A 57,671-nucleotide genomic window follows, 5' to 3' on the forward strand; every position below is an offset into this window, starting at 1 on the left:
CATGGCAAAAGAAAAGTTTGAACGCGTAAAACCGCACGTAAACGTTGGTACAATCGGCCACGTTGACCACGGTAAAACAACTCTAACAGCAGCAATCACTAACGTACTTGCAAAAGTATACGGTGGTGTAGCTAAAGACTTCGCATCAATCGATAACGCTCCAGAAGAGCGTGAGCGTGGTATCACAATCTCAACTTCACACGTTGAGTACGATACTCCAACTCGTCACTACGCACACGTAGACTGTCCAGGACACGCCGATTATGTTAAAAACATGATCACTGGTGCTGCTCAAATGGACGGCGCAATCCTAGTAGTTGCTGCGACTGACGGTCCTATGCCACAAACTCGTGAGCACATCCTACTTTCTCGTCAGGTTGGTGTACCTTACATCATCGTATTCATGAACAAATGTGACATGGTTGACGACGAAGAGCTACTTGAGCTAGTTGAGATGGAAGTTCGTGAACTTCTTTCTGAGTACGACTTCCCAGGTGATGACTTACCACTAATCCAAGGTTCAGCGCTTAAAGCGTTAGAAGGCGAGAAAGAGTGGGAAGACAAAATCGTTGAGCTTGCAGAAGCACTAGATTCTTACATCCCAGAGCCAGAGCGTGACATCGATAAGCCATTCATCATGCCTATCGAAGACGTATTCTCAATCCAAGGTCGTGGTACTGTTGTAACTGGCCGTGTTGAAGCTGGTATCATCAACGTGAATGACGAAGTTGAAATCGTAGGTATCAAAGAAACTACGAAGACAACTTGTACAGGTGTTGAGATGTTCCGTAAGCTTCTAGACGAAGGTCGTGCGGGTGAGAACATCGGTGCACTTCTACGTGGTACTAAGCGTGAAGACGTTGAGCGTGGTCAAGTACTAGCTAAGCCTGGTTCAATCACTCCACACACGAAGTTCACTTCAGAAGTATACGTACTTTCTAAAGATGAAGGTGGTCGTCACACTCCATTCTTCAAAGGTTACCGTCCACAGTTCTACTTCCGTACAACTGACGTAACAGGTGACGTACAGTTACCAGACGGCGTTGAAATGGTAATGCCTGGTGATAACATCAAGATGACTGTAGAACTAATCTGCCCAATCGCGATGGACGAAGGTTTACGCTTCGCTATCCGTGAAGGTGGCCGTACAGTTGGTGCTGGTGTTGTTGCAACTATCGTTGAGTAATCAACTATAGTGATGCATTAAGCATTGAGAAAAACCCGAGCTTAGTCTCGGGTTTTTTTATGGGTGAAAAAGCTATCAGCTGTCAGCTATCAGACGTCAGATTCGATCGGTGGGGTTGGTTTGTGTGGTGTCTCACTCAGTATTTGCCCTGTTCACTCTTCGGGTAGGTTGGTTTGAGCGAAGCGAAACCCAACTATCATAAAGCATTCCCAAGGTTATGCTTGAACTAGAACCTAGAACCTAGAACCTAGAACCTTTACCCTCGCTAACTCGCTAACTCGCAACTTCCCTATGAACTAATTCACTCTTTTAGCACTCTTAAAAATAAAACGAGGCGCTAGGGTGTTAAAAGGGAATTACAAAGCATGGATCATCTCAATTTCGTTACATGCTGTTTTGTTGCTGTTATTTACTCGATATGGAAAGTCTTTGAAACTCCCCGCAGTCGCTGAACCGCCAAAAGTAATCAACGCGTATGTGAGTGTTGATTTAACTTCGTTACCTAGTTTGCAGAAACCTCAAGACAAACCTTTAGCAGAACACTCGCAAGTAGTTCCAAGTGAGGCTAAGCCTTTGCCAAAAAACGAAGATGTTTCGCAGGGGAGCTCTCAACAGATGACTGACGCTAAGGCAATTAATCCCACTATAAATGAACCAAAAGAAGCTACCTCTGAGGTTGTAAAGCCTAATCAGACACTTGAGAATTCAAAAATAGCCGAAGAGCCATTTAAAAAGCTCAACCCTTATGCACCAATCCCACAGCTTAATTTTGAAAATGGTTCTGCTAATGCGTCTTTGTTTGGGCAGGGTGAAGCGACGATTAGTAATAGCCCCGCAGGCAGGGTTACGGTGCCCGCACAATTAACCGTCTCTGATAAAGCAACTGTCGTTTGGCAAAATGGCGATGGCAGCAAGCGTATCGAGGTGCTAAATGGCATGTGTTACGGCATAGATTTTAATTCGGTGTTTGGTAAATCTGGAGTGCCAAGCGGATCCCCAAGACCCTGTGAAGATAAAGAAGCAAAACTATTTAAAGATATAATGAATAAGTGGAGTAAAAAGTAATAACAAAACACTTTACCTCAACTTAACTTGAGCTTTTAAAGTAGCGTTTTTTGTAATGGATATCGCTATGAACTCACTAGAAAACTATTTATTAAGCTTACAAATCAATTGTTATCAAACATCAGTGATACAGATTTCTCAAGTACAAACACGTATTTGGCAGTCATTACAAAATAGTTCTAGTTATGCTCATAATGTAATCGAAGAGTTTGAATTAAATGGGCAGTCTACGCATTACCAACATGCCGCCCTATTTACACTGGTTTTACAGCAACTCGGTTATAAAATACAACCAACAGCAGAAAATACTTTGTCGGTAAGGCATAACCATTTGTTACATGACATTCGTCTTGTTGAGCAGTTAAACCCTAATGAGGCTTAAGTCATGTTTTATCGTATAAAAAGGCACTTAGCCGAAACTAAGTGCCTTGGCTTAACGAAGTTACCAAATCATTTCTACAAATTCTGGGTGATCCACAAATGGGTTGCGGTTACCTTGATGTTCATAAGCTGCTTGGTTACGGTCAAGCTCTAATTGGCTAACAGGATCCTCGTTATGCCACTTTAATAACATAGCAACAACCCAGCTCTCAAAAACCTGATTAGATGAACCATTCAGTACAGCATTACTATAGGTTGTGTTGTTTTGCCATGAGCCAATCACGTTTTCATAGCGTGTTGCCATATAGAAATACGCTCTTGCAAAGTCACCTTTAAATTCATCAATAGGTTCAAAAACCGTTCCTGAATAATTTAATGAGCTAGCAGCGCTGCCTAATTTGCTGCCGTTACTAGAGGTGTAGCTTGCACTAGCTACTTCACCAAATGGGTAATTACTGCGTTTTGAATTGACATAACCATCAGTGGCAAAAATGTGATGCACGTCTGAATTCATTGGCTCAACTGTTCCACCAAACCAACTTTTCGGGAAAGAATGCTCACGGTTGTAGCAATCTGCTTCGCTGTTGTATGTCCCACATTGGTCGCTCACAGCAACATAGTTGTAGCTATCTTGGCCTGCAGGGTTTTCTGAATAACGGTCTAAAATAGAGTTGTCGTTTTCAAAATACTTATCGCGTGAAGCAACATCGTAAAAGCTCCAAATCGCAGAATAGCCTTGTGAGTTGTGATCTTTAATGATGTTGTATAACTCTGTTTTCAGTGCATAACCGCTAAGGCCTTGCGTTGTAACATAGTATCCCGTTGGCTCTGTTGGGGTTGTACCACCCCCGTCACCGCCGCCTGAGCTATCACCCAAAGTAAACGGCGTTGCTTCGGAGCTTTGGAAGCTTGCACCAGAGGCAAGTACTGTTTGATCTAAAGAAAGACTGTAACTGCCATTGCCGAATGAGCAGCAAATACCATCACCATAGCTATCAAAAATCGTAAAGGTATAGTCACCATCTGTTAAACATGCTTGTTCACTGTACTGGGTATTTGCAGCATAGCTGCCGCCCGATGCCACTGTGCTACCTTGGCTATTGGTGATTTGCCAGCTGGTTTCTTCACCATAGTTATCGGTAGTGAGCGTTAAAGATACTTGGTTATCTGCGCAGCTGCCTGTAGGAGGTGGCGTTGAGCCAGTGCTTGGTGCAAAGTTATCGACATAAACGACTTCGCTGCCATCAAAGCCTGTTACATCGTAAAAGCGCAGGCCAACACTAATTGACGTGGTAGCAGAGGCCGTGTACTGGTAACTGATTTGTTGCCATTGATTAGTTAATGCCGAATTAGAATAGCCCTGATAGCCATCAACCACTAAACGTGCTTTTACGCCACCTTCTGTATGGTAAACCCAAGTAGAAAACTCATAACTTTCACCCGCCACTACCTCTACTAATTGTTGTAAATCGGTATTACTTTGGGTGCCAGTATTAACCACGACTTGTGCTGAGTAATTACCTGAGTAAACCACATTAGTATTAGCGCTAAGACTAATACCGCTATCAATAGTGCCCCAGCTTGCAGGGGTATTTGCTGACCAGCTTTCGAAGTCGGCGTTACTAACATTTGCCAATGCTGAACTTGCTAAACAAAGTAAGCTACTGGCTAGCATATATTTTTTACATGTCCCGTGTGACATTGTATTTTCCTTTTTTATATTTTAATAGTTTTTGCTGTTCTCAAAATGAACACAGCGAGTATAGGCTAATTGGCTTATGTTGCAATAATGTTAATTAATAAAAGTTTCTTATTTGGGAATTTTTGCTTTTAACATGTTTTTTTTGGATAAATACTAAATTAATAACTAAATGGAATATCAAAGCAGATTCTATTCTTTTTTAATCGCCTCAGACCTCGTTATTCTTCACGCTCAGATAAACCTTTAAAGCATTTCTATTGAGTCTTTAAAGTCGAAAAAATTGTTCGTGAAATGACAGTAGCAAGTTCGTTTCGCAGTTAACTTTTCAGGGTTACGAGGAATAAATTCATGTTGTTAAGTCAACTAAATGCAGCGGCGAGCCCGCTATCGCAAGAGCAAGTACAGAAGCTGCAAGGCTTAGTGGCTGAACTTAATCCAATTCAGCAAGCGTGGGTAAGTGGTTACTTAGCTGCGAATGCCAACGCAGGTGCATTAACCGGTGGTGTTGCTGCCACTCCAGCTGCAGGTGATGCACCGCCGCTAACTATTTTATACGGCTCGCAAACGGGTAACGCAAAAGGCGTGGCGAGCAAGTTAAAAGAGCAGGCAGAGTCGCGCGGTCTAACTGTTAAGCTAGTAAACATGGCTGACTACAAACCAACAGCCCTGAAAAAAGAAAAGTTTATCACGGTTGTTGTTTCAACCTACGGTGAGGGTGAGCCACCAGAAGACGCTGAAAGCCTTCATGAATTCTTAACAACTAAAAAAGCACCAAAACTAGATGGTGTTAAAGTGGCTGTGATTGGCTTAGGTGATTCAAGTTATGAGTTCTTCTGCCAAACAGCAAAAGATTTTGAAGAGCGTTTTAACAAGCTTGGCGCAGAAACTATTTTCCAGCGTGCTGACCTAGATGTAGATTACGATGATGAAGCAGCTAAGTGGATTGATGGTGCACTTGATGCGTTTGAGCCTGATCTTAAAGCGCAGCAACAAGCAAGTGGTGGTCAAGTTGTGGCTATGCCATTTGCTGCAGCGGCACCAGCAGCAAGTCAATACACCAAGCAAAACCCTTTTGCTGCAGAGCTAAGTGTTGTGCAAAAAATTACCGGTCGTGATTCAACCAAAGACGTGCGTCATGTTGAAATTTCATTAGAAGGTTCAGACATTACCTATACACCGGGTGATTCGCTAGGCGTTTACTTCTTAAATGACGAAGCGCTTGTTGATGAAGTACTTACGCTTACACAAATCGATGCATCTAGCACGGTTAAACTTGGCGACGAAGAACTAAGTGTTCGTGATGCATTAATCGAAAAATTAGAATTAACTCAGTCATACCCAGGTTTTGTTGAAAAATACGCAACAGAAACTGGCAGCCCTGATTTATTAAAGTTGGTTGAAGATAAAGCGGCAATGCGTGAGTACATCGAACCTCGCCAAATCTTCGATATTATTCGTCAAAACCCAGCTCAGCTTGAAGCACAAACCTTAGTAGACTGCTTACGTAAACTACAAGCACGTTTATATTCGATCGCATCTAGCCAAGCAGAAGTTGAAGAAGAAGTTCACTTAACTGTGGGTCTGGTTGAGTTTGATGCATTTGGTAGCGAGCACTTAGGTGGTTGTTCTGGCTATTTAGCACGTCGTGCTGAAGAAGGTTGCAAAGTAAAAGTATTCAGCGAGCATAACGATAACTTCCGTTTACCGGCTAATGATGAAACGCCAATTATCATGGTAGGTCCGGGTACAGGTATTGCACCTTTCCGTGCGTTTTTACAAGAGCGTGATGCCCGTGAAGCAAGCGGTAAAAACTGGTTATTCTTTGGTAACCCACACTTTACCCAAGACTTTTTATATCAAGTAGAAATTCAAGGTTACTTGAAGTCAGGTTTACTGACAAAAGTGGATGTGGCGTTTAGCCGTGACCAAGCCGAAAAAGTATATGTTCAAGACAAACTTCGCAAAAACAGCCAAGAAGTATTTGCTTGGTTAGAAGCGGGTGCTCATTTCTATATCTGTGGTGATGCAAACCGTATGGCGAAAGATGTTCATCAGGCGCTTGTCGACATTATCAAAGAAAATAGCGGCAAAGATGATGAACAAGCTGAGCAATATTTAAAAGATTTACGTAGCGCAAACCGCTATCAGAAAGATGTGTACTAATCACGTTTAAAGCTAACAGCCGTCACTGTAACAAATTTAGGAAATACCATGAGCGAACAAGACAAAAACGTAAAGCTTTCTGATAACGAGCGTTTGAAAAGAGAAAGTAACTTTTTACGTGGCACCATTGAGCAAGATTTAAAAGACGAGATCACCGGTGGTTTCACTGCTGATAACTTCCAACTGATCCGTTTCCACGGCATGTACCAGCAAGATGACCGTGATATTCGCCCTGAGCGCGCTAAACAAAAATTAGAGCCATTACATAACGTAATGTTACGTGCTCGTATGCCTGGCGGTATCATCAAGCCAGAGCAATGGTTAGCAATTGATAAGTTTGCTGAAGAAAAAACCAGCTATGGCAGTATTCGTTTAACCACGCGTCAAACTTTCCAGTTCCATGGTGTGCTTAAGCCAAATATTAAAGGCATGCACCAAATGCTTAATAGCGTGGGCATTGATTCAATTGCAACGGCGGGCGATGTAAACCGAAACGTATTATGTACAACTAACCCAGTTGAGTCTGAGCTTCACCAAGAAGCTTACGAGTGGGCTGCGAAGATCTCTGAGCACCTATTACCAAAAACTAAAGCATACGCTGAAATTTGGTTAAATGGCGAAAAGAGTGAAACCACTGAAGAGCCAATTTTAGGTTCAACTTACTTACCGCGTAAGTTTAAAACCACAGTAACAATTCCACCGAACAATGAAGTGGATGTGCATGCGAACGACTTAAACTTCGTGGCAATTGCAGAAAACGGCAAGTTAGTTGGCTTTAATGTGTTAGTGGGTGGTGGTCTTGCGATGACTCACGGTGATACAGCAACGTATCCGCGTAAAGCAGATGACTTTGGTTTTATTCCACTTGAGCATACGTTAAAAATTGCTGAGCACGTGGTGTCTGTACAGCGTGATTGGGGTAACCGCTCTAATCGTAAAAATGCGAAAACTAAGTACACATTAGATCGTGTAGGTTCTGATGTATTTAAAGCTGAAGTTGAAAAACGTGCCGGTGTTCAATTTGAGCAAAGCCGCCCGTATGAGTTCACTCACCGTGGTGACCGTATCGGTTGGGTTGAAGGTATTGATGGTAAGCACCACTTAACGCTGTTTATCCAAAGTGGCCGTATTTTAGATTACCCAAATCAACCTCTTAAAACAGGCTGCCGTAAAATTGCTGAAATTCACCAAGGTGATTTCCGCATGACTGCAAACCAAAACTTGATCATCGCAGGTGTTCCGGCTGATCAAAAAGCGGTAATCGAAGAGATTGCACGCAACCATGGCTTAATTGATGACAGCCATACAGAGCAGCGTAAAAACTCAATGGCGTGTGTGGCATTACCAACCTGTCCGTTAGCGATGGCTGAAGCTGAGCGTTATTTACCAAGCTTAATTGAGAAAACTGAAGCGTTATTAGCTAAGCACGGCATCGGCGATGACAACATCATTATGCGTGTTGTGGGTTGTCCGAATGGCTGTGGCCGCGCCATGTTGGCAGAAGCGGGTCTGGTTGGTAAAGGTCCGGGTAAATACAACGTGTACTTAGGTGGTAACCGTGAAGGCACGCGTATTCCAAAACTGTATTTAGAAAATGTTGGCGAAGACGTATACCTAGAGGCATTCGATAAGCTTATTGGCCAATGGGCAAGTGAGCGTAATGAAGGCGAGTGTTTTGGTGATTTTGTAATTCGCAAAGGCATTGTTGCTGAAGTAAAAGTTTCAGTAACCGATTTTCACGCATAATTTTATAAGCGATACCGCTTTAAGGTTTGGAATTAACCATGAGTGAATTTAAAGACATCTTAACGATGAGCAAAGAAGACCAAACGGCCATGCTGGCTGATATTAATGGTCTTTTGGCTGATAAAAGCGCAGAAGAGCGTGTTGCGTGGGCACTTGAAAACTTACCAAGCACACACTTTTTGTCGTCGAGCTTTGGTATTCAAGCGGCGGTGATGTTGCACTTAGTGACATCGCAGCAGCCAGATATTCCTGTGGTACTGACTGACACTGGTTATTTGTTCCCTGAAACCTATCAGTTCATCGAGCAAATGACGGAGCGACTTTCGCTTAATCTTAAAGTTTATAAAGCTAAGCTTAGCCCCGCGTGGCAAGAAGCGAAGTTTGGTAAACTTTGGGAGCAAGGTGAAGCCGGTATTAAGCAGTATAATCAACTTAATAAAGTTGAGCCTATGAGCCGCGCTTTAAACGAGCTGCAAGCAGGCACTTGGTTTAGTGGTTTACGTCGTGACCAATCATCAAGCCGTGCTGACAAGCAAATTGTTGAAATCAGCCGTGGTACTGTGAAAGTCTACCCACTTATTGAGTGGAACAACCGAGATATTTATCAGTATCTAACTAAGCATGATTTACCGTATCACCCACTTTGGGAACAAGGTTATGTGTCTATGGGTGATGTACACACCACGCGTAAACTTGAACCAGGTATGACAGAAGAAGAGACGCGTTTCTTTGGTTTAAACCGTGAATGTGGCTTACATATTGACGGTGATGGTATCTAATCCTAAATTCCTATCAGAATTTTCGTAAAGCGCAACCTAGGTTGCGCTTTTTTTGTGCTATTTATATACAATCCCTGGCTCAATTTTATGAGAGAAAATTATGAGTCGTGCTGTTGTTTTTTTATTGTTGTTTTTAATTGTGCCTTTAGTGCGAGCAGAAACTTTGAGGGTTGCGCTTTATGACACAGATTACCCTCCATACCATTTAGTTAGTGGCAAACAAAAGGGGTTAGTTGATGAGCTACTTGAGCGATTTGCTGAACAGTACAAGCTGAAAACTGACTATATTTTAGTTCCTGAGGTACGTTCACAGCATTTACTTGATGAAGGCAAGGTTGATGTGCGCTTAGAGTCTGAGCAGTGGTATCGCGGAGGTAATCAATACTATTGGAGTGATAGCATCGCAGTTGTTGAAGATATTTTAGTTATGCCGAGAGGTTGTCATATTCCAGCTATTGATGAGCTAGGTGGTTATGTGTTGATGGCCCGCTTTGGCTACACCTATCCGCAATTTGAAGCGTTGTTTGCATCTGGAAAATTGCACCGTGAGGACTTTTACTCTGAACTAGATATGCTGAAGGCTTTAGTCGACATACAGCAAAATCAACGTGTTGCTGTGATCGCAAAAAACACACTGCAGTGGTATGCCTCAAAAAATAATGCCTTTAAAAAATTCACGGTAAGTGATTACAGTGTGGGCAAAGCGCCAATGCAGTTACAGTTTGCTTATAATGAAAAAGGGAAGCGTATCAGCGAGCAATTTAATGAATTTATGAAAAATCTTAAATCATCCGGTGAATTTGCTAAGATTGAGAGTAACTACCAATAATCGGTAAATGGAATGATTAAGCGTTTTTGTTACCTTGCGGTTATGCTGCTACTAACCAGTGTTGCGCTGCTGTTTTACATTAAAAAGCCAGACGGTAAACCTTACTTAGAACTGAGCATGTTCGAGCGTTACTCAGAAAAAGTTAGTGGTGATGTGAGTGATTTTGCTTCGCAAAGTGCCGATACACTTACCAGCCAAGCAAAAAAGCTCACTGAGAAATTGAGTTTTAGCAAAGACGTTAATACACCTGTTGTTGTTTATAAATGGCAAGATGAACATGGTCAGTGGCACTATGCTGATACACCTCACCCTAATTACGTTAGTACCCCGGTAAGTTTAGATCCGAACGACATAACAGTGCTACCTGCAGAGACTTTTCAGGCAGATGAGAAGCAACCTGCAACCGTTAAAGCTGACGAAGCACCTTCAGCGCTTGGCGTATACGACCCTAAAAATGTACAAAAGATGATGCAAGACGCTGAGCAAGTAAAACAGCTTATGGAGCAACGTAACAAGCAACTTGAACAGCAGCTCAAGGAGCAAGGTGGTAATTAACTTTATTTGTTCTGTGCTTTGAGGTCACTTTCCATTTTCATCAGTAAAATAGTGAGATAAATTTTGGTAGGCAAAGAGAATAGCACACCAACGGCAATACACGCTGCGCTGATCATAATGCCATGTATACCCATACTATCACTTAAGTAATTACCAGCTAATAAAGAATGCCCCAATATAATTAGGCAAATACCTAAAATAATAAAGGTTTTTAAGATTCGAATGATAGTTTGTTCGGTCATACAAGCACCTCACTTTAGCCTTAATTAAAGTGTAGGTGCTGTTGTCATTAATAGGATTGTTCTAAATCAAGCAATTGTCGGTTATTTGTCCAATTTTACTGGGCCGTTGATGTTATCGATGCTTAAATCACCTGAACCCGCTTCGATAATTGTCAGGCCGAGTGTGTCATCCACATAAATGCTGCCAGAGCCATCGGTAATGGTAACCAGCCCTTTGATTTGTCTTACATCTATATCACCAGAGCCATCTTCAATGGTAAGCGCACCAGCCAATGTTTTAATGCTGATACTACCTGATTCATCAATAATACGTGCAGGGCCTTGGCTGTTTTCGATGCGGATATCACCAGAGTCATCTTCAATATCAATACGCCCTTGGCCTTGGTCTATCATAATTGAGCCAGAATCGTCTTCAATGCTGATATTGCCGCTGACATTGCTAATGCGAATATCCCCCGAGTCATCATCAATGTTAATATTACGGCCCCCTTCGATCACAATTGATCCTGAATCATCATCAATACTGATATCGTTTTGCATTGCACGTATCACGATATCACCTGAGTCATCATCAATATCTAGTTTGAGGTTGCTAGGCACAGAGACAATTAAATCAATATGAGGTGATGAACCACTGTAAAACGATAAGCTACCATTATTGAGCTTGCTGATAAGCTCAGCCGTGTCGCCGTGCTTTTCGAGGGTTAGCGTATAGGTCTCATCGCCTTTAGCCGCATAGATATTAGCATTTACTGTGATAGCCGTGGCGTTATTGTCGCCTTTGATGATCAGTGAACCGGCTTCGGCATCGATTTTTAGCTCGTTTATATTTACACCCGACACGCTTAAGTCTTGTTGTTTTTGTTCTGCGATTTGACTAGGAGAGACATGAATAACACAGCCCGTTAATAATAAACTTGATGAGATGGCCGTTGCGCAAATTGCGCGTTTGAATGATGCAATAGTCATAAGGATTCCAAAATTATTGTGATTTTTATCTGGTTAGCATTTGCAAACTATGGTCCAATTTTAACATGCTGATTTTTATGTGCTTTTCATTTTTTGTAAGTAAGTGTGTTGGTCTAAACTGCAATTAATTGGTGATTTAAACAAAAAAGGGGCTGAAAATTCAGCCCCTTAGTTAACTTAAAAGCAATTACTGCTCAGCCAGCATATTACGCAGTACATACTGTAAAATACCGCCGTGTTTGTAGTAATCCCACTCTTTCGGGGTATCTATACGCACATCAACACTAAAGCTAATTTGTTTGCCTTCACTGTTAGTGGCAATCACACTGACTTCATTGGTTTTGTCGTATAAGCCTTCAAAGTCGAATGACTCTTGGCCGGTTAGACCCAGTGACTCATAGCTTTCACCTTCTTTAAATTGTAGGGGTAAAACACCCATACCAATCAGGTTTGAACGGTGAATACGCTCATAGCTTTGTGCAATAACGGCTTTAACACCAAGTAAAAGTGAACCTTTAGCAGCCCAGTCGCGTGATGAGCCTGTGCCATATTCGGCGCCCGCTAAAATAATCAGAGGCGTGCCATCTTGCTGATATTGCATCGCTGCATCATAAATGCTGGCGAGCTCATCGCTTGGTTGCATACGGGTCACACCGCCTTCGGTACCCGGTGCTAATAGATTACGTAAACGCACATTAGCAAAGGTACCGCGCATCATTACTTCGTGGTTACCACGGCGCGAACCATACGAGTTAAATTGTGCTTTTTGTACACCGTGCTCTTGCAAGTAAAGACCTGCTGGCGCATCCGCTTTAATCGCACCTGCTGGCGAGATGTGGTCAGTGGTAACTGAGTCACCTAATTTTGCTAAACAGCGCGCACCACTAATACTTGGAATGCCAGGAGGCTCAATCTCCATACCATCAAAGAAAGGTGCTTTTTTGATGTAGGTTGACGCATCATCCCAATCATAAAGCTTGCCATCAGGAATTTGAATTTTCTGCCAACGATCATCACCTTGATACACATTGCCATAGCTTGATGCGAACATTTCTTTGGTTACAGTTTCGCGGACGAGCTCGTTCACTTCACTAACACTTGGCCAAATATTTTTTAGATAAATGTCATTACCATTAGGGTCTTGCGCAAGCGGCTCGTTATACACGTCTATATCTGTACGACCCGCAATTGCGTATGCAACCACAAGGGGTGGTGAGGCTAAGAAGTTCATTTTCACATCTTGGTGAATACGCCCTTCAAAGTTACGGTTACCCGATAAAATAGAGCTTACAACCAGTTTATGCTTTTGAATTGCATCGGTGATTTCATCAGCTAGTGGGCCTGAGTTACCGATACAGGTTGTACAACCATAACCGACAAGGTTAAAGCCTAAGGCATCTAAGTCATCCATTAAGTCGGCTTTTTTCAAGTAATCAGTCACCACTTGTGAGCCTGGAGCAAGTGAGGTTTTAACCCATGGCTTAACCTTTAACCCTAATTGTTTGGCTTTTTTAGCCACTAGGCCAGCAGCTAAAATAACACTTGGGTTTGACGTGTTTGTACAACTTGTAATTGCAGCAATGACACAAGCACCATCATTAAGCTCAAACTCTTCGCCTTTAAAGTTAACCTTAGCTGCGCCCATAAACTGTGCTTCGTTTACTGGCTCATCAGGGTTGGTGGTTGGGCCTTCATCTTCAATGCGCGCCTCTTGAACATCGCTTTTATCGCGATGTTGCATACGTTCTTCTTGAAAGCCTTTTAAGTGCTCACCAATAATGCTACCTGCTTTATCAAGGGCAATTCTATCTTGCGGACGCTTAGGTCCAGCAAGGCTTGGTACAACATCATCAAGTGATAACTCTAGTGTGTCGGTATAATGAGCTTCATCGCCAGGGTTACGCCATAAGCCTTGGTGCTTTGCATAGTCCTCGATGAGTTTAAGTTGTTTGTCATCGCGGTTAGTTAAACGTAGGTAGTTAATGGTTTCATCATCAATTGGGAAAATACCGCAGGTTGCACCATACTCAGGCGCCATGTTTGCAATAGTTGCACGGTCTGCAAGCGGTAAATCAGCAAGACCATCACCATAAAACTCAACAAATTTACCCACTACGCCATGGTTACGCAGCATTTCTGTCACGGTTAGCACAAGGTCTGTTGCGGTCGTACCTTCTGGCAGGCGACCATTGAGCTTAAAGCCAACGACCTGTGGAATAAGTAAGCTGATTGGTTGACCAAGCATTGCGGCTTCGGCTTCAATACCACCCACACCCCAGCCTAATACCCCAAGACCATTGATCATGGTGGTGTGCGAATCGGTTCCGACTAGGGTATCTGGGTAGGCGAGTGATTTACCATTTTTACTATCGTTAAATACCACGCGGGCTAAATATTCTAAGTTAACTTGGTGTACGATGCCGGTTGCTGGTGGCACGACTTTCAAGTTATCGAAGGCAGTTTGCCCCCAGCGTAAAAATTCGTAACGCTCTTTGTTACGCTCATATTCAAGTTTCGCATTTAAGTCGAATGAGCCATCTTCACCGTAGCCGTCAACTTGCACTGAGTGGTCAATAACAAGCTCAGCAGGTGACAGCGGATTAATCTTCGCAGGGTCGCCGCCAAGTTTTTCCATGGCATCACGCATCGCGGCTAAATCGACAATGGCGGGTACGCCAGTAAAATCTTGCATTACAACGCGAGCAGGTGTAAACGCTACTTCTGCTGATGGTTTCGCTTGAGGGTCCCAGTTTAGTAAAGCATCGATATCTTGCTTTTTAATATTCACGCCATCTTCATTGCGCAACAGGTTTTCAAGTAAAATTTTTAGAGAGAATGGCAGACGTTTTGCTTTGTCGCCTAAACCTTGTAAAGAGTGAATATGGTATTGCTCACCATTAATCGTAAGCTGCTTTTGGGTATCAAAACTGTTATTCATTATTTGCCCCTGTGGTTTGAGCAAGCAATTTGGCTTGCTTTGTTGTTTCCTTTTCGAAATAGACACAGTGTTATTGCAAACTTAATACCAGCTGAGAAATTCATCTAGCTGATGAAAAAATATGCTACCTAATATAGTTGCTGCTGATGTGATTTATTTCAAGGGAAGGAGGCAGATAAAAAGGGTAGTCACTTTAAACTACCCTCAGAAATAAGTGTTTTTAGTTAAGCCAGTTTTGTTGTTTACCTTTATGGCTAATAAACAGTAATAGTAAACCAATAACGATAACACACAATGGCATTGCTAATGCGCTAGTACCAAACATAGCAAGGCTATCTATCACCACAAAATTATAATATTGCTGGACTAATACGGCGATAAACGAGATTGAAAATAACTCGCGCGCAAGGGCTTTTTTTGCCAGTAATAAGATGCTCGCGAAGCTTGCTGCAAACACGGCTATCGCAAAGGCAGCCGTTGACCAGAGCGGTATGTCGCTGTATGCGGCTTGTTGTGCTTCGGGGAGTTGGTTAATCATTTCGGGTGTGATCAACAGTTGCATTACGAACGCAATGACACCTAAAAGATTCCATACAAGGGCTGCCCAAGCAAGTGGCTTGAGCCAAGCTGGAGGATTCATAAATCACCTTTTATTGTTGTTATAATCGCATTCAATTAAAGGTGATTTATGCTAACTAAGCAAGCTCTAGTTAACCAAACGAGATAGGGCGGCGACCGGTTTTTTCGTCTACTTTTGGTTTTTTAGTACGTTTACGCTTCGATTTTTTTGGCGCTTCTTCAGCGCTTTGTGGTTGTGCTTTTTGTACCGGTTCCGGTGGGCGAGGATTTGGTGTTGCATCTTCGCTTAGTGTCAGTTGGAACAACTCACCGTCGAAAGCCAACACGTCACCACTGTATAATTTTTTCCGTTTTATTGTACAAATTTCATAGTTAACCCCAACATAACCTTCACCAATTAAGGCTTTTGCTTGGCCGCCTGTTTCGACTAGGTCGAGCACTTTTAGCAAGTTGCATAACTCTATTGGCTCTTCTTCTAGTTCAATTTCGATGAAATCTTCGTTCATGTTGGTCTCTCTTAATTCAATCGCAGCCATTATAAAGCCTAGCACTCAATTGAACCAAGATTAAATTTTTAAGCTCTTCAAGCGGTTAAAATTTGCAGCAATAAATAATCCGACATTTTTACAAACAGTAAAAAAACTGCAGTATTTGCTGGGTACACTGCGCGCGTTTGGAATTGGTGTACAAATTGCTAAATGCATGTCCGTTTCATTTTTTATTCGTTCAGGAGAAGTTGTAATGGGCGTAAGATCAGCGCTAAGAAAAGAGTTAATGGGTTTGCAAGATTCGTCATTGCTTGCTGCAGATGATGTGCGAGCTTTGTTGACGCAAACAATTAAATCTCAGCCTGAAAAATCAGAACAAGGTTTTGCGTTAATTTCGCGCTTTAATGATAACCATAGCCAGTTAAGTTCAGGTGAAACAAACAAAGAAAAGTTGCTTCAGCATCAAACTCACCGTTTATTTAAAGATATTCTATATACCCGTCAAAGTGTTAATAGTTGGCTAAAAAAACATCTTAGTTGATTTATTGTTTTTCTCACTTTAGACTACGCTTGTAATCTAAAGTGAGAATGAACATGAAAAGGATAATTTCAGCAGCCATATTTTTAATTTTGGCAGGTTGTCAGCAACCAACAGTTTACGTATACACAGAAAACCTTGAACAGTCGCAGTTGCAATCATTAGAGCAAGCATTAAATAAACAAAGCTTACCCTATGAATATACCCAGCTTCCTGTGCCAAGAGAGTTTACTGATGCAACCTTAATGCTATCGAGCGATAAGATTCTTACTCATGAAGCCGAGCAACTAGCTGAAATTATGCAGGGACTGGGTTATCAAGCCGAAATTAAGTACACCACAGATGCCAATCACTTTTACAATCATGGCAATATTGGCTTTTACTTAAAAGCTAAAAATACCACTACCAGTTTTACTATGCCGGCTCGTGTACTCACCACTGGATGCGTTGAAGACAAGTATAATGATCTTGCAGTTACATTTAATGATAAGCAGGCGCACTTTACCCTTACAAGTGGTAGAAAAGTCTCCCTAGATTGGGATTATTTATATGGCTACCTAGTCATTTATTATAAAAATTATTCGCAAACATACAGTCATTTAACGCCAGAAGTGAGCACTCCTTTTGGTATGAAACCATCAGATACTTACCGTTACACGGCACGTGTTAATAGCCCAAGTTGGTTAAATTGCTCATTACAAATTGTGTATATGGACTAGCTTCGCGACTCAAGGTAATTACTAAGCTTAGTAATACGCTCACTCATGCCTTCGATGATGCGGTCTTTAATTTTCTCGCGGATCACATTGGGTAAGCGGGTGAGTGCTTCAGGGGAAATAGCTAACAAAATGGTATCGACTTTTGCGCGTGCGCTGGTACTGTGCTCTCGGTTATTGATAAAAGCACCTTCACCGATAAATTCACCGGGCTCAATGGTGCCAAGTTCGAGTAAATGACTTTGTTTGAATACCATCAGTGAGCCGCTTAGCACGATATAAAGCCGTTTATCAGCATCGTATTGTTTAAAAACAGCGCGGCCTTGTTTGACCAAATACAAATGACTGAATGACTCTAATAACACTTGTCGTTCACTGAGAGTAAACTCTCTAAAGAACGACAATCTGTTAATTATTTCCATTTGTTTAATTAGTGGAATGTGCTCGATTAACTTCATTGACTCACATAGGTATAGCGCGAAATTAGCTAATATTGCGCTCTTTTAGCTTGCGGGTCAATGTATTGCGGCCCCAACCAATCTTCACTGCGGCTTCTTGCTTGTGGCCAGCACAGTTGGCAAGGGCGGTTTTAATCAAACGAGTTTCGAGTTGTGCTTGAATGGCAGGCCAAATATTTTCTTTGCCTTGTTTAAGTTCAAGGTTAAGCCATTGTTGAAATGCATCCAGCCAATCACCTTCTTGCTCAGTCGGTGTAACAGCAACAATCTCTGGTGGTAAATCTTGCTCGCTGATCAGCTCACCCGGTGCCATAACCGTTAACCAGCGGCAGGTATTCTCTAATTGGCGCACGTTACCTGGCCAATTGAATAAGCGCAGTTGCTCAGTGGCTTTAGGGCTTAAAATTTTGCTTTCAACCTGCAACTCTTTGGCACTTTTATGTAAAAAGTGTTGTGCTAGTCGTTCAATATCTTCAGTACGCTCACGTAACGCGGGTAAGCGTAAACGCACCACGTTTAAGCGATGGAATAAGTCGTCACGAAACTTACCTTGTTTTACCAAGTCTTCGAGGTTTTGGTGCGTTGCAGCGATAATACGTACATCAACTTTAATACTTTGATGACCACCAACACGGTAAAACTCACCATCGGCTAACACGCGTAATAAACGTGTTTGTACATCGAGCGGCATATCACCTATTTCATCTAAAAATAAGGTGCCGCCATTCGCTTGTTCAAAACGGCCTTTACGAATACTGTCGGCTCCAGTGAACGCGCCTTTTTCGTGACCGAATAACTCTGACTCGACCAATTCTTTTGGAATGGCAGCCATATTCAAAGCTATAAATTGGTTTTCTTTACGAGGGCTGTGGTTATGCAGGGCACTTGCAACTAGCTCTTTACCTGTCCCTGACTCACCATTAATCAGAACGCTCATACTTGATGCTGATAATTTACCAATTGCCCTAAACACCTCTTGCATAGCAGGCGCTTCGCCTATGATATGCGCATTGGTTTGTGGTGCTTGCTTACGTTTAGTTTTTTTCGTTGAATTAGCACGGCATGCGCTTTCAACCAGCGCGACAGCTTCATCTAAATCGAACGGTTTAGCGAGATACTCAAATGCCCCTTTTTGGAAGGCATTAACCGCTGAGTCTAAGTCTGAGTGAGCGGTCATGATGATCACTGGCAGGCCTGGGTTTTGCTCAGCAATAGTCTCAAGTAACGCCATGCCGTCCATACCCGGCATTCGTACATCAGATACTAATACCGTTGGCTGGCTAAACTTTAATGCATTAAGCACATCTTGTGCGTTCGCATAGCTTTCAGTTTCAAATCCTGCACGTGCCAACGCTTTCTCTAGTACAAAGCGAATTGAGGCATCATCATCAACTAACCAGACTGTTTTCATGACTACTCCAAAAAACCATTAATCCGTAAAAGGCAAATAGATATTAAATTCTGTATGGCCTGGCCAACTGTCACAATCAATGTGGCCATCATGTTGGTCAACCAAGGTTTGCGCTATCGATAAACCAAGCCCTGATCCATTTTCTTTGTTGGTGATCATTGGGTAGAACAAGGTTTCACGTAAGCTCTTGTCTATACCTGGGCCGTTATCCGAAATTTGGATCAGCAAGGTTTTTTTCGGCGCCTTACCTGGGCGCCTGTGTTGATGATTGATGCGGGTTTTTATTCTTATCTCGCCACCATCAACCAGTGCCTGTTGTGCATTACGAATAATGTTCAGTACCACTTGTTGAATTTTACTTTGGTCAATGTACACACTCGGTATACTTGGATCATAGTCTTTCACTAAAGTGATATTGGCATTGTTATCTAACATGCTCAGCTTAATCACTGACTCTAACGCTTGGTGAATGTTGCCATAGGATTTATGTGGCAATTGATTCGGACCAAGTAAGCGGTCTACAAGCTCGCGTAAACGGTCTGCTTGTTCAATGATTAATTCGGCACATTGATCACGTTCTTGCTGATCAACCTCATATTGCAATAATTGCGCCGCTCCGCGAATTCCACCTAAAGGATTTTTAATTTCGTGTGCCAAACCGCGAATTAGATTACGTGCTGCTTGATACTGATGCATTTGGTTCGAAGCTTGATCGTGGCGAATTTCATCATCCATTTGGCGGCATTCAAACAAAATATAATTTTCATCATTGCTGCTTATTCGTCGCGTGCTAATGGTCAGCTTGGCATGGCGAGAATCGACGAACACCACGTCAGCTCTATGCTGGTGGCAATCAACACCATCGAACAACGAATACTGAGCAATGCGTTTTAAGTCTATTGAGTGGTAATTGAATAGGTTATCGAACGGTTGGTTGATAATGCGCTTGGGTCCTAAACCTAAAAGCTCACTGGCGCTATCGTTTGCATAAACCAGTTTAAAATCTCGGTCGAGTAAAATGACAGCAGTACTTAAATTTTTCCAAATACTGTCGAGCAGTTCAGAGTTAAAATGTGTTTCACTGAGCATGATTGCACCATTTTAGTGCGTTTCAATTTAGTGCAGCTTAGCATACTCTTTTTACTTTGCGAGAAGTCATGCCAAAAACCTTAGTTTCCGCCATAAATTGAGGTTCTGTGCATGAAAAAGGTGCTGACTGGGCTAACCGAAACGAGTTTATTATTAGCATCATAAAGTTTAGCTTGTAATGTGTGTTCTCCACGCTCGACCTCTCTTAGTGCAAAGGTCGTGCTATTACTTGGTGCACCATGAGGATTGCCATCAAATAAAAGTTGTACTTTAAATCCGTTTTCAAAGCGTGGGTTAATTCGGGCGGTGACATACACTGAACCGGTATTTTCTCGCACGGTCGCTTCATTAGCAGGAGAAGCAATACTGACTTTAAATTTGACTGGTGTCGCACTTGGTGCGTTATCAAGTATGCTGGTGTCGGTAGCTGGCATGGTCAGGTTTTGGGTATTCATCTTTACTTCGGTAGCGCCAGGGCGCGGTGTATCAGAAAATACTAAAACGCCGTTTTTATCTTTCCAAGAATACACTTTCTGCGCTGCGCTATAGCCAAAAAAGCTTATAAAAATCAGCGATAGTACCAATAAAGTTGTGCTTTTCACCCTGCAACCCTGCATTTTTTAATCTAAATAAAACTGTAGAGTAGAACCCGCTCAATTACCATTAAAAAAGCCCGCAGAGCGGGCTTGAGAACACACATTTATTATCTTTTAGATAATTCTGCTACAGCGTGTGTTACACGCTGTAGTACATTTCGAACTCAACTGGGTGAGTTGTCATGTTAAGTTTTTCAACTTCTTGACCTTTAAGCGCGATGTATGCATCGATTAGGTCATCAGTGAATACGCCACCTTGAGTTAAGAACTCACGGTCAGCGTCTAATGATGCTAGTGCTTCAGATAAAGAAGATGCAACTTGTGGGATCTCAGCTGCTTCTTCAGCAGGTAGATCGTATAAGTCTTTGTCCATTGCATCGCCAGGGTGGATCTTGTTTTTGATACCGTCTAGGCCAGCCATAAGCATTGCAGAGAATGCTAAGTATGGGTTAGCTGTTGGATCAGGGAAACGAATTTCGATACGACGTGCTTTTGCAGACGGTACCACTGGGATACGGATTGAAGCAGAACGGTTACGTGCAGAATATGCAAGCATTACTGGTGCTTCGAAGCCTGGTACTAGGCGCTTGTATGAGTTAGTTGATGCGTTAGCAAATGCGTTGATTGCTTTAGCGTGCTTGATGATACCACCGATGTAGTAAAGAGCTTCTTCAGATAGACCAGCGTATTTGTCACCAGCGAAGATGTTTACGCCATCTTTACCTAGAGATTGGTGGCAGTGCATACCAGAACCGTTATCACCTACGATTGGTTTAGGCATGAATGTCGCTGTTTTTCCGTAAAGGTGAGCCATGTTATGGATAACATATTTCATCTCTTGAATTTCGTCAGCTTTTAATACCATTGTATTGAAGCGCGTTGCGATCTCATTTTGACCTGCAGTTGCTACTTCGTGGTGGTGAGCTTCAACTACTTGACCTAGTTCTTCAAGAACTAAACAAGTTGCTGAACGCCAGTCTTGTGATGAATCAACAGGAGAACACGGGAAGTAACCGCCTTTAACACCTGGACGGTGACCCATGTTGCCACCTTCGTAATCTTTATCTGAGTTCCAAGCAGCTTCTACAGAATCGATTTTGTACATAGAACCAGACATGTCTGATTTGTATTTAACGTCATCAAAAAGGAAGAACTCTGGCTCTGGACCGAATAAAACAGTGTCAGCAATACCAGTAGAACGCATGTACTCTTCAGCGCGTTTTGCAACAGAACGTGGATCACGCTCATAACCTTGAAGTGTTGAAGGCTCAACTACGTCACAACGTACGATTAGTGTAGCTTCTTCAGAAAACGGGTCCATTTTCGCAGACTCAGGAACAGGCATAAGTACCATGTCTGATTCGTTGATACCTTTCCAGCCAGCAATTGAAGAACCGTCAAACATTTTGCCGTCTTCGAAGAAATCTTCATCAATTTGATGATGAGGAATAGAAACATGCTGTTCTTTACCTTTGGTATCAGTAAAGCGTAAATCAATGAACTTAACGTCATTTTCTTTGATAAAATCTAAAACCGATTGTGACATGTGTCCTCCAATTGTTGGGTTTTATTTTTTGCTGCATTATTGCTTTTCGCTTATATAAGCTGGTTTCGTGCCATGTTTTTAACACCTTGTTTAGGCTTATAAAAAGTGAACAGGGCTTCGTTTTGTTAACTTTTATTGCACTAAGTTGGTGCGTAAAAAGATCATTCTGGTGCGTAAAAAGTGCGACCTTGTTTTGCACAATTATTGAGCGTGCCAATTTTTCTGTTATGAACACGATTTAGTGCCAAAATATGGTTCAAAAACGAAAATTTCGCCAGTTTTGAGCTCAGATTCACTTTAATTTTCATAAATTTGTCATTTATAAAACAGATACTTATAAAAAGCTTGAAGAAAGTTTATAAATTTATATTGGATAAACTTTCATCCATGCCATTATTAAGGGATAATATGCGCCCTTTTAAATCCTATGCTGGGACATCTGGTGAAAACGCAGGTGAGTGCGTAGATCTTGCAGGATCAATGAGATTCAATTTCTCTGAGAAAAAATATGAGCATCGAAAAGTTAAGAAATATAGCGATTATCGCCCACGTTGACCACGGTAAAACAACTTTGGTTGATAAACTGCTTGAGCAATCAGGCACATTAGAAACGCGCGGCGGTAACGAAGAGCGCGTAATGGACTCAAACGACATTGAGAAAGAGCGTGGTATTACCATTTTAGCTAAAAACACAGCTATCTCTTGGAACGACTACCATATCAATATCGTAGACACCCCAGGACACGCCGACTTCGGTGGTGAAGTAGAACGCGTACTTTCGATGGCTGACTCAGTATTACTACTTGTTGATGCTCAAGAAGGTCCAATGCCGCAAACGCGTTTCGTAACGCAAAAAGCATTCGCACAAGGTTTAACACCGATTGTTGTTATCAACAAGATCGACAAACCAGGCGCACGTCCTGACTGGGTTATGGACCAAGTTTTCGACTTATTCGATAACTTAGGTGCAACTGATGAACAGTTAGACTTTAAAGTAATCTATGCATCAGCTATCAACGGCTGGGCAACAATGGATTTAGACGAGCCATCAGAAAACATGGAACCAATGTTCCAGATGATCGTTGACGAAGTATCTCCACCGGATGCAGATCCTGAAGGTGCTTTCCAAATGCAAATTTCTCAGCTTGACTACAACTCGTACATCGGTGTTATCGGTGTAGGTCGTATCAAGCGTGGTACTGTTCGCCCTAACCAACAAGTAACAATTGTTAGTGCAGATGGTACTAAGCGTAATGGTAAAGTTGGCCAAGTAATGAGCTACTTAGGTCTTGAGCGTCATGAAGCAGAGTCTGCAGGCGCGGGTGACATCATTGCTATCACAGGTCTTGGTGAGCTGAAAATCTCAGACACTATCTGTGATGTAAATACCGTTGAAGCATTACCACCGCTAAGTGTTGATGAGCCTACAGTAACAATGACGTTCTCTGTAAACACATCACCATTTGCTGGTAAAGAAGGTAAATTCGTAACTTCACGTAACATCCTTGAGCGTTTACAAGCTGAGCTTGTTCACAACGTTGCATTACGTGTTGAAGAAACTGACAACCCAGATAGCTTCCGTGTTTCTGGTCGTGGTGAGTTACACTTAGGTATCTTAATCGAGAACATGCGTCGTGAAGGTTACGAGCTTGCTGTATCTCGTCCACAAGTAATCCTTCGTGAAGTTGATGGTCAAAAAGAAGAGCCATACGAAACACTTACAATCGACTGTCAAGAAGAGCACCAAGGTTCTATCATGGAACAAATTGGTCTTCGTAAGGGTGAACTAACAGACATGTCTCCAGATGGTAAAGGCCGTGTACGTATGGACTTTATGATCCCAAGCCGTGGCTTAATTGGTTTCCAAACTGAGTTCATGACATTAACGTCTGGTTCTGGTCTTCTTTACCACACATTCGATCACTATGGTCCACACAAAGGCGGTACTATCGGTGCTCGTAAGAATGGTGTAATGATTGCAAACGCAACAGGTAAAGCACTTACTAACGCATTATTCAACTTACAAGACCGTGGTAAGTTATTCATCGGTCACGGTGTTGAAGTTTACGAAGGTATGGTTATCGGTATCCACAGCCGTGACAACGACCTAACAGTAAACGCGCTTAAAGGTAAGCAACTTACAAACGTTCGTGCATCTGGTACAGATGAAGCACAAACACTTGTTCCACCACTAAACTACACGCTTGAACAAGCGATTGAGTTCATCGATGATGACGAGTTAGTGGAAGTTACACCTGAGAACATCCGTATTCGTAAGCGTCACTTAACTGAAAGTGAGCGTAAGCGTGCGAGCCGTCAAGCTAAAGACTAATAAGGTCTTTTAGTTTTACAAAATTAAAACCGCCGTATTGAAAAATACGGCGGTTTTTTGTTGTATGATTAGCTCTCAGCTCTCAGCTCTCAGCTCTCAGCTCTCAGCTCTCAGCTGTCAGATCGAATGGAAGATTAAATGTTTTTTGGGTATGAGTTTTATTACTGGCTCGGATGGTTAGCGATAACAGTTCTTGCTGCAAAGAAATATGGCTATCTAGGCTTGTTCATTGCGCATTGCATCATTTTTGTGAGTGTATTTGCTAGTGACTTACGCTATGTGTCGCAACTAATATCCCAACCTGAGTGGGATGGTAATCCTGACCTTGATATTATTTTTCTTGTTGGCGTAATATTTCGTACTATAGTGATTAATGTTTTATTGCTACCGACAGGAATTTTAGGAAAATATTTCCATAACAAAGTTAATACCACTGGAATTTAGCCTAAGCTAATTTTCTAGGAGTAAATTGTTCCAACATTGCTATCAGAATTGTAGCTTTACTTATTTTGTTTGTATTTCTAACCTAGTTAATTAGTTTATTGAGCAACTCGCAACTCGCAACTCGCAACTTTTTACTAACTCCCCCATCTGTACTATCTTTTCTAAATCCAACTTGCAGGAGAGTAAGATGTATTTAGTTAGACTGATTTACACAAGTGAAATTAGCGATGGGTTTGGGCCCAATGACATCGAAGATATTCTCGAGAAAGCTAAGCAGAATAATGCAGAAAGTAATGTAACTGGGCTACTGTGTTTTAATAGCACCCACTTTATGCAATGCCTTGAGGGGTCACGAAAAGCGGTGAATGAAACTTATCATCGTATTCTTAATGACAAACGTCATTGCAATATCATCATGCTGAATTACTGTGAAATAGTAGAGCGTGAATTTGAGAATTGGTCGATGGGATACATACCTAATTCAAAAATGACAACTCCATTAAACTTAAAGTACTCAGGTACCAGCGAATTTAATCCATTAGCCATGTCGGCAGGAAGCGCCCATAAACTTATGCTGGCTTTACGGGACTCATTGCTCAAACATACTATGTAGTGCTTGTAAGTGTCACTACAGTGACACTTGCTCACCTTCATTCAATATGTAAAGAGGGACTTGGCTGTTCATCTGTTTTTGCATATGCAGTAATCTTAATAATGCAGAGTGGCTTGAATGGTCACCCATTTGCCAGCTTGAGTTGCCATAACCCCATGGGATCATCACTTTACAGTTTAGCTCCTCTGCGGCGTTTAAGCTGTCTTCTGGCGTTGTATGAACATAGCGATACCACTTACCGTTTTCTTCATGGTAATAAGAAGCGATAGGCATTAAACATACATCAATCTCGCCGTATTTTTGATTAATATCTTGGAAGTGTTTTGAGTAACCGGTATCACCAGCAAAAAACAAGGTTCTACCATTTTGCTCAAGTAACCAACCATTCCATAAATCTTTATTTTGGTCGTCGTAAATGAAAGGCACCATTATGCGACTGCTAAAATGATGAGCTGGCAGCGCATGAATCGTTAAATCATTAATTTGTGTACTTGCGTACCACGCCATTTCTGAAATATTAAAGCCACCCGTCGGGAAGTTATCTGCAAACCCTAATGGCACTAAGTAGCGGGGGGTGTTGCCAATCTCTTCTATATCTGCCTTGTTAAAATGGTCATAGTGAATGTGTGAGTACATTACTGCATCTAAGCCATTAAGTTCAGCTTGTGATGGCCAAAAACCAGGTTTGCGATAAATGCCCCCTGCAAGCTTAAAGGCAAAGTCTACGGGCGAATCAAACTGATCTTTAACAGGGTCAAACAACAGCTGCTCACCATTTGGTGATTGAATATAAAACCCAGCATGACCTAACCAGCGCACCGTAAAACCTGAGTTGATTGCAGGCATATGTTGTTCTGCGTGAAACTCGCATTGTGAGTTGCTGTCGTCGCACACAAGGAGTTCTGACGCTTCATAGCAATTGTCAGTGCAGGTTGTTGGGTATTCTTTATCACCCGGATAAAGGTTGTGGTAGCGACCTTCGTACTCTCCCTCAGTTTTTAACGGAGTAATGGTGCCTTCACCGGCAATAATATCAACAGTGTTTGAATTACTGCATGCACTTAAAAGTGCTGCTGCAATAAGAGTTGAGAGTGTTTTTAAATGCATACCATGCTTACTTTTTATTCTTTGCAGTGAGTTTAGCAAAATAAAATTTAAGATAAATCATTAAAAAGTAACTAAATATTGACTAATTTGTGATGCGATTTTTTTTTGCTAGTATTTGAGTGATTTTCGAACACGAATCAAGGAGGATAAATGAAAGTTATTGCTTTTTTAATTGGTATATTTTCACTGTCGTCTTTAGCCGCTACGGACTCGTTAACATGTAATGGCTGCTCCACTAATGGAATGGAAAACTTAGCTGCGTTTTCACAACAACGGTCGGGGTCTAGCTATGTGGTTATTTTTGATTTTGATAACAGACAAGTGAAAAAATATTACAGGAGCTTGCGATTTAGTAGCTTTGGTGAGCCTATACGTAACGCTGTTAATGTTGAGTTGAGCTATGAAGAGCAATTTGATGCAAATTTAATTCTGGAGTTTAGGCAAGAAGTAATATTGCTATTGAAAAATAAAAGTGTTGCTATGTTTGTTTCTAATGATGCTGAAACAGATTATATGGGCACTGACTCGAGCCAGTCGATTGCCGCATTTTCTAGAGTTGAGATAAGCAACCATGAAAGTACCTCTTCAGTTTTAAAAGATGTAGGTGGATTTGATGTTAAAGGAGACCCGTATACCTTCTTAAGTCGGTCTAGTTTTAGAAATAATGCATTTGATTATTATTTAAACCAAGATGGTTCTTTGTTTTCTGAATTAATTGACTCTGCTCTAGATGCAGTAAGAATACCCACAGGAAAAGACATGGGGCTCTACGTGACAATTAATTTTTATGAATCTGCCGATAAAAGTATTTATAACGGCTCTGTCAAAGCTGCAATAGACTTTACAAATGATGTGTTCATCATTATGAGCGCAAAAGATGCAGATAATAACAGTATTCCATTAAAAGTTAGTGACTTAAATAATGAATTTGTTTTTAAAAATAAAAGCAATGGTGAAACAATATTTCTCAATTATATAAATTTACTGTTTGACAGCCATGGAGGGCACACTCCAAATTGCGTGGTGACATCACACCGCACACAAGGTGATCAACACATCTTTACATATAGTTGTAAGTAAATTTTTATATGTTTTATTAAAATTAATGCGGCTAATTGCCGCATTAATTTTTAGCTAACTATCTCAACCCGCTTTGTTCATTTGCTCAATGAACTTATTAGAGTCTTCGATAGATTTGTTCATGTCGTCCATTAACACTTTTATATCGCGTTTTAGGCTTGTGAACTCACCTTTGATAGCTGTTACAGCTTGTGCGTTTAGATTATGTTTTAAGTACAAAACATTATCATGAAGTGATGATAATACCGGCTCCATTTTGCTTTCTGCGCTACGCATTGAGCGAAGTAGTTGATCAAATTGGCGCTTAGTTGCATTGAGCTTTTTGCTGCTTTCACGTTTAAGAGAGGCGCTTTTGTATTGCTCTAGTTCATCGGCCCATTCATCAAATAGCGCTTCAGCTACATCTTCTACTTTATTGATATTGCTTGTTACGTCGTTTGCTGCCGCTAAGCTCGACTCGTAATCATCATTCAGTTGATTGTAGGCATCTTGTAGTTCACCACCATCAAAATTGATAAGCGTGGTTAATCTGTCTAATGCTGATTGAAACTCTTCTTGTGACTCTTGCTGTGCTTCTTTAGTTTCTTCTACGCGGTCCACTAAAATGTCGCGCTTATGCACACCTACAGATTCCATGGCTGAGTAGTAAGCTGACTGACAGCCTGATAATGCCATTGTTACTGCAAATAGTGGTGCACTTAAAAGTGTCAGTTTTTTCATTGAGAATCCTTTTTAGGTACCTGTCATTTCAAATTATGTGGTGGATTGCTATGATTATCAAAACATTTTAGCAGAAATTAGATTCTATGGATGAGAAGCTCAGTCGTTATAAGTTGCAAATAAGCATTTTCTTAAAGCAACAACCTACTTGGTGGATGCAGTATCTTAATCGTTGTATTGACGATCAAATCACTGTTAATGCTGGGTACTTGGCTTATGTGACCTTATTATCAATCGTGCCTTTGGTGGCGGTTGGTGTGGCTATTTTTTCTGCTTTTCCAGGGTTCGAAAGCACGTTAGTGACCATAGAAAACTTCTTGTTTACTAACCTTGTGCCGACCTCTACAGATGTAATTAAAGAGCACATCAGCGCTTTTGCCGGTAATGCGAATAAAATGACTGCCGTTGGTGTGGGTTTTTTAGCGGCGGTATCTTTGTTACTTATTCGCAATGTCGATGCTACATTAAATCGAATTTGGCGTATTAAGAAAAAGCGCCCAATGATGATTTCGTTTGCCGTTTATTGGATGGTGCTTAGTCTGGGCCCTGTGTTATTAGGGGCTAGTATTGGGGTTACTTCATACATAGTGTCGTTAGTGTCGTTTGCCGATCAAGGTATCCCCGGCTTTAGCGGCTTTTTATTGAAATTATTACCTTACATAATTTCAATGATTGGCTTCATTATGCTCTATACTTTAGTTCCTAACACACGAGTTCCATTTAGAGCGGCAATTCCGGGCGCTTTGTTTGCAGCTATGTTGTTTGAGCTGACAAAAAAAGGCTTTGCTTTGTACATCAGCCACTTCCCATCATACGAAGTTATTTATGGGGCGTTGGCGACAATCCCTATTTTATTTGTATGGGTGTATTTGTCGTGGATTGTCGTATTACTCGGTGCAGAATTTACTGTATGTATCAGCCCTGAGAATATCGAGGACACGCCTGATATAGAGGTTTAAATTCACTGCACCTAAGGAGAGCGAGGTGCAGTTACATCCACAATATGTTGCCAACCGTGATTATCACTTAAATGTTGGCGATGGTCATCAAATCCATGTGCAAGAATATGGTGCGTCTACAGGGATTGCTGTGGTGTTATGCCATGGCGGGCCTGGTGCGGGTCTATGCCCTGAAAATTGCCGCTTTTTCGACTTAGAACGTTTTCGAGTGATCATGTTCAGTCAGCGCGGTTGCGGTCACTCAACACCCCATGATAGTTCAACCAATACCACCTCAGAATTAGTTGCCGATCTCGAGTATTTGCGCCAGCAACTGGGTATTGAAAAGTGGCTGGTGTGTGGTGAGTCATGGGGGGCCACTTTGGCACTTGTCTATGCTATTCATCACCAAGAGCATGTTGCAGGGCTTATTTTACGGGCTAGCTTTTTAGCTTGTAACAGTGACTTCGAGTGGCTTTACACAACAAAAGGAGCCGGCGCGCATTTTTACCCTGAGTGCTTTAATGAATTTGCACATGATTACACTGATTGGCATGCCTTACTCGATTTTTATCAGCAACAGCTAAACAATGATGATCAAATTAAAGCCAGTAAATTTGCCAAGTTATGGTGTCATTGGGAGCAGGTGCTATGTCATGGTGAGCCTTTGACAAACTGGAGTTTACAGGAGCCCCATGTCGGGTTAAATCAAGCAAGGTTAATGGTGCATTATTTTCGTCATCATTGTTTCATTAAAGAAGGCTTTATCGCAGAAAATGCGCATCTACTGACTCATTTACCTATTTGGTTTATTCATGGCCGCGCCGATTTGATCTGTCGATATAGTGCCGTACAACAGCTTGCTGAACAGTTAAATGCACAATTGTTGATTTTAGATGGCATTGGGCACAGCAGCGATAATCAGGTATATTTGTCGGCAATGCGACGTGCCGCAGATTTAATGTATATCAAGTTATCGAGGGATCAATGCAAGGCTTAATTCAAAGAGTAAAACAAGCAAAAGTAGAAGTGGCAGGCGAAGTTGTTGGTGAAATTTCACAAGGTATTTTGCTGCTATTAGGTGTTGAAAAACAGGACACCGAGCAAAGCGCCCAGAAGCTTTTACACAAAGTCAGCAATTACCGCATTTTTACCGATGAACAAGGAAAGATGAATTTAAGTTTGAATGACATCAAAGGTGAGCTTTTAGTGGTTTCGCAGTTTACGTTAGCAGCTGACACCAAAAAGGGCATGCGCCCGAGCTTTTCAAGTGCTGGCACGCCAGAGCAAGCCAATACGCTCTATGAGTATTTTATTGCTGAAGCTAAAAAAACGGGCTTAACAGTGGCTACAGGGCAGTTTGGTGCTGATATGCAAGTAAGCCTATGTAACGATGGTCCCGTTACTTTTAATTTATCTGTGTAATACCAACCCGCGATAATACTTAATCATTTTGAGGGATTAAACCTGTCGCTAACTGCGTTAAAAATCTCTCATTTACGACTGCATGGATGCAGGAGGTAGAGCAATGCAGGAGCAATTGCCGAGAACAACTAAATAACGAAAATCAACGAGGTTTTATTGCCTCAAAATAGACTACTTAAGTAAGCGGATTGGTATAAGCATTTTTATTTTTTGATCATCACGATATGATTCACGTAGTCGGGGATTTTTACAATGCTTGGGCGCTTGCCAAACTCGGTGATTAGCAGGTGCTCAAGTTGTTTTAGTTGCGATGGGTGATTAGATAAAAAATTAATGAACAACAAGCCATCTTTTGCCATCGCTGCTCTTAGTTTGGTGTAAAACTGGTGCTTGTATAAAAATAATGGCGCATCTACCTCACTGAATAAATCTAGGATAATCCAATTATATTCGTTGTTTTGCTCTAATACTTGCTGCGCATCAAAACAGTGCAAGTTATTGGCATGGTCGCCACCAAAGTAGCGTTTATAGCAGTGAATTATGTCGGGGTTTTTATCAACCGATGTCAGTTGGCTGTCAGGGTAGGTGTGCTGTAAGTAATTACGAATAGCACCACCGCCTAGCCCTAGTTCTAAAATCTTTTTAGGTTCCTCTAAGTCTTGCCAAAGCTTTGCAAGGTATTGTAAATGCGGGAAAAGTAATCTGGCAGGTCGGCGTTTTTCTATGACTGATTGCAGGGTTTCGTTGATCAGTAACCAGCGTAATTGGTTTAGTTGCCTAACTTGAATACTGTAATTGCCTTGTTTATGCCAATAGATGAGTTGCCCTAATCGGTGGCAGTCCTCAATAAAACTATGTTTTACTGCGCCACTGGGTTCAAGAAAATGTTCCATATTTCGGGCCTTTAGCAATTTATTTATTAAAATAAGACGGTTATTTCAGCATAGACCAGCAGGCTTAAAGTGCAATTGTGCATTAGTTTTTACAGCCAAGAATAATAATTTAGGCTGGGTCACCAAAGTATTATTCCAACTTGTTTGAAGATCGCGTATCGTAATTCGCATTCCAAAGGCCACGACAGAAAAACAACAGACAGTGGCTGAATTATCACAGGAGTTTTTATGTTTAAAGTGACCACCCCACAAAGCAGCGAAGATTGGCAAGCGTACTATTCATTACGTTGGCAGGTTTTAAGAGCACCCTGGGGCGAGCCGCGTGGTTCTGAGCAAGATGACTTAGAGCAAGACGCTGAGCACCGCTTTATCAAAAATAACGACGGCGAAGTATTAGGTGTAGCTCGCCTGCATTTTAATAATCATCAGCAAGCGCAAGTTCGTTATATGGCGGTCGCTGAAGGTAATCGTAACCAGCATATTGGTAGCCGTTTATTACATGAATTAGAAAAAATCGCATGGACTCAAGATGCTGACGAGCTGGTATTGTTTGCTCGTGAGCGAGCCCTTGATTTCTATAAGCGTCATGGCTACGAATTAAAAGAAAAAGCGCACCTTGCCTATGACGATGTACAGCATTGGAAAATGGTAAAACAAAAACCATCTGAGCCGGGTTGGTTCCGTCATCCAAACTGGACACAAGTACTGCAAAACACGTGGCGTGAGTCGATCCCAATCAGTGATGCGATGGGCATTAAAGTTGAAAGCTATACCGATTGGCAGTTTACTACCCGCGCTGATTTAGATGCGAACTTAAACCTTCATAACACTATGTTTGCGGGTTCAATTTATAGTTTAGCAACCTTAACAGGGTGGGGCGCAACTTACCTAGCGCTGAAAGAAGCAGGCCTCGAAGGAAATATCGTGTTAGCTGATGCCAACATTAAATACCTTAAACCATTAAATAACGACCCTCGTGGTAGTGTTGAGTTGGCTGGCTGTAAAGGCAAGTTAGCGGATTTAGAAGACAGTGGCAAAGCAAGCTACCATGTGCCAGTAAATGTATACGATGGTGATGTGTTAGTAGCAGAATTCGAAGGTCACTTCATCGTTAAAAAATAACGACTATTTAGAGCGAGCTAACTAAAGCTCGCTCTTCATTAATTGAAGTTAAAGCAAGTCAGTTAACAGAATACCCACACCAAAACGTTCAATATCGGCGTTGTAATCAATCAAGCTCTCGCCATAACCATTAAAGTATTGTGCGTAGCCACGTAATCGGCCCCAAAGAGGGAAAGACCAATCTAATTGGATTGCACCACGATTATCTGAATTTAAGTTATTACGGGTCATAAAGCTAAATTCATGCTCGTTGTAACGGTATGCACCTGAAAACTCAAAGTAACCCATGTATTTGTAGATATCAGGATTATCATCGCCACGGGCTTCTAGCTCATCGTCCTTTTTATCTTCAGGAATGCGGTACCAAGGCTTAAAGCTAAAAACAAAGCCATCTTTTTCCCATAGGAAATCGGCATAGATACGGTTCCATGAACGTGAATTAGGCTGGCTGCGGCCATTCGATTGATGCGAGGCACCAATTGCAATTGCCATTTCATCGCCCCAAAGCACATGCTCAGGATCAAGGTAGTTCACCCAGAAGATCTCTGGTTCGTAGTTTGTTTCACGAAACGGTGATGAAATATCTTTGTTATAAAACTGCCAAAACGATTGCATGGTAAACGCAAAGAATACGCCCTGATCTTTATCTGAAAAGCCTTCGAAAATAGGCACTTTAATTGAAAGTTGATATTTCACTTCAAGATTATCAAGTGGCTCGCCATCAGTTTGCTCAGCAAGATCTTTTAAACCATCAAAAGGACGTTCATTCGGGTTAGATACATATGAAAGCGGTAATATGTAGTTACGCTTATGTGGGGTGATCACATTACGGTTTTTCTTGCTCACTTCTTCACGGGCTTTACGCTTGTCTAAAGCGGTGAGCTTTTTACTCTCGTCTAAGTCTGAGCATTTTTTACGAAGTTCTTCGAGTGTTTGTTTACCGTCACCGCCAATCGCTTCGTTCAAAATACACTGCTTTACGAGTTCTAGCGCGTCATCTTGTTCGTTAGTTTGTGGTTGTTCAGTTTGAGCAAATACAGGTACAGAAAATAAGCCAGCTGCTGCCAGCCAAATGCGCCATCCCATTGCAGTTCCCTTTCAGTAGACTTGTAAGTAGGTATAATTATAACGATTTTTACATAAGTAACCGTGAACTTGTACTGAATTGTTGAAATTTTAGGTAAATAGAGAGCCCCAAGCTAAGCTTGGAGCCCTGCTGTAACGGCCTAAGGGCATAAGCCGTTGACTCTCACGCAATGAGAAGGGATGAGCTTATAGCTCAAAGACGTTGGTAAAAAACTTATAAAGTTCGGTACCTTGATTCACGCTTGCTGAAGCAAAATGCAAAATAGCAATGGCGTCTTTATCAAAACTTAATGTTTGTAGCGGCTGCTCAGAAAGGTAGCGCTCCATTCTTAAAATGCGGGCGATAGGCTCACCAGCTTTAATATGGCCACCCAGTGGGGCAAGATACTCGACCATGCCACCCATAGGTGCGTAGTAAGCTACATAATCTTCAAGCATGCAGGCATAACGTGTCATCGCTTTTGGATGATACGCAGCATCAACTAATACCTCTTTTTGATTGAGGTAACTTAAAATGCTATTTGCATCTTCAAAAGCCGCACTTAAATCGATTTTTTCTTGGCTACCAAGTTCAACAGTGAATGCTTCGACTTGAACAGCAAATTCACGGCCTTGTTTGGCAAGCTCTTCAGATAGTGACCACCATGGGCAGAAACTCGCTTCATCCATCGCGCCATCAAAATCACTTGGGATCAGTAACACATGCTCGATGTTGAAGTAGCTTGCACTGTCTTTGGCGTATTCAGGGCAATATAAGTGCTTACTCGAGATAGGCCCCGTGTGAAGGTCTAAAACGATATCAGCCTGGTGGGCAAGCTTTTGCAAGTTAAGAGCAATGCGCTTACCCGTTGTTAGGCTGTAATCAGGACCCGTTAATTGACTGTCGATGTCAGCAATGAGTGCCTGTTTAAATGCAGCTTTAAGGGTCGCATCATCACTGTCTTTATGCTGTTCAGCAATCTGTGACGGTAACGCTTTATTAAAGCGGTACATGCGGTTCCAGTTGGTGCCCGTGATTGGGTCGAAGCGACCTAAAGTAAACTCACCTGATTTTTGGTTGCAACCAATAGGGTTAGCATAAGGAACTAGAGTAATATCTCCACGCAGCTTGAGTGATTTTAGCTGCTCAAGCAATTGATAAATTACTGCATTACCTTGTACTTCAGCGCCGTGCATATTTGCTTGTATATACACGTTTGGTCCCGTGCCATCGCCTTTTAAGCGATACACAGGAATTGTTAGAGGTAGGCCGTTGGCAATCTCGCCAACCACAATATTCTCTTGGCTGATTAACTCTTTACTCATGGAGATTACCTTAAATAATAGCTGGCATCTTCAGCGCTACGAATGCACTCAATATTGCCTTGTTCAAGGATGTATTCAGCCGCTAATTCGTGACATAAAAAGTACGGCATACTTTCGGTAAAGCCGTAAGCGCCACATTGGCTGAATACCAACCAGTCTTGCTCATTTAAATCGCTCGCTAATTGGTGCTCACCTAAGCAATCAAGGGCGGTGCAAAGAGGGCCGTATAAAGTCATTGCCGCAGGCTCAGCCGTTGACTCGCGTAGTAATGCCGCAGGAAAATCTTGGCTTGTTACAGCAGGGCGAAGTAAATGGTTAATACCGCCTGATAAAATCACTTGTTGTTGATTGTAATTCTCTTTGCGCTCAACAACCGGCGTTGCGTAATGGCCGCATTCGCCCACCGCATAGCGGCCTAGTTCCATCCAAAGCTCTTTGACACCGGCATCTGCTTTAATAGCCGCCAGAGTCTCGATAAGTGCAGACCAATCGAGTCGGTTAGCATCTTGAGTATAAGGTATGCCTAAGCCACCCCCTAAATCGAGAATATTAAGGTTAATATTTAATGAGCTTGCTAGCTGTTGTAATGGCGCAATCATTGCGCGCCATAGCTCGGCGAGCTTGTCAGTACTTAGCATATTGCCCCATTGGAAAATATGCAGGCCATCAAAGTTAAGAGCTGGGTAATCACTTACAGTCAGTGCTTGCCACTCATCACAGCCCAAACCAAAAGGAGTAAGGCTATCGCCGCCAAGTGGATTCTTTTCGCTGTCTGGCCAACGAAGTTGTACGCGCAATAGAACTTGCAGCTGACAATTTGCTTTTGTTGCTTGTTCGTTTAACCAGCGAACTTGGTTAATGCTCTCGGCCACAAAAGTACGTACGCCGCGAGCAATAAAATGTGAAATTTGTTTAGGACTCTTTGCAGGCCCTGTGTTGAGCACGCGCTCGCTATCGATGCCTTGAGCAAGTACTTGCTCAAGTTCACCTTTACTTGCAACATCAAAGTTAAACCCTGCGCCGTCTAAACATTGAATAATGCGAGACAGTGGGTTGGCCTTAACGGCATACCAAAGTTTCACATCGGTTTGCGCAGTCAGTTGATTTAAATGTGCAGTTAATTTATCTAAATCATAGATAAAAAATGGCGTATCAAGATGCGTTGAAACTTGTTCAACCGCTTGCTTGATGGGCGTGCTCAAAAAGCTCATTAACGTAAAACCTCTTCTAACAGTAATGATGCATCGCTTTGTTCATCACGGTATTTCACGATCAATGCACAAGACATGCTTAGACCTTGCTCGCGAGCCCATGCATTTGAAGCAGGGCGAGAGCCTGGGATCACAATCGCGTTTTCTGGGATGGCTTCACCTTTGTCTAGCTGGCGTTCGTTAACGCAATCGTAGACAGGAATAGTTGCAGATAAGCGAACACCTGGCGCAAGTACAGCACCTTTTTTCACAACCACACCTTCAACAATAACGCAGCCTGCGCCGATGAATGCGTCGTCTTCAATAACCACAGGGCTAGCACCAATTGGTTCTAGTACACCACCTAATTGTACTGCAGCACTTAGGTGAACATTTTTACCCACTTGTGCGCATGAACCCACTAATGCGTGGCTATCGACCATCGTGCCTTCGTCGATGAACGCGCCAATATTCACATATGCTGGTGGCATGATAATCGTGCCTTTGGCAACGTGTGCGCCACGGCGAACACTGCTACCACCTGGTACCATACGCACGCCAGCATCTGCTGCAAACCCTTGTGGTGCTAAGTTGTGCTTATCAACAAAACCACCTGGGAACTCAGTATTAGTGCCGTTTTTAAAGGCTTCTAAAATGCCTTGTTTAACTTCAACATTGGCGTGCCAGTTGCCGTTCTCGTCTTGTGTTGCTGCGCGAACTGCGCCTGATTCTAAGTTGTTTAATAATTCTAACCAGCTCATGATAAAACCTGTTTTTAGTTCCAAGATAAAATTGTGTTGTTTGCGTGGGTGATGCTGTCTGTTTGCTCAAGCTCTAAATGCGTAAGCGGCGGACGTAAATGCGGGGTATTTATTTTACCTTGCAGGTGCATCAGTACTTTTACGGGAATTGGATTTGCCACAGCGAATAAACTTTGGATTGCTAGCGACCAATCGGTGAATAGATTTGGGTATTGACCACTTAAACTGCGTTTAACAAACTCATGGGTTTGACTCGGCCAAGCATTCGCGGCAACCGAAACTAAGCCTTTTGCACCAGCTTGAGCAAAATATGGCATAAGTGCATCGTCGCCACTAAATATGGCCAGTGTTGGTGATGCCGTTCTAAAGCCTTCAAATTTGCTAATGTCGCCACTGGCTTCTTTTAAAGCCCAAAGATTTTTGTGCTCAGCAAGGTTTTTGATCACCTGTGGTGAAATCTCAACTGCGCTGCGTCCTGGTACGTTATACAACATACATGGGTGGTTACTTGCGTCTAGTAGGCTTTCAAACCAATGTGTTTGGCCAACAACCCCAGGTTTTGCATACAGAGGTGAACCTAACAGGTAGCCATGAATAGGTAGTTGGTTGCAGTATTCAACCCAAGCTATTTGTTGCTTAAGATTCATGCCGCCCACAGCAACCATGAGTGGGACACTTGGTGCTAATTGGCAAACATGTTCAACAATGGCTTGTTGCTCTTTGAGTGAAAGCGCCAGTCCTTCACCGGTACTGCCAAGCAATAAAATGCCATTATTTGCATCTTGCTGCTCCGCAACCAGTTGTTCAAGGGCAGTGTAATCGACCTCGCCAGATTCAGAAAATGGCGTGACAAGCGCTGTCCACAATGGATAGTCGTTTAAATCAAAATTGTTGATCATCTCTCACGAACTTATAAGGTATTCGAAGAGTTTATGCGGGAGCATTTGAATGGAGCCGCATGTCGTCGTTCGAACAAGGTATAATTCGAAGAGCGAATGGGCTTAAAATAATAAAGACGCGACGGCCTCATTATACTAAGACCAGAAGCTCTCCACCAAACAAATCAATAGCGCTTTGCTATTGTTGGTGACAGTCGCTGGGATTCAGCCCAGTCGCCCGAAATAAGCACCTCACAAACGGTGTTACTTCTCGGCGTTAATTCCCCTTACGTATGATCAACAGAGTCTGTGCTCTTCCCATACGCTACCTGAATAACGCACCTCTTCCAGCCCTTTATGCTCGCTTTAAAGGTTAAAGCCAACATAGTTAAATAGGGTATTGGCGGCGATTAAAGCATTTTAGCCATCTAGGTGTCAAGGCGAAGGATTTGTTTTTTAGTGACCGATTTTGCAACATGGTTACGTATAAGCGTGTTTTTACGTACACTTAGCGTTAACCAAATAAATTGGAAAAATGATGGAAAAATTTAACGATATTTATCAACGAGCCGTATCTCGAAAAGGCAGCGAAGAAATGCTGCATGCATTGTTATCAAACCCGCTCGATGATACTGATATTGCCAAAATGCATGACGATTTATGGTTAGAAGAGTTTACGCGTAAAGTATTTCAAAGTGGTTTTTATTGGTCTGTTATCAATAATAAATGGGCTGGTTTTCGTGATGTGTTTTGGGATTTCAGCGTAGAAAAGTTGTTGATGATGCCGCCAGATATGCTTGAGCAAAAAGCCAGTGATGAGCGAATTGTTCGTAATTTTAAAAAAGTACAAACGATCCCAGAAAATGCGTACATGATCCACGAAGTTGCCGAGAAACATGGCAGTTTTAGCCAATTTATTGCAGATTGGCCAACTAACAATATTATTGGTTTGTGGGCCTATCTTAAAAAGCATGGTGCGCGTTTAGGGGGAAATACTGGCCCGTACGCTTTGCGAGCGCTTGGTAAAGATACCTTTTTGCTTTCTCGCGATGTAGAAGCCTACTTGCGTTCTCACGAGTTGATAGATGGTGGCTTACAAACTAAAAAGTCATTACAAGCAGCACAAGATTTTTTCAATGAATTACAACAGCAAAGCGGTTACAGCTTGCAGGCTCTAAGCCAACTAGTGGCCTATGGTGTAGGCGATAATCGTGTAGGTGTAGCAACACGTTAAGGACAGTTATGGAACTGCAAACCCGATACACAGATATTAGTGAACTGCTTGCTATTAAAGATATGCCGAGTGCCGTTGCTAAGCCACAATTACTGCTATTTAATGACAAGCTAGCTGATAATTTTGAAATTAAACACGACAGCGAATATTTAGCTAAATTACTATCTGGTTCAACAATAGATAAAGATGTTGCACCGGTTGCACTTGGTTACTCAGGTCATCAATTTGGTCATTTTTCACCGCGTCTTGGTGATGGTAGAGCGCATTTGCTTGGTGCTATTGCAGATAACAATGGCACATTGTGGGACTTACAGCTAAAAGGCGCAGGAGCAACTGTATTCTCTCGTGGTGGTGATGGTCGCTGTGCTATTGGTCCGGCTGTACGTGAGTACATCATGAGTGAGGCACTTCATGCGCTTGGTATCGCGACTACGCGTTGTTTAGCAGTGGTTACTACTGGTGAAACAGTGTATCGCCAGCCACCTCGCCCGGGTGCAGTTGTCACTCGTTTAGCTAAAAGCCATATTCGTGTTGGCTCATTTCAATACTTAGCTACACAAGGTGATATAGAAGGGTTAGAAAAGCTAGTCGACTACGCAATAAATTGCCACTTTCCTGACCTTAGCAGTACGGGTGAGCAGCGTTATATTGAATTTTTAACCGCCGTGCTAGATAAGCAAATTGAGCTCGTTATCAGCTGGATGCGAATTGGCTTTATACATGGCGTGATGAATACCGATAATACCTTGATTAGCGGTGAAACCATTGATTATGGTCCTTGCGCGATGATGAATCAGTTTGACTTAGACACGGTGTTTAGTTCGATTGACCATCAAGGGCGCTATGCATTTGGTAATCAGCCGAATATTGCCAATTGGAATATTGCGCGTTTAGCTGAAAGCTTAATCCCTTTATTTGCTGATCAAGATGCTGCCGTTGAGCAACTCTCACCGGTTGTGAATGGTTTTGCTGCTAAATTTAATGATGCATTTAATATTATGTGGCAGCAGAAATTAGGCTTAGCTGGTCAGCAAGAAGGCGATCATGCTTTAGTTTCAGAGTTACTGGGGTTAATGAAGCAACACCAACTTGATTACACCAATACTTTTAATGCACTTACTGAATCTTTAGTGAAAGACTTTGTTATAGATTCTAATTTAAAAGAATGGGTTTTAAAATGGAGGCTCAGAACATCAGCTGAAAGTTACAGCACAATGCGAGCTGTTAATCCTGCAGTCATTCCCCGTAATCATAATATTGAAATGATCTTGGCTGAGTATGAAAAGGCAGGATCTAGTTCATCAATCAATGAGTTTTTAAAAGTTATTCAAAAACCATATGAGTATGAGGAAGAGTTTGCGGCATGGTATCAACCTCCGAAGGAAGGTGATTGTAATTACCAAACTTTTTGTGGTACTTAAGGGTTAATCTTTATGGTTGATAACAATTGTAAATGCTCATTTTTTTAAATCTGAGTGTTCGTTGATTGAGCAAGTTAGCTGCCAGTGTTATGATTTATATCAATAAAATAGCACTAAAGTTTTGCTTTTTAACGAAAATTTACAAATAAAGTTGCTTTCAACTTGTTGATTTAAAAATAACCAATATAATAATGTAATTGGGAATGGACTTTTATCGGTTTTGAAGTCAGTAGATTAGGCTGAATCGGCTTTCACCTAATCATAACAAAGCGATCTAAAGACATTGTTACGCAAAGTTATTTAGATAACCTATTATTTGGGTAATTGACTGAAATTACTCGGCAAGATTTTTGTTCTGTACCGAGTTTGTTAAGTTTTGATTAACTATTAGTCGACTACTCTGTTTAAACTGATTGAGCTGGTTTGACTTAGCTACAATTTTAATTGTGAAAATGGGAAGGAAACAATGAAATTAAAATCACTTACTATTGCTTTAGCACTTGCTGCAACTAGTGCTTCAAGCTTCGCTGCCGAAAAGCAAGGTTTCTACATCGGCGCATTTGGCGACTACTATGATAATTCTTGGGAAAATGTCCGCGACTACACTCCAGGTGGCCTTGATGTTGATGACTCTACAGGTTGGGGTTTAGAGCTAGGTTACCGTTTTAGTGATTACTGGAGCGCTCGTTTAGAATACGCTGACATGGACTTCGATTGGAAAGCTGATCTAAACGACGGTACTTCTGTTAGCGGTACTGAAAGTGGCAAACGTTACGGTATTGACGCTTTATATCACTTAGGTGGTGGTCCATTCTACGGTATTTTCGGTCTTAAAAATCTTGATGCGGTTGACGAAGATCTAATGTTCGCAAACGTAGGTGCTGGTTACCAACACTACTTCACAGATAACTTCGCGTTTAACGCTGAAACATCTCTATACCAAGGTCTTGACCGTGGTTACACAGATGTTGGCGCTAAATTAGGCCTAAGCTATATCTTTGGTGCGCAAAGCTCAGCTTCTGAGCCAGTTGAACCTGCTCCAACAGTTGTTCCTGTTGCGGTTGAGCCAGTTGATAGCGATGGTGATAACATCCCTGATGCTGATGACCAATGTGCAAACACGCCAATGACTGACGCTGTTGATGGTACTGGCTGTACATTATATGAAGATCGTGAAGTAACTAAGAGCTTACTAATCACATTCCCTAACAACACGTCTAAAGTATCTCAACAATACTTAGATGATATTGACCGCGCTGCTAAGTTCTTAAAAGAGCACCCAGGTACTGACGTAGTACTTGAAGGTCACACTTCATCAGTTGGTAAAGCTGACTACAACAAGTGGTTATCTAAGAAACGTGCTGATGCGGTTGCTAAGAAACTAATCGAAGACGGTATTGACCCAATGCGTCTTACTACTGTTGGTTTAGGTGAAGAGCGCCTTAAAAACCCAGCAAATACGCCAGAAGCTCACGCTGAAAACCGTCGTGTTGAAGCGAAAGTATCTGTAATTGAGCGTGTAAAAGTAGAGCGTTAATCTAACTCTTTACGAAAATTTGAAAACCCAGCCTAGTGCTGGGTTTTTTCATTTCTAACACCTCTAAAGTAAGTAGATAGGAATGATTCTTAATAAATATTCATTTGAATAGCTTTTTTTTCTAGTACTATTCATGCTATTTATAGTGAATATTAAACTCCTTACTTACAGCATGGATTTTCATCTATACTTAAAAGCTTTATAATTAACCGTCAGAATACTATAAGTGCTGGGTCTTAATTGGTATTTAGCTTAATACTACCGAGTACTTTCACGTCACCAAGAGGGCAATATTGTGCTACAAGAATATCGTAAACACGTAGAAGAACGTGCCGCGTTAGGTATCGTACCAGCGCCATTAGATGCTCAGCAAACGGCTGATCTTATTGAATTAATCAAAAACCCACCGGCAGGCGAAGAAGAGTTTATCGTTGATCTTCTAGTTAACCGCGTACCACCGGGTGTTGATGATGCTGCTTACATCAAAGCAGGTTTCTTAGCTGCAGTTGCAAAAGGTGAAGCGAGCTCTCCACTTGTATCAAAAGAAAAAGCAGCTGAGCTACTTGGTACTATGCTAGGTGGTTACAACATCGCACCTATGATTGAACTTCTAGATGACGAAGCGTTAGCGCCAATCGTTGTTAAAGGTTTATCAAACACATTATTAATGTTCGATGCTTTCTATGATGTAGAAGAAAAAGCGAAAGCAGGTAACAAATTTGCTAAGCAAGTAATCGAATCTTGGGCAAATGCAGAATGGTTTGTAAACAAGCCTGCAGTTGCTGAAAAAATCTCAGTTACGGTATTCAAAGTAACTGGCGAAACAAATACAGATGACCTTTCTCCTGCTCCAGACGCATGGTCTCGCCCTGATATTCCACTACACGCTTTAGCAATGCTGAAGAACGAACGTGATGGTATCAATCCTGAAAAACCAGGTGAAGTTGGTCCAATCTCACAACTAGAAGAGCTTAAAACGAAAGGTTTACCTCTTGCATACGTTGGTGATGTAGTTGGTACGGGTTCTTCTCGTAAATCTGCAACTAACTCTGTACTTTGGTTCATGGGTGATGATATTCCTCACGTACCAAACAAACGCGTTGGTGGTGTATGTTTAGGTGGTAAAATCGCTCCTATTTTCTTCAACACAATGGAAGACTCTGGTGCATTACCAATCGAACTTCCTGTTGATGAGCTAAACATGGGTGACCAAATCGATATCTTCCCATACGAAGGTGTTGTTAAGCGTCACGGTACTGATGAAGTAATCTCTACTTTCTCACTTAAATCAGATGTAATTCTTGATGAAGTTCGTGCTGGTGGTCGTATTCCACTAATCATCGGTCGTGGTTTAACTGACAAAGCACGTGCATCACTAGGTATGGAAGCTGAAGATATCTTCCGCAAGCCTGCTCTTGTAACTGATTCTGGTAAAGGCTTCACATTAGCTCAGAAGATGGTTGGTAAAGCATGTAACATGCCTGGCGTTCGTCCTGGCCAATACTGTGAGCCGAAAATGACAACTGTTGGTTCGCAAGATACAACAGGTCCTATGACGCGTGACGAACTTAAAGATCTTGCATGTTTAGGTTTCTCTGCAGATTTAACAATGCAGTCTTTCTGTCATACATCAGCTTATCCTAAGCCAATCGACGTAAACACTCACCACACACTTCCTGATTTCATCATGAACCGTGGCGGTGTATCACTTCGTCCAGGTGACGGTGTAATCCACTCATGGTTAAACCGTATGTTATTACCAGATACAGTAGGTACTGGTGGTGACTCTCATACTCGTTTCCCTCTAGGTATTTCATTCCCAGCGGGTTCAGGTGCGGTAGCATTCGCAGCAGCAACTGGTGTAATGCCTCTTGATATGCCTGAGTCAATCTTAGTACGTTTCAAAGGTGAAATGCAGCCAGGTATCACACTACGTGACCTAGTTCATGCTATCCCTTACTACGGTATTAAAGAAGGTCTTTTAACAGTTGAGAAGAAAGGTAAAATCAACGAATTCTCTGGTCGCGTACTAGAAATCGAAGGTGTTGAGCACTTAACAGTTGAGCAAGCTTTCGAACTTTCTGATGCATCAGCTGAGCGTTCAGCGGCAGGTTGTACTGTTAAGCTTTCTAAAGAGTCTATTGCTGAATACCTAGAGTCAAACATCGTAATGCTTAAGTGGATGATCTCTGAAGGTTACGGTGATGTTCGTACTATTGAGCGTCGTATCAATGCAATGCAAGAGTGGTTAGCTAACCCTGAACTTATGGAAGCTGACGCTGATGCAGAGTACAAGCATGTAATCGAAATCGATCTTGCAGACATCAAAGAGCCAATCCTTTGTGCTCCAAATGACCCAGATGATGCACGTCTTCTTTCTGACGTAACAGGCGAGAAAATCGATGAAGTATTCATCGGTTCTTGTATGACTAACATCGGTCACTTCCGTGCTGCAGGTAAACTACTAGATGGTTTCAGTGGTCGTATTCCAACTCAACTTTGGGTTGCACCACCAACGAAGATGGATAAAGACCAGCTTACTGATGAAGGTTACTACGGTATCTTTGGTCGCGTAGGTGCACGTATCGAAACTCCAGGGTGTTCACTATGTATGGGTAACCAAGCACGTGTTGCTGATAAAGCAACTGTTGTTTCTACCTCTACGCGTAACTTCCCTAACCGTCTAGGTACTGGCGCTAACGTATTCTTAGCATCAGCAGAGCTTGCAGCAGTAGCGGCAATCTTAGGTAAATTACCTACACCTGCTGAGTACCAAGAGTATGCAGATAAGATCAATGCAACTGCAGCTGATACTTATCGTTACCTGAACTTCCACCGTATGCCTCAATACACTAAAAAGGCAGACCAAGTGATCGTTCAGCAAGCTGTATAATTAGTAATAATTAAATTTATTAGTATAAAAGCCCGCACCTAGCGGGCTTTTTTATTAAGTTTTTGTTCAGTTTGGTTTGTAAAATTAATACATTTGTCTACACTGATTATTGTTAAAAGTTAACAGTTGTAACTTTGTGTTTAATGTTGTAACCAAGGAAGACGGGCATCATTTCTTGGCTGCATAGATTTTGCAAATCAAGGAATTGAACAATGAAAGCACTTCTTCTTTTACTCCCCCTTAGTGGTTCGGCTCTTGCTGTTAACCCCTCTTTTAGTGAAGTTCGACTCGGTTTTGAAACGATTAGCTATAGTGAAACTCTTAATGATGTAGCAGGGTTTGGCAAGTTGAGCCAGTCAATTGATGTGACCAATCCCGCAATACGACAGATATCATACACAGGGATCGATGATGATTGGGGATTCTATATTGAAAGTGCTGCAACAATTTCAACTGAAATTGAAACTGAAACTTGGCATTTGGCAGAGTTTGGCGATATTCAAGAAAATGCATTTAAAACAAAAGCGAATGAGATCGGTTTTAAAGGTGCTTATAATTTTTCAAAAGCCATACAGTTTACTTTAGGCACTAAGTTTTTTACTTCTAGTTTTACACGCTCAAATTTTGCTTTTGTGCAACCAGGTGCGGCGGCATTTGATGAGGCACTGATTGCTATCTCAGATGATCCAGATAACCCCGCTCGTTTTACCTTACCGGGTATGAATAACGCGAACAATGTGGGCGACCAACAAGATTATAACTCCCAGCTACGCCCCGTGGTCTCTGTGTCAGAAGATCAAATGGGTATCTTGCTTACTTTAGGTGCCCGTTACGATAGTCGTTTAAAAGACAGTTTTAATAAGTACAGCTGGTATGCAGAAGCTGAATTGAGTACACCCATGTACTCTGAAATTCAAAATACTCAATTTGAAACAACTACATTAACCGACAGTTTTAATGGCTGGGGTGTGTTAGGACGAGTTGGGCTACGTTATCAAATAATGTCACATATTGCGTTAATGGGCGGTATTGATGCGCAATACAAATCTCGCGATATAGTGACTAAGAATCTTGAAAATGGTCAACGTCTGCGCGTACCTGAAGTCGAATATAGTAATGTGTCTTTTGCAGTTGGTTTGCAGTGGAGCTATTAATGAACAAGTTCGCCATAATTAGCTCATTACTTTTATTCTCTTTATCAGGATGTAAAACCATTGACTCTGTTCAGCAAGATTTAGGTTCTCTTGCGAGTAGTATTACAGGTGAAGAACAGGCGACCCCCGAACAAATACAGGCAGCCTATGAAAAAGCCCAAAGTGTCTTCCAAGAAGCACTGACAGCTTATAACCAAATAGATACGGATAACTTAGCGCAATTTGATGAGGAGCGTGTAGCTAAGGCTCGTAAAGTATGGGCGGTGCTTGAGCCTGAGTTTAATGAACTGCGTTTAGCTCCTGAACATGCTTTAAAAAGTGCGTCACTGTTCTCATCTGATACGGTTGCAGATGAAGTCATGTCTCAAAGTCAGGAGGTCATTTCCTTGGTTACTGAAGCGCAGCTTGCCAAGCAAAGGATCACATCGGTTTTACAGCCAATTAGAGATGAGTTTGCCATTTTAGATCAATTGGATGCTGAAACATCTTATGAAAAGCGTTATCGAGAGCTCGATAAGCAACATCAACAATTAAAGGAAATGCTCATTGACAGGCAAGAGCAGCAAGTTGCTGAGTATGTACCTAAGCTATTAGAGCAACTCATTGATTTAGAAAAAGACGCCGTTGTACAGTTTTATTTCTCTCAGTATATCGAAAAAATTTATGGGCTAGCTAACTCAAAAAAAGTCGATATATTTCCGATAGTTTATCAGGACGTTCGAATACAATTAGAGCAAGGTGAAACATTTAGTAAAGCTAACTATCGTGAGTACGAGCAAATTAAACAACAAGCTGCTTTATTGTCATTACAAATCGATCGTATTAATAGTCTCTATGCTGAGTACTTAGCCCAAAAATCGGCTATTGATAAAGACACTGTTGAAGCGCACATGCTGAGTCTAGAAAGTGAAATTTATGCATTGACCATGGCTGCTGGTTTGGGTGATCTGAGAGGCCTCTCTTTTCAGGAGCAGCTTCAACAAGTAAGAAAAGCAATTAATTGAGTAAACCAAGAGCCACAGTTCGCTGTGGCTTTTTATCAAGTTTCCCTTTCTATGAGCAATTAAACTTGTCGTAAATTGTGCAACCTAAAACAGCCACATTTGTGGCTTTTTTTATTTTTTAGATTAAATATTCTAAAAAATGTCTATAACGATCTTAAAATTATCCAATAAACCTTACTGGTTTACATAAAAACGCAAATATTCCCTGCTAATTGAATTAAAATCCTCGCCAATATTCTCAACGTATTAAGGCGAGATCGAAATGACTACATTAAACAACCAGAACCTTCTACAACTTCGTTTTGTAAGCCAAGCGCACATTGACGCAGTTAAGCCTTCTTTTGCTAACCTACCTGCTAACCCATACGCAGATGGTGAATTTCGTAAGCGTCGTTATTCAGTAATTAAAGTTGTTGATGGTGAGTTAAAACTACAACCAACAAAAGCATTCGTGCAAGATGACTCAATCAATACATTCCAAGGTAATGTTGAGCGCACCTATGAAAATCTAGAAGATAGCTTATTAGCGACTGATGGCATGAAGCAAATCGTTAATCAGTTCCGTGATATGACGGGTATCAGCGATGATCGCGATATTGAAATTCACCAATTCAGAATGCTTGCGATCGACAGTGACACACCAGCTGCGCCAGAAGGTGTTCACCAAGATGGTTTTGATCACGTATGTGTGTGTGGTGTATCACACGAAAATCTAGAGGGTGGTGAGCTGCTTGTTTATGAACACCAGCAGGCTGAACCATGTTTCAAAATGGAAATTAAAGACGGCATGTTCGCACTGATTAATGACCGTGAAGTATGGCACAACGCTACACCAATGAATAAATTAGACGCAAGCAAAGAAGGTTACCTTGATTGCTTCGTACTAACTGCGTAAGGGTAAACCATGAACTTAACGCAATTACGTCGCCAGTTCCCTGCACTTATGCAACAAGTTGCTGGTCAGTCACCGATTTTCCTTGATGGTCCAGGTGGCTCGCAAGTACCACAGTCAGTTCTAAGCGCTATGAGTGCATATTTGGGTTACTTCAACTCAAACTTAGGCGGCGCATTTTTCTCAAGTGATAAAACGGTAGAGTTAATGGCAAATGCTCGCCAAGCTGCAGCCGATTTATTAAATGCGCCATCGAAAGAGCAAATCGTGTTTGGTGCAAACATGACAAGCTTAACGTTTAGCTTTAGCCGTGCCATCTCGCGTGATTGGACTGCTGATGATGAAATTATTGTCACCAATGCAGATCACTTCTCAAACGTATCATCTTGGCAGCAAGCTGCTGAAGATAAAGGCGCGACAGTAAAAACTACCCTTATCAACGAAGCTGATTGCAGCCTAGATATGGCACATTTTGAAAGCCTTTTATCTAGCAAAACAAAGCTTGTTGCAGTGACGTATGCATCAAACACCACAGGTTCAATTAATGACATTAAACGCATCGTTGAGCTTGCACATGCTGTTGGTGCGCTAGTGTATGTTGATGCCGTTCATTACGCACCTCATGAGCTTGTAGATGTACAAGCACTTGATTGTGACTTCTTAGCCTGCTCTGCATATAAGTTCTTTGGTCCTCACCTTGGTATTGTCTATGGCAAACGTGAGCATCTTGAAGGTTTCACACCATATAAAGTTGAACCTGCAAAAGATGTTGCGCCAGGTCGCTGGGAAACGGGTACACAAAGCTTTGAAGCGCTAGCTGGCTTAATTGCAGCTGTTGATTACATTGCTGCAATTAGTGAACTTGATGATAGTCATTCACGTCGAGAAAAACTCGCGGCTGCATTTGCTATGACTAAACAACACGAAATGGCATTAAGTAAGCATTTCTTAACGCGTTTAGCAGATTACCCACGTATCAAGTTATTTGGTATTGATGAACTAGAGCGTATAGCTTATCGCACACCGACTTTTGCTTTAACTTTTGAAGGCATCGAGCCACGTGTTGTGTCTGAATTTTTAGGTAAGCAACATATTTGTGTGTGGGATGGTAACTTCTACGCCCAAGGCTTATGTAAGCAGCTAGGTGTATTAGAAACCGGTGGTGTAGTACGCATTGGTTGTATGCATTACAACACAATTGAAGAGCTTGATAAGGTTTTTGATTTATTTGATCAATTACTAGCAGATTAAAGCTGAGCTTTAATTAAGCTATAAGCAGCCCGAGTGGGCTGCTTATTACCGCTAGGATTGTGGTTGGCCATATATTTGTTCCGCGCGGTTGAATAAGACCCACGAGGTTAAAATATACTTATCATTTGAAATTGGCTTATTACCACGGTGCGTGTGGGTAAAATAGCCCGGTGCTACGACCATAGAACCCTGTTTAGGCGATATTTTTCGTTGTTGATAGTAAAACTCTGTTTCACCACCTTCTTCTACATCATTTAAATAGAACATAAATAACAGCACACGATGCAGAGCTTCGTTGTGGCCAGCTTGCGGGTATACCTCGCTATGCCAATAAGGGTAGCCACCTTTATTGATATCGTATTTCTGTGCTTGAATTGGACCCATGCGGAAAATTTGCTGCACGAGTAATGGCAATTGTGGTTTGCCGACTTCTTCAAAGTTATCTTGTGTTAGGTCAACAGGTTTGCCGGTTTGCGGATGGTAAACCTTTAAACCAAAGGCACCAATCATCATAAAAATATGCTCTTCAAGGTATTTGAAGACGTAACCCGCAGTCGTTTGTTGAATATGCTTTAGTTGCTCAGCGTATTCGGGGTGGTTATTAAGGTATAAATCGCGGCTGTCTTTTTTCGCTAAATCTACTCCGCCTGAGGTAATGCCTTGTTTTAAATACGGGCTTTGTTCAAATACCGTGATAAAGTTGTCGCAAAATTCTTTGCTGAGGGCGTTTTCGTATACGCGAATAAAGTCCGTCATGAGCTACCTTTAGTTTATATTTTTTATAGGGTTACTATGTTTACTGAAACTATCACACCACGCTTTAGCGAAACAGATGTGCTAGGGCACATCAACAATACCGTACTCCCTGTATGGTTTGAAGCCGCCCGAGCGCCTATTTTCAGGTTTTTTACGCCCGATTTAAACCCTTATGAGTGGAAACTGATCATTGCTAAGGTTGAAGTAAGCTTTGTGGGTGAGTTGTTTTATGGTCACGATGTCACAGTGAAAACCAGTGTTGAGCACATCGGCTCTAGTTCATTTGTACTGCGTCAAGAGGCTTGGCAGCAAGGTAACTGCTGTGCCGTTGGTAAAACCGTACTAGTACGTTACGACTTCGCAAATAAATGTTCGCAAAAACTTAATGAGCAAGAAAGGGCTGACCTTACAGCGCATTTAATCGCTGAGTAATACCTCATTTTTTGCCGACATTTATGAACGCTTGGGGTAAAATGCGCCTTCATTATTTTGACTGAGTAATTTTGGGTTACACGCAATGCTGTTAATGATCGACAATTATGATTCGTTTACATACAACCTAGTGCAATATTTTCAGCGCTTAGATCAAGATGTATTAGTTAAACGAAACGATGAGATCAGCATTGCTGAGATTAAACAACTTAACCCAGAGCACATCGTACTATCGCCTGGGCCATGTTCACCAAACGAAGCGGGTATTTCTTTGCAAGTGGTTGAACAACTAAAAGGTCAGTTGCCAATTCTTGGTATTTGCTTAGGTCACCAAACTATTGCTCAGGCTCTAGGTGCTGATGTTATTCGTGCAAAGCAAGTGATGCATGGTAAAACCTCGTTAGTTAAGCATACCAATCAAGGTGTGTTTAACGGTTTGGCAAATCCACTAACGGTATGCCGGTACCATTCTTTAGTGGTGGATAAACAAAGCCTGCCTAGTGACTTCACTATTACTGCATGGACAGAACAAAATTCTGATTTTGATGAAATTATGGGGATCATGCATAATGATTTAGCACTTGAAGGAGTGCAATTTCACCCCGAAGCAATTTTGACCCAACAAGGGCTTGAATTACTTGCTAACTTTTTAACTCGCTTCTAACCTTAGGCTAGTGAATTAACAAATATGACCGACAATACGCCTGTGCAAATGACCGAAGAAAACCGACAACAAAGGACTGCGATGGTGCTTAATGAGCGCGCGCACGATCTTTTGCTTGGTCACAGTTTTGCACAGCGTCAAATTGGCTATATTCACACCCTCGAAATTGATTATGGCGAATCAATGGAACAGCGAACTCTATTAGAAGTAGAAGTTGCTGCTGAGAAAAAACGTCAAAAGAGCAGTACAGCTCACCATAAATACCGTGCACAGGCGAGCAAGCAATTACACCAAGTGATTGAGGCTGCCATGCACAAGCAGCTTGAAGACATTGATTCAGTAATTCATGAAACTATAGGGATTCAAGATAGCGTACCTGCTATTTTAGATATTTTAGCTGTGCGCTCGGCCTCAGTAGGTCGACTAGAGCCGTTAGTTAAAGATTTGAGTTGGTTAGGTCGTGAGCTTGTTGCGTTTGTGAATTTACCTTTCTATCGAAAACAACGTAATAAACACACTTCAGTTCAAGTCGATAACCCACTGTTAGCGCTACGCTACATTGGTTTAGATAATTTAAAGTTTGTCGTGCCAACCTTTGCGGTACGTCATTGGATGCCACACAGTACAGAGCCATTTCCACTACTAAAGCGTCGACTTCGTGATAACTCAATGGCGTGTGCCATTGCTGCTCAAGAACTTGCTAAATTAAATGGTGTAAATGAGGTGCACGCGTTTACCTTAGGTATGCTACTCGACGTGGGTAAGATAGCGCTAGTCCGTATATACCTTCGTATTTTTGAGTTAGTTTGGCAGCGCCAAGTAACTAAAGCCCGTGATGAGCAAAAGAAAGATCTACACACAGCTTTATTAGAGCTAAAACCGGATCCTTTATTTTTAAGCACCTTGCTAAATAAGCAGTCGATGAAGGTAACAGCCACCGTAATTGAGAAAATGGCTTTTAGGTATTTGCCATTTAATGCGGTAATGCAGCAGTTAACTACACCTTTAGCTAAAAACGATGAGTATTTGCCGCTTACCAAGGTGATTTTAAAAGCACGTTGTTACGCTCAGTATTTAAGTTTAAATGAGCATCAACTAGTCGAAAATGACGAAACCGAACGTTGGTTTGCACACTTCGATTTCACTAAAGAAGAGCTTGATCAGCTAGTAAAATGCAATTTTGATCGCTTTCATATTCAAATTAATTAAAAAAATTGTTAATTTTTTTGCGACTATTCATTCATTGTTTATCAATCCGCAGTGACAAATTTTTTCTCTTTAGCCTCTGCTTGGCTCACTAGCCGTAAGCCTTTTTATAGTATTTAGAGTAAAAAATAGCCTTCAAATAGTTATTCACTATCCATGAAAAAATATCTCAAGCCCTTTATTTTCAAGGGCTACATGAAAGTTTTCTAAGAGACAGGACGAAAATTTTCTGGAATAATGGATGAATGAAAATTGAACCAAAGAGTAATTTTGGTGATTTTGCGCTAAGCTCAATCGGCTAAGTAAAATGGCTTAGTTTAGCTTTAGAGCGCCACCTTACTCTGAGTGTGCTTACAATTATGAGGATATAAAATGACAGTCAATCGCGAATTATTTGATCAAGTAATGGTTCCTAACTATGCACCATCAAGTGTTATTCCAGTTCGAGGCGAAGGCTCTCGCGTATGGGACCAAGAAGGTCGCGAATTTATCGATTTTGCTGGTGGTATTGCTGTTAACTGTCTTGGCCATTGTCACCCAGCTCTTGTAAGTGCATTAAAAGAGCAAGGCGAAAAAATTTGGCACTTATCAAATGTAATGACTAATGAGCCAGCGCTTCGCTTAGCTAAAAAGCTAACTGACGCAACGTTCGCTGAAAAAGTATATTTTGCTAACTCTGGTGCAGAAGCTAACGAAGCGGCACTTAAACTTGCACGCCGTTTTGCACTTGATAACTTTGGTGAGCAAAAGTCACAAATTATCTCATTCAACAAAGGTTTCCACGGCCGTACCTTCTTCACAGTAACAGTAGGCGGTCAAGCTGCATACTCTGATGGTTTTGGTCCTAAACCTGGTGATATCGTTCACTGTGACTACAACGATTTAGCTGCATTTGAAGCGCTTATCTCAGACAGCACATGTGCAGTAATGATGGAGCCTCTGCAAGGTGAAGGCGGTATCATTTCTCCAACTGCTGAGTTTGTTGAAGGTGTTCGTGAGTTATGTACTAAGCATAATGCACTACTAATCTTTGATGAAGTACAAACAGGTGTTGGCCGTACGGGTGAGCTTTATGCTTATCAAGGTTTAAATGTAACTCCTGATATCTTAACGACTGCAAAAGCGTTAGGTGGTGGTTTCCCTATCGGTGCAATGATCACCACAACTGATATTGCTAAGCACTTAAAAGTAGGTACTCATGGTTCTACTTACGGTGGTAACCCTCTTGCGTGTGCAGTAGCAGAAGCTGCATTCGACACAGTAAATACTCCTGACGTACTTAACGGTGTTAAAGAAAAGTCAGCGTTATTCCGCGAGTTATTAACTGCGATTAACGAAAAGTACAATGTATTCACTGAAATCCGTGGCGAAGGTCTATTAATTGGTGCTGTAGTAACAGAGCAATTCAAAGGTCGTGCAAAAGAGTTTTTAGTGGCTGGTACAGCAGAAGGCGTTATGTCTTTAGTTGCTGGCGCTGATGTTGTTCGTTTCACTCCGTCACTTGTAATTCCAGAAGCTGATATCCGCGAAGGTATGGCTCGCTTCGAAAAAGCAGTTGCAAAAGTCGTTAACGGCTAAACGAAACTGTCATTTCAGGGCAAGTTAAGCTTGCCCACATTTCTTAATTTACCGTTATTTATAAGGGAGCAAGCGGACTTATGATGATCCTTCGCCCAATCCAGCAAAGCGATTACCAAGCGTTAGTAAAGATTGCTGTTGAGTCAGGCCATGGCTTTACGTCTTTGCCTAATAATGAAGAGTTATTACAAAAGAAAATTGATCATTCTGTCAGCTCATTTGCAAAAGCAGCACAGCAGCCAGGTGATGAAGGTTACTTGTTTGTTCTTGAAGATAGCGAAACGGGTGAAGTTGTAGGGACTTCGGGTATTGAAGCCGCTGTTGGTTTAGATGATGCTTTTTATCATTATCATTTAAGCAAAGTAATTCATTCTTCTCGTACGCTAGACGTGTATAAAGCCGTTGATATTTTAACTCTGTGTAATGATTACACCGGTGCAACTGAGCTATGTACATTATTCTTAAAAGATGGCTACCGTAAAAATAATAACGGTAAATTGCTTTCAAAAGCGCGTTTTATGTTTATTAATCAACATAGAGAACGTTTTGCTGACACCGTCATTGCTGAAATGCGTGGTGTGTCAGACGAAAGCGGCGAAAGCCCATTCTGGCAATGGCTAGAAGAGCACTTTTTCTCAATGGACTTTCCAACGGCAGATTACTTAACGGGTATTGGCCAGAAAGTATTTATTGCTGAGTTAATGCCTAAATACCCAATTTACGTCAACTTACTGAGCAAAGATGCACAAGCTGTGATTGGTCAAGTACATGACAACACACGTCCTGCGATTGAACTATTAAAGAGCGAAGGTTTTACCTTTAATGGTTATGTAGACATTTTTGATGCAGGACCAACTGTTGAAGCAAAAGTAGATAACATTGCTACAGTCAGAAATGCCCACACAGTTAAAGTTGAAATTGGTGAAAGCCAAGGCGACACCACGGTATTGTTAGCAAATGATAAAATTGCTGACTTTAGAGCAACCGTGACTCAAGTTAGCCTATCATGCGATGCCGATAGCATCACAATCTCAAGTGAACTAGCAAAAGCACTTCACTTAGAAGCGGGTGATTCAGTATCACTTGCAGAACTATAGAATTCAGGAGACATATTAATGACTCATGCAGCGCAATTTATTAATGGTCAATGGCAAGCAGGCCTTGGTCATACTTTTCAATCTGTAAACCCAGCAAATAACGATGTAATCTGGCAAGCAAACACTGCCACTGCTGAACAAGTAGACGGCGCAGTCGCTGCTGCACGTGAAGCGTTTTACAGCTGGGCTGATAAAACATTTGCAGAGCGTTTAGCGATTGTAAAAACATTCGCAGAAACGCTTAAAGAGCACAGCGAAGAACTAGCGATTGCTATCGCACAAGAAACAGGTAAACCACTTTGGGAAACACGCACTGAAGCAGGTGCGATGGTGGGTAAAATTGCTATCTCTGAAAAAGCATTTTTAGAGCGTACAGGCGATGTTGAAAACCCAATGCCACAAGGTCGTGCGATGATCCGCCACAAGCCTCATGGTGTTGTAGCTGTGTTTGGCCCTTATAACTTCCCTGGTCACTTACCAAATGGTCACATTGTACCTGCATTATTAGCAGGTAATACCGTGGTATTTAAACCCTCTGAGCTAACGCCAGCAGTTGCTGAGTTAACGTTAAAGTTATGGCAAAAGGCGGGTCTCCCTGCGGGTGTAATCAACCTTGTGCAAGGTGAAGTAGAAACGGGTAAAGCGCTTGCATCTCATAAAGGGATCGACGGTTTATTCTTTACTGGCTCTTCGCGCACTGGTCATATTTTACATGAACAGTTTGCTGGTCAACCGGGTAAAATCTTAGCTTTAGAAATGGGTGGTAATAACCCGCTTATCGTTAATGATGTTGCTGACACTAAAGCGGCTATCCACGATATTATTCAATCAGCGTTTATCTCTACAGGTCAACGTTGTACGTGTGCGCGTAAGTTATTCTTACCTGTAGGCGAGCAAGGTGATGCCATCTTAGCGGGTCTTATTAAAGCAACTAAAGCTATTAAAGTCGGTGACTACGACGCAGAAGATCAACCTTTCATCGGGTCAATGATTTCTTCAGTAGCAGCAGCTGGTATGGTCACAGCACAACAGCAACTTGTTGAGCTTGGCGCTGAAGTGTTAGTTGAGCTAACGCACAAAGAAAATACCGGCTTTGTAACACCGGGTATTTTAGAGTGTACAAATGTCGCTAACTTCCCAGACGAAGAGCACTTTGGACCACTTCTTAAAGTATTCCGCTTCACTGATTTTGATGCCGCTATTGATAAAGCGAATGACACAAGCTTTGGTTTATCAGCTGGTTTATTAAGCGACAGCGCAGCTGATTACGACCATTTCTTACGTCGTATTCGCGCAGGTATCGTAAACTGGAACCGTCCTATCACAGGTGCATCAAGTGCAGCACCATTTGGTGGTATTGGTGCATCAGGTAACCACAGAGCAAGCGCATATTATGCTGCTGACTATTGTGCATACCCAGTCGCTTCGGTTGAGCTTGAAAAAGTAGCAATGCCAGCGACATTAAGCCCAGGCTTAAAAATCGATTAATAATCGTAAATCATTATAAAAAGCAGCTTCGGCTGCTTTTTTTGTATGAGATGCTTGGCAAAGGTAGCAATTAAAAGCGCTTTCTGCTTAAATCTAAAGAGATAGTTTTTTATTAGGTGTGCAGTCGTATGGTTTTAGATAGGCAAGGGTACGATGATCTTGTCATGTATCTCACTCAAAATTTAGCGCTTTTTGAGAAGCCGGGTCAAATTAAACCAGGAGCTCCAACAGTGTTAGAGCTGATTGAAGACGTGATAGCAGAAAATGTCATGTTACTTTGCGAGCAACACACAGAGCTTAATACTGAACAACGCAGCCAAATTGTTCGCGAAGTCGACGGTATCGTATATGACTTACAAGAAGTGCTAAGCAGCGTTACAAATCACACAGTAACTGTTGAACAACACGCGTTTATTGATGAGTTTGCTGGATTAGTAAAAAACTTATTCGATAGTGCTGTTGTCGAAAGTGCCTAACTTATAAAGCACAATACAATTTCTAGTCTTTAAGCGAGCAGCTCAAAGTTAGCAACTCGCTTTCCTTTAAAGCTCACCTCTTATCCCTTGCATCTGTGTGTGACTTGCTTACAATCAAGCAAAATAACTTTAAGAGATAAAGCACATGCAAGCGAATGTAAAATGGGTAGAAGGCGATACGTTTATTGGCCTTTCAAATTCAGGTCACAATGTAGTTTTTGATGCAGGCAGCGATAGCGCTGCGCCAAGCCCAATGGAAATGGTTTTAATGTCAGCGGGCTGTTGTTCATCTGTTGATGTTGTTAGTATTTTAAAAAAAGCAAAACAGTCATTTTCTGATGTGCAAGTTAAGCTATCTGCAGAGCGTGCTGAGTCAGCACCTCGCGTGTTTACCAAGATTAATCTACACTTTGTGGTTACCGGTGATAATGTCTCTGAAAAGCACCTTGCAAGAGCGGTACAATTATCTGCTGAAAAGTATTGTTCTGTAGCCTTAATGCTTGATAAGACAGTAGAAATTACGCATAGTCATGAAGTTGTGCAAGAACAGGTAAAATAACGCTTTTTCCGAGCAGGAAATTCGTATAAAATCCGCGAACTTTTATTTCTGCTGGTGCAGGTTTCACTCGTTTTAAGGTTGGTTTAGCATGAATAAACCCTTCGATAAAATTAAGCTTCATGGCTTTAATAACTTAACTAAGAGCTTAAGTTTTAGTAT

At 41.8% G+C, this 57,671-nt stretch carries 55 protein-coding genes and 1 riboswitch (1 of these 56 running past the window's edge); of the genes, 35 read left to right on the forward strand and 20 right to left on the reverse strand.

Annotated elements, in window-relative coordinates:
* The first annotated feature begins 1 nt into the window (after position 1).
* The 3 genes from tuf (at position 2) to AN213_RS14110 (ending at position 2,633) form a co-directional block, all read left to right on the forward strand.
* Positions 2 to 1,186, forward strand: coding sequence for an elongation factor Tu (gene tuf / locus AN213_RS14100; protein WP_054564107.1), 1,185 nt, complete (start codon positions 2 to 4; stop codon positions 1,184 to 1,186).
* 342 nt (positions 1,187 to 1,528) lie between these two features.
* Positions 1,529 to 2,251 carry a hypothetical protein gene (locus tag AN213_RS14105; RefSeq protein WP_055198919.1) on the forward strand — a complete coding sequence of 241 codons (723 nt, stop codon included), beginning with the start codon at positions 1,529 to 1,531 and terminating at the stop codon, positions 2,249 to 2,251.
* 67 nt (positions 2,252 to 2,318) lie between these two features.
* Positions 2,319 to 2,633, forward strand: a complete 315-nt coding sequence (locus tag AN213_RS14110) for a hypothetical protein (protein ID WP_054563433.1) — start codon at positions 2,319 to 2,321, stop codon at positions 2,631 to 2,633.
* Positions 2,634 to 2,693: 60 nt separating this feature from the next.
* On the opposite strand, the gene AN213_RS14115 is transcribed toward AN213_RS14110, so the two are convergent.
* The gene (locus AN213_RS14115) at positions 2,694 to 4,334 is read right to left on the reverse strand and encodes an endonuclease (protein ID WP_055198920.1); all 1,641 of its coding nucleotides are present in this window, start codon (positions 4,332 to 4,334) and stop codon (positions 2,694 to 2,696) included.
* Positions 4,335 to 4,682: 348 nt separating this feature from the next.
* On the opposite strand from AN213_RS14115, the gene AN213_RS14120 reads away from it, so the two are divergent.
* From AN213_RS14120 to AN213_RS14140, 5 genes are all read left to right on the forward strand, one after another.
* Entirely contained in the window at positions 4,683 to 6,497 is a 1,815-nt protein-coding gene (locus tag AN213_RS14120; protein WP_055198921.1) for an assimilatory sulfite reductase (NADPH) flavoprotein subunit, read from the forward strand.
* 48 nt (positions 6,498 to 6,545) lie between these two features.
* Positions 6,546 to 8,243: an assimilatory sulfite reductase (NADPH) hemoprotein subunit gene (gene cysI / locus AN213_RS14125; RefSeq protein ID WP_055198922.1), complete on the forward strand. Its 1,698-nt coding sequence runs from the start codon at positions 6,546 to 6,548 to the stop codon at positions 8,241 to 8,243.
* A 38-nt stretch (positions 8,244 to 8,281) separates the two neighbouring features.
* Complete coding sequence (locus AN213_RS14130) at positions 8,282 to 9,022, forward strand: phosphoadenylyl-sulfate reductase (RefSeq protein ID WP_054563437.1); 741 nt, start codon at positions 8,282 to 8,284, stop codon at positions 9,020 to 9,022.
* A 100-nt stretch (positions 9,023 to 9,122) separates the two neighbouring features.
* Positions 9,123 to 9,851, forward strand: coding sequence for an ABC transporter substrate-binding protein (locus AN213_RS14135; protein ID WP_054563438.1), 729 nt, complete (start codon positions 9,123 to 9,125; stop codon positions 9,849 to 9,851).
* A gap of 12 nt (positions 9,852 to 9,863) precedes the next feature.
* The gene (locus AN213_RS14140) at positions 9,864 to 10,406 is read left to right on the forward strand and encodes a DUF4124 domain-containing protein (RefSeq protein ID WP_055198923.1); all 543 of its coding nucleotides are present in this window, start codon (positions 9,864 to 9,866) and stop codon (positions 10,404 to 10,406) included.
* Positions 10,407 to 10,408: 2 nt separating this feature from the next.
* Here AN213_RS14140 and AN213_RS14145 read toward each other — a convergent pair whose 3' ends face one another.
* The 5 genes from AN213_RS14145 to AN213_RS14165 all read right to left on the reverse strand — a co-directional run bounded on the left by AN213_RS14145 (position 10,409) and on the right by AN213_RS14165 (position 15,640).
* Positions 10,409 to 10,648, reverse strand: a complete 240-nt coding sequence (locus tag AN213_RS14145; protein ID WP_055198924.1) for a hypothetical protein — start codon at positions 10,646 to 10,648, stop codon at positions 10,409 to 10,411.
* Between the two features lie 81 nt (positions 10,649 to 10,729).
* Positions 10,730 to 11,617 carry a DUF4097 family beta strand repeat-containing protein gene (locus AN213_RS14150; RefSeq protein ID WP_055198925.1) on the reverse strand — a complete coding sequence of 296 codons (888 nt, stop codon included), beginning with the start codon at positions 11,615 to 11,617 and terminating at the stop codon, positions 10,730 to 10,732.
* A gap of 187 nt (positions 11,618 to 11,804) precedes the next feature.
* Complete coding sequence (acnA, locus tag AN213_RS14155) at positions 11,805 to 14,555, reverse strand: aconitate hydratase AcnA (RefSeq protein ID WP_055198926.1); 2,751 nt, start codon at positions 14,553 to 14,555, stop codon at positions 11,805 to 11,807.
* 220 nt (positions 14,556 to 14,775) lie between these two features.
* Positions 14,776 to 15,195 (reverse strand): hypothetical protein, encoded by a 420-nt coding sequence (locus tag AN213_RS14160; protein WP_055198927.1) that lies wholly within the window; start codon positions 15,193 to 15,195, stop codon positions 14,776 to 14,778.
* Positions 15,196 to 15,265: 70 nt separating this feature from the next.
* Positions 15,266 to 15,640 (reverse strand): RNA-binding S4 domain-containing protein, encoded by a 375-nt coding sequence (locus tag AN213_RS14165; RefSeq protein ID WP_054563502.1) that lies wholly within the window; start codon positions 15,638 to 15,640, stop codon positions 15,266 to 15,268.
* A 235-nt stretch (positions 15,641 to 15,875) separates the two neighbouring features.
* On the opposite strand from AN213_RS14165, the gene AN213_RS14170 reads away from it, so the two are divergent.
* Both AN213_RS14170 and AN213_RS14175 read left to right on the forward strand, forming a co-directional pair.
* The gene (locus AN213_RS14170; protein ID WP_055198928.1) at positions 15,876 to 16,163 is read left to right on the forward strand and encodes a hypothetical protein; all 288 of its coding nucleotides are present in this window, start codon (positions 15,876 to 15,878) and stop codon (positions 16,161 to 16,163) included.
* A gap of 53 nt (positions 16,164 to 16,216) precedes the next feature.
* A complete protein-coding gene (locus tag AN213_RS14175) occupies positions 16,217 to 16,879 on the forward strand; it encodes a hypothetical protein (protein WP_054563445.1) in 663 nt (220 codons plus the stop codon).
* On the opposite strand, the gene AN213_RS14180 is transcribed toward AN213_RS14175, so the two are convergent.
* From AN213_RS14180 to glnA, 5 genes are all read right to left on the reverse strand, one after another.
* Positions 16,876 to 17,334: a Crp/Fnr family transcriptional regulator gene (locus AN213_RS14180; protein WP_055198929.1), complete on the reverse strand. Its 459-nt coding sequence runs from the start codon at positions 17,332 to 17,334 to the stop codon at positions 16,876 to 16,878. The genes AN213_RS14175 and AN213_RS14180 overlap by 4 nt on opposite strands.
* Positions 17,335 to 17,359: 25 nt before the next feature.
* Positions 17,360 to 18,745, reverse strand: coding sequence for a nitrogen regulation protein NR(I) (ntrC, locus tag AN213_RS14185; RefSeq protein ID WP_055198930.1), 1,386 nt, complete (start codon positions 18,743 to 18,745; stop codon positions 17,360 to 17,362).
* Positions 18,746 to 18,763: 18 nt separating this feature from the next.
* On the reverse strand, positions 18,764 to 19,834 hold the full coding sequence (gene glnL / locus AN213_RS14190) for a nitrogen regulation protein NR(II) (RefSeq protein ID WP_054563448.1): 1,071 nt from the start codon (positions 19,832 to 19,834) through the stop codon (positions 18,764 to 18,766).
* 80 nt (positions 19,835 to 19,914) lie between these two features.
* Complete coding sequence (locus AN213_RS14195; RefSeq protein WP_236702930.1) at positions 19,915 to 20,436, reverse strand: DUF4124 domain-containing protein; 522 nt, start codon at positions 20,434 to 20,436, stop codon at positions 19,915 to 19,917.
* Positions 20,437 to 20,569: 133 nt separating this feature from the next.
* Entirely contained in the window at positions 20,570 to 21,976 is a 1,407-nt protein-coding gene (gene glnA / locus AN213_RS14200) for a glutamate--ammonia ligase (protein ID WP_054563450.1), read from the reverse strand.
* Positions 21,977 to 22,484: 508 nt separating this feature from the next.
* Here glnA and typA point away from each other — a divergent pair.
* The 3 genes from typA to AN213_RS14215 all read left to right on the forward strand — a co-directional run bounded on the left by typA (position 22,485) and on the right by AN213_RS14215 (position 25,365).
* Positions 22,485 to 24,308 (forward strand): translational GTPase TypA, encoded by a 1,824-nt coding sequence (typA, locus tag AN213_RS14205; protein WP_054563452.1) that lies wholly within the window; start codon positions 22,485 to 22,487, stop codon positions 24,306 to 24,308.
* A gap of 138 nt (positions 24,309 to 24,446) precedes the next feature.
* On the forward strand, positions 24,447 to 24,752 hold the full coding sequence (locus tag AN213_RS14210; RefSeq protein ID WP_054563453.1) for a hypothetical protein: 306 nt from the start codon (positions 24,447 to 24,449) through the stop codon (positions 24,750 to 24,752).
* A 187-nt stretch (positions 24,753 to 24,939) separates the two neighbouring features.
* The gene (locus AN213_RS14215) at positions 24,940 to 25,365 is read left to right on the forward strand and encodes a BLUF domain-containing protein (RefSeq protein WP_055198932.1); all 426 of its coding nucleotides are present in this window, start codon (positions 24,940 to 24,942) and stop codon (positions 25,363 to 25,365) included.
* Positions 25,366 to 25,380: 15 nt separating this feature from the next.
* On the opposite strand, the gene AN213_RS14220 is transcribed toward AN213_RS14215, so the two are convergent.
* Positions 25,381 to 26,472, reverse strand: a complete 1,092-nt coding sequence (locus AN213_RS14220; RefSeq protein ID WP_055198933.1) for an MBL fold metallo-hydrolase — start codon at positions 26,470 to 26,472, stop codon at positions 25,381 to 25,383.
* Between the two features lie 150 nt (positions 26,473 to 26,622).
* Between AN213_RS14220 and AN213_RS14225 the strand changes: the two genes are divergently transcribed.
* On the forward strand, positions 26,623 to 27,552 hold the full coding sequence (locus tag AN213_RS14225) for a hypothetical protein (protein WP_055198934.1): 930 nt from the start codon (positions 26,623 to 26,625) through the stop codon (positions 27,550 to 27,552).
* A gap of 63 nt (positions 27,553 to 27,615) precedes the next feature.
* On the opposite strand, the gene AN213_RS14230 is transcribed toward AN213_RS14225, so the two are convergent.
* Positions 27,616 to 28,272, reverse strand: coding sequence for a DUF2959 domain-containing protein (locus AN213_RS14230; protein ID WP_054563456.1), 657 nt, complete (start codon positions 28,270 to 28,272; stop codon positions 27,616 to 27,618).
* Between the two features lie 86 nt (positions 28,273 to 28,358).
* On the opposite strand from AN213_RS14230, the gene AN213_RS14235 reads away from it, so the two are divergent.
* The 3 genes from AN213_RS14235 to dtd are packed head-to-tail and all read left to right on the forward strand — an operon-like array spanning position 28,359 to position 30,635.
* Positions 28,359 to 29,231: a virulence factor BrkB family protein gene (locus AN213_RS14235; RefSeq protein ID WP_055198935.1), complete on the forward strand. Its 873-nt coding sequence runs from the start codon at positions 28,359 to 28,361 to the stop codon at positions 29,229 to 29,231.
* 25 nt (positions 29,232 to 29,256) lie between these two features.
* Positions 29,257 to 30,210 (forward strand): alpha/beta fold hydrolase, encoded by a 954-nt coding sequence (locus AN213_RS14240; RefSeq protein ID WP_055198936.1) that lies wholly within the window; start codon positions 29,257 to 29,259, stop codon positions 30,208 to 30,210.
* Positions 30,198 to 30,635, forward strand: coding sequence for a D-aminoacyl-tRNA deacylase (gene dtd / locus AN213_RS14245; RefSeq protein ID WP_054563459.1), 438 nt, complete (start codon positions 30,198 to 30,200; stop codon positions 30,633 to 30,635). Before AN213_RS14240 ends, dtd begins: the two co-directional genes overlap by 13 nt.
* Before the next feature lie 203 nt (positions 30,636 to 30,838).
* Here dtd and AN213_RS14250 read toward each other — a convergent pair whose 3' ends face one another.
* Positions 30,839 to 31,528, reverse strand: coding sequence for a spermidine synthase (locus AN213_RS14250; protein ID WP_054563460.1), 690 nt, complete (start codon positions 31,526 to 31,528; stop codon positions 30,839 to 30,841).
* A gap of 228 nt (positions 31,529 to 31,756) precedes the next feature.
* On the opposite strand from AN213_RS14250, the gene AN213_RS14255 reads away from it, so the two are divergent.
* Positions 31,757 to 32,650, forward strand: a complete 894-nt coding sequence (locus tag AN213_RS14255; protein WP_054563461.1) for a bifunctional GNAT family N-acetyltransferase/hotdog fold thioesterase — start codon at positions 31,757 to 31,759, stop codon at positions 32,648 to 32,650.
* Positions 32,651 to 32,698: 48 nt separating this feature from the next.
* On the opposite strand, the gene AN213_RS14260 is transcribed toward AN213_RS14255, so the two are convergent.
* From AN213_RS14260 to dapA, 5 genes are all read right to left on the reverse strand, one after another.
* Positions 32,699 to 33,736, reverse strand: a complete 1,038-nt coding sequence (locus tag AN213_RS14260) for a phospholipase A (RefSeq protein WP_054563462.1) — start codon at positions 33,734 to 33,736, stop codon at positions 32,699 to 32,701.
* 186 nt (positions 33,737 to 33,922) lie between these two features.
* A complete protein-coding gene (locus AN213_RS14265; protein WP_055198937.1) occupies positions 33,923 to 35,041 on the reverse strand; it encodes a succinylglutamate desuccinylase/aspartoacylase family protein in 1,119 nt (372 codons plus the stop codon).
* A gap of 5 nt (positions 35,042 to 35,046) precedes the next feature.
* Complete coding sequence (locus AN213_RS14270) at positions 35,047 to 36,252, reverse strand: PLP-dependent decarboxylase (protein WP_055198938.1); 1,206 nt, start codon at positions 36,250 to 36,252, stop codon at positions 35,047 to 35,049.
* Positions 36,252 to 36,992, reverse strand: coding sequence for a 2,3,4,5-tetrahydropyridine-2,6-dicarboxylate N-succinyltransferase (locus AN213_RS14275; RefSeq protein WP_054552405.1), 741 nt, complete (start codon positions 36,990 to 36,992; stop codon positions 36,252 to 36,254). The genes AN213_RS14270 and AN213_RS14275 overlap by 1 nt, the downstream gene beginning before the upstream one ends.
* A 14-nt stretch (positions 36,993 to 37,006) precedes the next feature.
* Entirely contained in the window at positions 37,007 to 37,891 is an 885-nt protein-coding gene (gene dapA, locus AN213_RS14280) for a 4-hydroxy-tetrahydrodipicolinate synthase (RefSeq protein WP_055198939.1), read from the reverse strand.
* Positions 37,892 to 38,028: 137 nt separating this feature from the next.
* Positions 38,029 to 38,225, reverse strand: a riboswitch (Lysine riboswitch).
* Positions 38,226 to 38,408: 183 nt separating this feature from the next.
* Between dapA and AN213_RS14285 the strand changes: the two genes are divergently transcribed.
* From AN213_RS14285 to AN213_RS14320, 8 genes are all read left to right on the forward strand, one after another.
* Positions 38,409 to 39,104, forward strand: coding sequence for a DNA-3-methyladenine glycosylase I (locus AN213_RS14285; RefSeq protein ID WP_055198940.1), 696 nt, complete (start codon positions 38,409 to 38,411; stop codon positions 39,102 to 39,104).
* An 8-nt stretch (positions 39,105 to 39,112) separates the two neighbouring features.
* On the forward strand, positions 39,113 to 40,525 hold the full coding sequence (locus tag AN213_RS14290) for a YdiU family protein (protein ID WP_055198941.1): 1,413 nt from the start codon (positions 39,113 to 39,115) through the stop codon (positions 40,523 to 40,525).
* 466 nt (positions 40,526 to 40,991) lie between these two features.
* Entirely contained in the window at positions 40,992 to 42,062 is a 1,071-nt protein-coding gene (locus tag AN213_RS14295; RefSeq protein ID WP_055198942.1) for an OmpA family protein, read from the forward strand.
* 295 nt (positions 42,063 to 42,357) lie between these two features.
* Positions 42,358 to 44,955 carry a bifunctional aconitate hydratase 2/2-methylisocitrate dehydratase gene (gene acnB / locus AN213_RS14300; protein WP_055198943.1) on the forward strand — a complete coding sequence of 866 codons (2,598 nt, stop codon included), beginning with the start codon at positions 42,358 to 42,360 and terminating at the stop codon, positions 44,953 to 44,955.
* 212 nt (positions 44,956 to 45,167) lie between these two features.
* Complete coding sequence (locus tag AN213_RS14305) at positions 45,168 to 46,109, forward strand: hypothetical protein (protein ID WP_054563470.1); 942 nt, start codon at positions 45,168 to 45,170, stop codon at positions 46,107 to 46,109.
* A complete protein-coding gene (locus AN213_RS14310; protein WP_055198944.1) occupies positions 46,109 to 47,113 on the forward strand; it encodes a hypothetical protein in 1,005 nt (334 codons plus the stop codon). Before AN213_RS14305 ends, AN213_RS14310 begins: the two co-directional genes overlap by 1 nt.
* Positions 47,114 to 47,375: 262 nt before the next feature.
* Complete coding sequence (locus tag AN213_RS14315; RefSeq protein WP_054563473.1) at positions 47,376 to 48,008, forward strand: 2OG-Fe dioxygenase family protein; 633 nt, start codon at positions 47,376 to 47,378, stop codon at positions 48,006 to 48,008.
* A gap of 9 nt (positions 48,009 to 48,017) precedes the next feature.
* The gene (locus tag AN213_RS14320) at positions 48,018 to 49,256 is read left to right on the forward strand and encodes a cysteine desulfurase-like protein (RefSeq protein WP_055198945.1); all 1,239 of its coding nucleotides are present in this window, start codon (positions 48,018 to 48,020) and stop codon (positions 49,254 to 49,256) included.
* A gap of 51 nt (positions 49,257 to 49,307) precedes the next feature.
* On the opposite strand, the gene AN213_RS14325 is transcribed toward AN213_RS14320, so the two are convergent.
* On the reverse strand, positions 49,308 to 50,012 hold the full coding sequence (locus AN213_RS14325; RefSeq protein WP_055198946.1) for a 2OG-Fe(II) oxygenase: 705 nt from the start codon (positions 50,010 to 50,012) through the stop codon (positions 49,308 to 49,310).
* Positions 50,013 to 50,048: 36 nt separating this feature from the next.
* Between AN213_RS14325 and AN213_RS14330 the strand changes: the two genes are divergently transcribed.
* From AN213_RS14330 to speD, 9 genes are all read left to right on the forward strand, one after another.
* Positions 50,049 to 50,444: a thioesterase family protein gene (locus AN213_RS14330; RefSeq protein ID WP_055198947.1), complete on the forward strand. Its 396-nt coding sequence runs from the start codon at positions 50,049 to 50,051 to the stop codon at positions 50,442 to 50,444.
* An 85-nt stretch (positions 50,445 to 50,529) separates the two neighbouring features.
* A complete protein-coding gene (locus AN213_RS14335; RefSeq protein WP_054552416.1) occupies positions 50,530 to 51,108 on the forward strand; it encodes an aminodeoxychorismate/anthranilate synthase component II in 579 nt (192 codons plus the stop codon).
* A 48-nt stretch (positions 51,109 to 51,156) separates the two neighbouring features.
* The gene (locus tag AN213_RS14340) at positions 51,157 to 52,317 is read left to right on the forward strand and encodes an HDOD domain-containing protein (RefSeq protein WP_054563503.1); all 1,161 of its coding nucleotides are present in this window, start codon (positions 51,157 to 51,159) and stop codon (positions 52,315 to 52,317) included.
* Between the two features lie 369 nt (positions 52,318 to 52,686).
* Positions 52,687 to 53,892: an aspartate aminotransferase family protein gene (locus AN213_RS14345; protein WP_054563477.1), complete on the forward strand. Its 1,206-nt coding sequence runs from the start codon at positions 52,687 to 52,689 to the stop codon at positions 53,890 to 53,892.
* Positions 53,893 to 53,972: 80 nt separating this feature from the next.
* Positions 53,973 to 54,989: an arginine N-succinyltransferase gene (gene astA, locus AN213_RS14350; protein ID WP_055198948.1), complete on the forward strand. Its 1,017-nt coding sequence runs from the start codon at positions 53,973 to 53,975 to the stop codon at positions 54,987 to 54,989.
* An 18-nt stretch (positions 54,990 to 55,007) separates the two neighbouring features.
* Positions 55,008 to 56,477, forward strand: coding sequence for a succinylglutamate-semialdehyde dehydrogenase (gene astD / locus AN213_RS14355; protein ID WP_055198949.1), 1,470 nt, complete (start codon positions 55,008 to 55,010; stop codon positions 56,475 to 56,477).
* 128 nt (positions 56,478 to 56,605) lie between these two features.
* Positions 56,606 to 56,953: a DUF3802 family protein gene (locus AN213_RS14360; RefSeq protein ID WP_054563480.1), complete on the forward strand. Its 348-nt coding sequence runs from the start codon at positions 56,606 to 56,608 to the stop codon at positions 56,951 to 56,953.
* 145 nt (positions 56,954 to 57,098) lie between these two features.
* Positions 57,099 to 57,512 (forward strand): OsmC family protein, encoded by a 414-nt coding sequence (locus tag AN213_RS14365; protein ID WP_055020887.1) that lies wholly within the window; start codon positions 57,099 to 57,101, stop codon positions 57,510 to 57,512.
* A gap of 88 nt (positions 57,513 to 57,600) precedes the next feature.
* On the forward strand, positions 57,601 to 57,671 hold the start of the coding sequence (gene speD / locus AN213_RS14370) for an adenosylmethionine decarboxylase (RefSeq protein ID WP_054563482.1). It continues 742 nt past the right edge of the window; 71 of the gene's 813 nt are visible here — the first part of the coding sequence; its start codon is at positions 57,601 to 57,603; the stop codon falls past the right edge of the window.

It is taken from the genome of Pseudoalteromonas sp. P1-8 (assembly GCF_001399985.1).
Lineage (GTDB): Bacteria > Pseudomonadota > Gammaproteobacteria > Enterobacterales > Alteromonadaceae > Pseudoalteromonas.

Excerpts from the sequence above, each read along its gene's own strand:
- AN213_RS14220 (WP_055198933.1), bottom strand. The coding sequence starts at position 26,472 with ATGCATTTAAAAACACTCTCAACTCTTATTGCAGCAGCACTTTTAAGT.
- AN213_RS14315 (WP_054563473.1), top strand. The coding sequence starts at position 47,376 with ATGACTACATTAAACAACCAGAACCTTCTACAACTTCGTTTTGTAAGC.
- AN213_RS14310 (WP_055198944.1), top strand. The coding sequence starts at position 46,109 with ATGAACAAGTTCGCCATAATTAGCTCATTACTTTTATTCTCTTTATCA.
- AN213_RS14140 (WP_055198923.1), top strand. The coding sequence starts at position 9,864 with ATGATTAAGCGTTTTTGTTACCTTGCGGTTATGCTGCTACTAACCAGT.
- dapA (WP_055198939.1), bottom strand. The coding sequence starts at position 37,891 with ATGATCAACAATTTTGATTTAAACGACTATCCATTGTGGACAGCGCTT.
- astA (WP_055198948.1), top strand. The coding sequence starts at position 53,973 with ATGATGATCCTTCGCCCAATCCAGCAAAGCGATTACCAAGCGTTAGTA.
- AN213_RS14150 (WP_055198925.1), bottom strand. The coding sequence starts at position 11,617 with ATGACTATTGCATCATTCAAACGCGCAATTTGCGCAACGGCCATCTCA.
- AN213_RS14145 (WP_055198924.1), bottom strand. The coding sequence starts at position 10,648 with ATGACCGAACAAACTATCATTCGAATCTTAAAAACCTTTATTATTTTA.
- tuf (WP_054564107.1), top strand. The coding sequence starts at position 2 with ATGGCAAAAGAAAAGTTTGAACGCGTAAAACCGCACGTAAACGTTGGT.
- AN213_RS14255 (WP_054563461.1), top strand. The coding sequence starts at position 31,757 with ATGTTTAAAGTGACCACCCCACAAAGCAGCGAAGATTGGCAAGCGTAC.
- AN213_RS14110 (WP_054563433.1), top strand. The coding sequence starts at position 2,319 with ATGAACTCACTAGAAAACTATTTATTAAGCTTACAAATCAATTGTTAT.
- AN213_RS14165 (WP_054563502.1), bottom strand. The coding sequence starts at position 15,640 with ATGAACGAAGATTTCATCGAAATTGAACTAGAAGAAGAGCCAATAGAG.
- AN213_RS14345 (WP_054563477.1), top strand. The coding sequence starts at position 52,687 with ATGACAGTCAATCGCGAATTATTTGATCAAGTAATGGTTCCTAACTAT.
- ntrC (WP_055198930.1), bottom strand. The coding sequence starts at position 18,745 with ATGAAAACAGTCTGGTTAGTTGATGATGATGCCTCAATTCGCTTTGTA.
- AN213_RS14325 (WP_055198946.1), bottom strand. The coding sequence starts at position 50,012 with ATGACGGACTTTATTCGCGTATACGAAAACGCCCTCAGCAAAGAATTT.
- AN213_RS14230 (WP_054563456.1), bottom strand. The coding sequence starts at position 28,272 with ATGAAAAAACTGACACTTTTAAGTGCACCACTATTTGCAGTAACAATG.
- typA (WP_054563452.1), top strand. The coding sequence starts at position 22,485 with ATGAGCATCGAAAAGTTAAGAAATATAGCGATTATCGCCCACGTTGAC.
- AN213_RS14330 (WP_055198947.1), top strand. The coding sequence starts at position 50,049 with ATGTTTACTGAAACTATCACACCACGCTTTAGCGAAACAGATGTGCTA.
- AN213_RS14340 (WP_054563503.1), top strand. The coding sequence starts at position 51,157 with ATGACCGAAGAAAACCGACAACAAAGGACTGCGATGGTGCTTAATGAG.
- AN213_RS14360 (WP_054563480.1), top strand. The coding sequence starts at position 56,606 with ATGGTTTTAGATAGGCAAGGGTACGATGATCTTGTCATGTATCTCACT.
- glnL (WP_054563448.1), bottom strand. The coding sequence starts at position 19,834 with ATGCTCAGTGAAACACATTTTAACTCTGAACTGCTCGACAGTATTTGG.
- AN213_RS14170 (WP_055198928.1), top strand. The coding sequence starts at position 15,876 with ATGGGCGTAAGATCAGCGCTAAGAAAAGAGTTAATGGGTTTGCAAGAT.
- acnA (WP_055198926.1), bottom strand. The coding sequence starts at position 14,555 with ATGAATAACAGTTTTGATACCCAAAAGCAGCTTACGATTAATGGTGAG.
- AN213_RS14275 (WP_054552405.1), bottom strand. The coding sequence starts at position 36,992 with ATGAGCTGGTTAGAATTATTAAACAACTTAGAATCAGGCGCAGTTCGC.
- dtd (WP_054563459.1), top strand. The coding sequence starts at position 30,198 with ATGCAAGGCTTAATTCAAAGAGTAAAACAAGCAAAAGTAGAAGTGGCA.
- AN213_RS14210 (WP_054563453.1), top strand. The coding sequence starts at position 24,447 with ATGTTTTTTGGGTATGAGTTTTATTACTGGCTCGGATGGTTAGCGATA.
- AN213_RS14250 (WP_054563460.1), bottom strand. The coding sequence starts at position 31,528 with ATGGAACATTTTCTTGAACCCAGTGGCGCAGTAAAACATAGTTTTATT.
- AN213_RS14295 (WP_055198942.1), top strand. The coding sequence starts at position 40,992 with ATGAAATTAAAATCACTTACTATTGCTTTAGCACTTGCTGCAACTAGT.
- AN213_RS14305 (WP_054563470.1), top strand. The coding sequence starts at position 45,168 with ATGAAAGCACTTCTTCTTTTACTCCCCCTTAGTGGTTCGGCTCTTGCT.
- AN213_RS14285 (WP_055198940.1), top strand. The coding sequence starts at position 38,409 with ATGGAAAAATTTAACGATATTTATCAACGAGCCGTATCTCGAAAAGGC.
- cysI (WP_055198922.1), top strand. The coding sequence starts at position 6,546 with ATGAGCGAACAAGACAAAAACGTAAAGCTTTCTGATAACGAGCGTTTG.
- AN213_RS14215 (WP_055198932.1), top strand. The coding sequence starts at position 24,940 with ATGTATTTAGTTAGACTGATTTACACAAGTGAAATTAGCGATGGGTTT.
- AN213_RS14320 (WP_055198945.1), top strand. The coding sequence starts at position 48,018 with ATGAACTTAACGCAATTACGTCGCCAGTTCCCTGCACTTATGCAACAA.
- AN213_RS14335 (WP_054552416.1), top strand. The coding sequence starts at position 50,530 with ATGCTGTTAATGATCGACAATTATGATTCGTTTACATACAACCTAGTG.
- AN213_RS14115 (WP_055198920.1), bottom strand. The coding sequence starts at position 4,334 with ATGTCACACGGGACATGTAAAAAATATATGCTAGCCAGTAGCTTACTT.
- AN213_RS14270 (WP_055198938.1), bottom strand. The coding sequence starts at position 36,252 with ATGAGCTTTTTGAGCACGCCCATCAAGCAAGCGGTTGAACAAGTTTCA.
- AN213_RS14130 (WP_054563437.1), top strand. The coding sequence starts at position 8,282 with ATGAGTGAATTTAAAGACATCTTAACGATGAGCAAAGAAGACCAAACG.
- AN213_RS14180 (WP_055198929.1), bottom strand. The coding sequence starts at position 17,334 with ATGAAGTTAATCGAGCACATTCCACTAATTAAACAAATGGAAATAATT.
- AN213_RS14290 (WP_055198941.1), top strand. The coding sequence starts at position 39,113 with ATGGAACTGCAAACCCGATACACAGATATTAGTGAACTGCTTGCTATT.
- AN213_RS14260 (WP_054563462.1), bottom strand. The coding sequence starts at position 33,736 with ATGGGATGGCGCATTTGGCTGGCAGCAGCTGGCTTATTTTCTGTACCT.
- astD (WP_055198949.1), top strand. The coding sequence starts at position 55,008 with ATGACTCATGCAGCGCAATTTATTAATGGTCAATGGCAAGCAGGCCTT.
- glnA (WP_054563450.1), bottom strand. The coding sequence starts at position 21,976 with ATGTCACAATCGGTTTTAGATTTTATCAAAGAAAATGACGTTAAGTTC.
- AN213_RS14265 (WP_055198937.1), bottom strand. The coding sequence starts at position 35,041 with ATGAGTAAAGAGTTAATCAGCCAAGAGAATATTGTGGTTGGCGAGATT.
- AN213_RS14135 (WP_054563438.1), top strand. The coding sequence starts at position 9,123 with ATGAGTCGTGCTGTTGTTTTTTTATTGTTGTTTTTAATTGTGCCTTTA.
- AN213_RS14175 (WP_054563445.1), top strand. The coding sequence starts at position 16,217 with ATGAAAAGGATAATTTCAGCAGCCATATTTTTAATTTTGGCAGGTTGT.
- AN213_RS14365 (WP_055020887.1), top strand. The coding sequence starts at position 57,099 with ATGCAAGCGAATGTAAAATGGGTAGAAGGCGATACGTTTATTGGCCTT.
- AN213_RS14235 (WP_055198935.1), top strand. The coding sequence starts at position 28,359 with ATGGATGAGAAGCTCAGTCGTTATAAGTTGCAAATAAGCATTTTCTTA.
- AN213_RS14120 (WP_055198921.1), top strand. The coding sequence starts at position 4,683 with ATGTTGTTAAGTCAACTAAATGCAGCGGCGAGCCCGCTATCGCAAGAG.
- AN213_RS14225 (WP_055198934.1), top strand. The coding sequence starts at position 26,623 with ATGAAAGTTATTGCTTTTTTAATTGGTATATTTTCACTGTCGTCTTTA.
- AN213_RS14160 (WP_055198927.1), bottom strand. The coding sequence starts at position 15,195 with ATGAATCCTCCAGCTTGGCTCAAGCCACTTGCTTGGGCAGCCCTTGTA.